General features: G+C 66.4%; 59 protein-coding genes and 1 tRNA gene (1 of these 60 running past the window's edge). 35 read left to right on the forward strand and 25 right to left on the reverse strand.

Features of this window, described 5'->3' with window-relative positions; all coding sequences use genetic code 11:
* Window positions 1-9 precede the first annotated feature (9 nt).
* Entirely contained in the window at window positions 10-321 is a 312-nt protein-coding gene (locus tag E1298_RS01430) for a hypothetical protein (RefSeq protein ID WP_131888890.1), read from the reverse strand.
* 230 nt (window positions 322-551) lie between these two features.
* Here E1298_RS01430 and E1298_RS01435 point away from each other — a divergent pair, with 230 nt between their 5' ends.
* Both E1298_RS01435 and E1298_RS01440 read left to right on the forward strand, forming a co-directional pair.
* Window positions 552-2681: a DEAD/DEAH box helicase gene (locus E1298_RS01435; RefSeq protein WP_207944374.1), complete on the forward strand. Its 2130-nt coding sequence runs from the start codon at window positions 552-554 to the stop codon at window positions 2679-2681.
* 63 nt (window positions 2682-2744) lie between these two features.
* Complete coding sequence (locus E1298_RS01440; RefSeq protein ID WP_131888891.1) at window positions 2745-3137, forward strand: OsmC family protein; 393 nt, start codon at window positions 2745-2747, stop codon at window positions 3135-3137.
* Here E1298_RS01440 and E1298_RS01445 read toward each other — a convergent pair.
* A complete protein-coding gene (locus tag E1298_RS01445) occupies window positions 3134-3670 on the reverse strand; it encodes an alpha/beta hydrolase (protein WP_207944375.1) in 537 nt (178 codons plus the stop codon). The genes E1298_RS01440 and E1298_RS01445 overlap by 4 nt on opposite strands.
* Before the next feature lie 134 nt (window positions 3671-3804).
* Entirely contained in the window at window positions 3805-4848 is a 1044-nt protein-coding gene (locus tag E1298_RS01450) for an alpha/beta fold hydrolase (protein WP_131888893.1), read from the reverse strand.
* Window positions 4849-5077: 229 nt separating this feature from the next.
* Between E1298_RS01450 and E1298_RS01455 the strand changes: the two genes are divergently transcribed.
* Both E1298_RS01455 and E1298_RS01460 read left to right on the forward strand, forming a co-directional pair.
* Window positions 5078-5995: a phosphatase PAP2 family protein gene (locus E1298_RS01455; RefSeq protein ID WP_243725335.1), complete on the forward strand. Its 918-nt coding sequence runs from the start codon at window positions 5078-5080 to the stop codon at window positions 5993-5995.
* Window positions 5996-6008: 13 nt separating this feature from the next.
* A complete protein-coding gene (locus tag E1298_RS01460; protein ID WP_243725336.1) occupies window positions 6009-6923 on the forward strand; it encodes a phosphatase PAP2 family protein in 915 nt (304 codons plus the stop codon).
* Between the two features lie 6 nt (window positions 6924-6929).
* Here E1298_RS01460 and E1298_RS01465 read toward each other — a convergent pair whose 3' ends face one another.
* From E1298_RS01465 to E1298_RS01485, 5 genes are all read right to left on the reverse strand, one after another.
* The gene (locus E1298_RS01465; RefSeq protein WP_131888894.1) at window positions 6930-10127 is read right to left on the reverse strand and encodes a bifunctional [glutamine synthetase] adenylyltransferase/[glutamine synthetase]-adenylyl-L-tyrosine phosphorylase; all 3198 of its coding nucleotides are present in this window, start codon (window positions 10125-10127) and stop codon (window positions 6930-6932) included.
* A gap of 106 nt (window positions 10128-10233) precedes the next feature.
* The gene (locus E1298_RS01470) at window positions 10234-11595 is read right to left on the reverse strand and encodes a glutamine synthetase family protein (protein WP_131888895.1); all 1362 of its coding nucleotides are present in this window, start codon (window positions 11593-11595) and stop codon (window positions 10234-10236) included.
* Window positions 11596-11684: 89 nt separating this feature from the next.
* Complete coding sequence (locus E1298_RS01475) at window positions 11685-12521, reverse strand: amino acid ABC transporter ATP-binding protein (RefSeq protein WP_131888896.1); 837 nt, start codon at window positions 12519-12521, stop codon at window positions 11685-11687.
* Complete coding sequence (locus E1298_RS01480; protein WP_131888897.1) at window positions 12518-13345, reverse strand: amino acid ABC transporter permease; 828 nt, start codon at window positions 13343-13345, stop codon at window positions 12518-12520. The genes E1298_RS01475 and E1298_RS01480 overlap by 4 nt, the downstream gene beginning before the upstream one ends.
* Complete coding sequence (locus E1298_RS01485; protein ID WP_131888898.1) at window positions 13342-14157, reverse strand: transporter substrate-binding domain-containing protein; 816 nt, start codon at window positions 14155-14157, stop codon at window positions 13342-13344. The genes E1298_RS01480 and E1298_RS01485 overlap by 4 nt, the downstream gene beginning before the upstream one ends.
* A gap of 159 nt (window positions 14158-14316) precedes the next feature.
* Between E1298_RS01485 and E1298_RS01490 the strand changes: the two genes are divergently transcribed.
* The gene (locus tag E1298_RS01490) at window positions 14317-15336 is read left to right on the forward strand and encodes a terpene synthase family protein (protein ID WP_131888899.1); all 1020 of its coding nucleotides are present in this window, start codon (window positions 14317-14319) and stop codon (window positions 15334-15336) included.
* Between the two features lie 25 nt (window positions 15337-15361).
* Here E1298_RS01490 and E1298_RS01495 read toward each other — a convergent pair whose 3' ends face one another.
* Window positions 15362-16366 carry an ArsR/SmtB family transcription factor gene (locus tag E1298_RS01495; RefSeq protein WP_131888900.1) on the reverse strand — a complete coding sequence of 335 codons (1005 nt, stop codon included), beginning with the start codon at window positions 16364-16366 and terminating at the stop codon, window positions 15362-15364.
* A gap of 55 nt (window positions 16367-16421) precedes the next feature.
* Between E1298_RS01495 and E1298_RS01500 the strand changes: the two genes are divergently transcribed.
* On the forward strand, window positions 16422-17690 hold the full coding sequence (locus tag E1298_RS01500) for an MDR family MFS transporter (RefSeq protein ID WP_131888901.1): 1269 nt from the start codon (window positions 16422-16424) through the stop codon (window positions 17688-17690).
* A 33-nt stretch (window positions 17691-17723) separates the two neighbouring features.
* Complete coding sequence (locus E1298_RS01505) at window positions 17724-19526, forward strand: NAD+ synthase (protein ID WP_131888902.1); 1803 nt, start codon at window positions 17724-17726, stop codon at window positions 19524-19526.
* Between the two features lie 29 nt (window positions 19527-19555).
* On the opposite strand, the gene E1298_RS01510 is transcribed toward E1298_RS01505, so the two are convergent.
* From E1298_RS01510 to E1298_RS01520, 3 genes are all read right to left on the reverse strand, one after another.
* Window positions 19556-21655, reverse strand: a complete 2100-nt coding sequence (locus E1298_RS01510; protein WP_131888903.1) for a SpoIIE family protein phosphatase — start codon at window positions 21653-21655, stop codon at window positions 19556-19558.
* A 136-nt stretch (window positions 21656-21791) separates the two neighbouring features.
* Window positions 21792-22391, reverse strand: coding sequence for a TetR/AcrR family transcriptional regulator (locus E1298_RS01515; protein ID WP_131888904.1), 600 nt, complete (start codon window positions 22389-22391; stop codon window positions 21792-21794).
* A 14-nt stretch (window positions 22392-22405) separates the two neighbouring features.
* Window positions 22406-24001 carry an MFS transporter gene (locus E1298_RS01520; RefSeq protein WP_131888905.1) on the reverse strand — a complete coding sequence of 532 codons (1596 nt, stop codon included), beginning with the start codon at window positions 23999-24001 and terminating at the stop codon, window positions 22406-22408.
* Window positions 24002-24279: 278 nt separating this feature from the next.
* Here E1298_RS01520 and panB point away from each other — a divergent pair, with 278 nt between their 5' ends.
* Window positions 24280-25128 (forward strand): 3-methyl-2-oxobutanoate hydroxymethyltransferase, encoded by an 849-nt coding sequence (gene panB, locus E1298_RS01525; protein WP_131888906.1) that lies wholly within the window; start codon window positions 24280-24282, stop codon window positions 25126-25128.
* A gap of 139 nt (window positions 25129-25267) precedes the next feature.
* On the opposite strand, the gene E1298_RS01530 is transcribed toward panB, so the two are convergent.
* From E1298_RS01530 to npdG, 3 genes are all read right to left on the reverse strand, one after another.
* Entirely contained in the window at window positions 25268-26008 is a 741-nt protein-coding gene (locus E1298_RS01530) for a hypothetical protein (RefSeq protein ID WP_243725337.1), read from the reverse strand.
* Between the two features lie 10 nt (window positions 26009-26018).
* Window positions 26019-26357, reverse strand: a complete 339-nt coding sequence (locus E1298_RS01535; RefSeq protein WP_165975241.1) for a hypothetical protein — start codon at window positions 26355-26357, stop codon at window positions 26019-26021.
* A gap of 165 nt (window positions 26358-26522) precedes the next feature.
* A complete protein-coding gene (gene npdG, locus E1298_RS01540; RefSeq protein ID WP_131888908.1) occupies window positions 26523-27215 on the reverse strand; it encodes an NADPH-dependent F420 reductase in 693 nt (230 codons plus the stop codon).
* Window positions 27216-27306: 91 nt separating this feature from the next.
* On the opposite strand from npdG, the gene E1298_RS01545 reads away from it, so the two are divergent.
* On the forward strand, window positions 27307-27903 hold the full coding sequence (locus E1298_RS01545) for a hypothetical protein (RefSeq protein ID WP_131888996.1): 597 nt from the start codon (window positions 27307-27309) through the stop codon (window positions 27901-27903).
* Window positions 27904-27921: 18 nt separating this feature from the next.
* On the opposite strand, the gene E1298_RS01550 is transcribed toward E1298_RS01545, so the two are convergent.
* On the reverse strand, window positions 27922-28101 hold the full coding sequence (locus E1298_RS01550; RefSeq protein ID WP_131888909.1) for a hypothetical protein: 180 nt from the start codon (window positions 28099-28101) through the stop codon (window positions 27922-27924).
* A gap of 70 nt (window positions 28102-28171) precedes the next feature.
* Between E1298_RS01550 and map the strand changes: the two genes are divergently transcribed.
* Genes map through E1298_RS01565 form a run of 3 tightly spaced genes read left to right on the forward strand, consistent with a single transcriptional unit; the run spans window position 28172 to window position 30810 of the window.
* On the forward strand, window positions 28172-29023 hold the full coding sequence (gene map, locus E1298_RS01555) for a type I methionyl aminopeptidase (protein WP_131888910.1): 852 nt from the start codon (window positions 28172-28174) through the stop codon (window positions 29021-29023).
* A gap of 55 nt (window positions 29024-29078) precedes the next feature.
* Window positions 29079-29768, forward strand: coding sequence for a ComEA family DNA-binding protein (locus E1298_RS01560; RefSeq protein ID WP_131888911.1), 690 nt, complete (start codon window positions 29079-29081; stop codon window positions 29766-29768).
* Window positions 29769-29787: 19 nt separating this feature from the next.
* Window positions 29788-30810 (forward strand): DNA polymerase ligase N-terminal domain-containing protein, encoded by a 1023-nt coding sequence (locus E1298_RS01565; protein WP_131888912.1) that lies wholly within the window; start codon window positions 29788-29790, stop codon window positions 30808-30810.
* A 69-nt stretch (window positions 30811-30879) separates the two neighbouring features.
* On the opposite strand, the gene E1298_RS01570 is transcribed toward E1298_RS01565, so the two are convergent.
* Window positions 30880-31503, reverse strand: a complete 624-nt coding sequence (locus E1298_RS01570) for an NAD(P)-dependent oxidoreductase (RefSeq protein WP_131888913.1) — start codon at window positions 31501-31503, stop codon at window positions 30880-30882.
* Between the two features lie 184 nt (window positions 31504-31687).
* Between E1298_RS01570 and E1298_RS01575 the strand changes: the two genes are divergently transcribed.
* Together E1298_RS01575 and E1298_RS01580 are read left to right on the forward strand one after the other, a co-directional pair.
* On the forward strand, window positions 31688-32962 hold the full coding sequence (locus tag E1298_RS01575; RefSeq protein WP_131888914.1) for a tyrosine-type recombinase/integrase: 1275 nt from the start codon (window positions 31688-31690) through the stop codon (window positions 32960-32962).
* A gap of 89 nt (window positions 32963-33051) precedes the next feature.
* The gene (locus tag E1298_RS01580; protein WP_131888915.1) at window positions 33052-33276 is read left to right on the forward strand and encodes a hypothetical protein; all 225 of its coding nucleotides are present in this window, start codon (window positions 33052-33054) and stop codon (window positions 33274-33276) included.
* Window positions 33277-33767: 491 nt separating this feature from the next.
* On the opposite strand, the gene E1298_RS01585 is transcribed toward E1298_RS01580, so the two are convergent.
* On the reverse strand, window positions 33768-33959 hold the full coding sequence (locus E1298_RS01585) for a hypothetical protein (protein WP_131888916.1): 192 nt from the start codon (window positions 33957-33959) through the stop codon (window positions 33768-33770).
* A gap of 212 nt (window positions 33960-34171) precedes the next feature.
* On the opposite strand from E1298_RS01585, the gene E1298_RS51665 reads away from it, so the two are divergent.
* Window positions 34172-34321, forward strand: a complete 150-nt coding sequence (locus E1298_RS51665) for an HNH endonuclease signature motif containing protein (protein ID WP_424923051.1) — start codon at window positions 34172-34174, stop codon at window positions 34319-34321.
* 239 nt (window positions 34322-34560) lie between these two features.
* Here the strand turns inward: E1298_RS51665 and E1298_RS01595 are convergent, their stop codons facing one another.
* Both E1298_RS01595 and E1298_RS01600 read right to left on the reverse strand, forming a co-directional pair.
* The gene (locus E1298_RS01595; protein ID WP_131888918.1) at window positions 34561-34800 is read right to left on the reverse strand and encodes a hypothetical protein; all 240 of its coding nucleotides are present in this window, start codon (window positions 34798-34800) and stop codon (window positions 34561-34563) included.
* 181 nt (window positions 34801-34981) lie between these two features.
* Window positions 34982-35182, reverse strand: a complete 201-nt coding sequence (locus tag E1298_RS01600; RefSeq protein ID WP_131888919.1) for a hypothetical protein — start codon at window positions 35180-35182, stop codon at window positions 34982-34984.
* Between the two features lie 58 nt (window positions 35183-35240).
* Here E1298_RS01600 and E1298_RS01605 point away from each other — a divergent pair.
* Window positions 35241-35316 (forward strand) — tRNA-Val (locus E1298_RS01605).
* 111 nt (window positions 35317-35427) lie between these two features.
* Here E1298_RS01605 and E1298_RS01610 read toward each other — a convergent pair.
* Window positions 35428-35616: a hypothetical protein gene (locus E1298_RS01610; protein ID WP_131888920.1), complete on the reverse strand. Its 189-nt coding sequence runs from the start codon at window positions 35614-35616 to the stop codon at window positions 35428-35430.
* Window positions 35617-35644: 28 nt separating this feature from the next.
* On the opposite strand from E1298_RS01610, the gene E1298_RS01615 reads away from it, so the two are divergent.
* Window positions 35645-36073, forward strand: coding sequence for a phage terminase small subunit (locus E1298_RS01615; RefSeq protein ID WP_481726125.1), 429 nt, complete (start codon window positions 35645-35647; stop codon window positions 36071-36073).
* Here the strand turns inward: E1298_RS01615 and E1298_RS47660 are convergent.
* From E1298_RS47660 to E1298_RS01625, 3 genes are all read right to left on the reverse strand, one after another.
* A complete protein-coding gene (locus E1298_RS47660; RefSeq protein WP_165975243.1) occupies window positions 36070-36234 on the reverse strand; it encodes a hypothetical protein in 165 nt (54 codons plus the stop codon). The genes E1298_RS01615 and E1298_RS47660 overlap by 4 nt on opposite strands.
* Window positions 36235-36309: 75 nt before the next feature.
* Complete coding sequence (locus E1298_RS01620) at window positions 36310-36672, reverse strand: hypothetical protein (protein WP_131888922.1); 363 nt, start codon at window positions 36670-36672, stop codon at window positions 36310-36312.
* A 54-nt stretch (window positions 36673-36726) separates the two neighbouring features.
* Entirely contained in the window at window positions 36727-37140 is a 414-nt protein-coding gene (locus E1298_RS01625) for a hypothetical protein (RefSeq protein WP_131888923.1), read from the reverse strand.
* Window positions 37141-37854: 714 nt separating this feature from the next.
* Between E1298_RS01625 and E1298_RS49235 the strand changes: the two genes are divergently transcribed.
* The 4 genes from E1298_RS49235 (at window position 37855) to E1298_RS01635 (ending at window position 40984) form a co-directional block, all read left to right on the forward strand.
* Window positions 37855-38100 (forward strand): hypothetical protein, encoded by a 246-nt coding sequence (locus tag E1298_RS49235; RefSeq protein WP_207944377.1) that lies wholly within the window; start codon window positions 37855-37857, stop codon window positions 38098-38100.
* 688 nt (window positions 38101-38788) lie between these two features.
* Window positions 38789-39166, forward strand: coding sequence for a hypothetical protein (locus tag E1298_RS47670; RefSeq protein WP_165975239.1), 378 nt, complete (start codon window positions 38789-38791; stop codon window positions 39164-39166).
* A 64-nt stretch (window positions 39167-39230) separates the two neighbouring features.
* Window positions 39231-39494 carry a terminase TerL endonuclease subunit gene (locus E1298_RS47675; RefSeq protein ID WP_165975240.1) on the forward strand — a complete coding sequence of 88 codons (264 nt, stop codon included), beginning with the start codon at window positions 39231-39233 and terminating at the stop codon, window positions 39492-39494.
* Window positions 39495-39508: 14 nt separating this feature from the next.
* Window positions 39509-40984, forward strand: a complete 1476-nt coding sequence (locus E1298_RS01635; protein WP_131888924.1) for a phage portal protein — start codon at window positions 39509-39511, stop codon at window positions 40982-40984.
* On the opposite strand, the gene E1298_RS01640 is transcribed toward E1298_RS01635, so the two are convergent.
* A complete protein-coding gene (locus tag E1298_RS01640; protein WP_131888925.1) occupies window positions 40962-41147 on the reverse strand; it encodes a hypothetical protein in 186 nt (61 codons plus the stop codon). The genes E1298_RS01635 and E1298_RS01640 overlap by 23 nt on opposite strands.
* Window positions 41148-41215: 68 nt before the next feature.
* Between E1298_RS01640 and E1298_RS01645 the strand changes: the two genes are divergently transcribed.
* The 14 genes from E1298_RS01645 to E1298_RS01710 form a co-directional block, all read left to right on the forward strand.
* A complete protein-coding gene (locus tag E1298_RS01645; protein ID WP_131888926.1) occupies window positions 41216-41746 on the forward strand; it encodes a hypothetical protein in 531 nt (176 codons plus the stop codon).
* 35 nt (window positions 41747-41781) lie between these two features.
* Complete coding sequence (locus E1298_RS01650; RefSeq protein ID WP_131888927.1) at window positions 41782-42942, forward strand: hypothetical protein; 1161 nt, start codon at window positions 41782-41784, stop codon at window positions 42940-42942.
* A gap of 561 nt (window positions 42943-43503) precedes the next feature.
* A complete protein-coding gene (locus E1298_RS01655) occupies window positions 43504-43857 on the forward strand; it encodes a hypothetical protein (RefSeq protein ID WP_131888928.1) in 354 nt (117 codons plus the stop codon).
* The gene (locus E1298_RS01660; protein ID WP_131888929.1) at window positions 43844-44212 is read left to right on the forward strand and encodes a hypothetical protein; all 369 of its coding nucleotides are present in this window, start codon (window positions 43844-43846) and stop codon (window positions 44210-44212) included. The genes E1298_RS01655 and E1298_RS01660 overlap by 14 nt, the downstream gene beginning before the upstream one ends.
* Window positions 44212-44604, forward strand: a complete 393-nt coding sequence (locus E1298_RS01665) for a hypothetical protein (protein ID WP_131888930.1) — start codon at window positions 44212-44214, stop codon at window positions 44602-44604. Before E1298_RS01660 ends, E1298_RS01665 begins: the two co-directional genes overlap by 1 nt.
* A gap of 41 nt (window positions 44605-44645) precedes the next feature.
* Window positions 44646-45263, forward strand: coding sequence for a phage tail tube protein (locus E1298_RS01670; RefSeq protein ID WP_481726126.1), 618 nt, complete (start codon window positions 44646-44648; stop codon window positions 45261-45263).
* A 44-nt stretch (window positions 45264-45307) separates the two neighbouring features.
* A complete protein-coding gene (locus tag E1298_RS01675) occupies window positions 45308-45577 on the forward strand; it encodes a hypothetical protein (RefSeq protein ID WP_131888932.1) in 270 nt (89 codons plus the stop codon).
* Between the two features lie 170 nt (window positions 45578-45747).
* Window positions 45748-45981: a hypothetical protein gene (locus E1298_RS01680; RefSeq protein ID WP_207944378.1), complete on the forward strand. Its 234-nt coding sequence runs from the start codon at window positions 45748-45750 to the stop codon at window positions 45979-45981.
* Between the two features lie 216 nt (window positions 45982-46197).
* Entirely contained in the window at window positions 46198-51705 is a 5508-nt protein-coding gene (locus E1298_RS51670) for an aggregation-promoting factor C-terminal-like domain-containing protein (RefSeq protein ID WP_165975244.1), read from the forward strand.
* Window positions 51706-51721: 16 nt separating this feature from the next.
* Window positions 51722-52798, forward strand: coding sequence for a phage distal tail protein (locus tag E1298_RS01690; protein WP_131888935.1), 1077 nt, complete (start codon window positions 51722-51724; stop codon window positions 52796-52798).
* Window positions 52798-54150 carry a Gp37-like protein gene (locus E1298_RS01695; RefSeq protein ID WP_131888936.1) on the forward strand — a complete coding sequence of 451 codons (1353 nt, stop codon included), beginning with the start codon at window positions 52798-52800 and terminating at the stop codon, window positions 54148-54150. Before E1298_RS01690 ends, E1298_RS01695 begins: the two co-directional genes overlap by 1 nt.
* The gene (locus E1298_RS01700) at window positions 54150-55265 is read left to right on the forward strand and encodes a hypothetical protein (protein ID WP_131888937.1); all 1116 of its coding nucleotides are present in this window, start codon (window positions 54150-54152) and stop codon (window positions 55263-55265) included. The genes E1298_RS01695 and E1298_RS01700 overlap by 1 nt, the downstream gene beginning before the upstream one ends.
* A 9-nt stretch (window positions 55266-55274) precedes the next feature.
* On the forward strand, window positions 55275-55505 hold the full coding sequence (locus E1298_RS01705; protein WP_131888938.1) for a hypothetical protein: 231 nt from the start codon (window positions 55275-55277) through the stop codon (window positions 55503-55505).
* Between the two features lie 72 nt (window positions 55506-55577).
* On the forward strand, window positions 55578-55592 hold the 5' end (the start) of the coding sequence (locus tag E1298_RS01710) for a C40 family peptidase (RefSeq protein ID WP_165975245.1). The gene runs 708 nt beyond the window's last position; 15 of the gene's 723 nt are visible here — the first part of the coding sequence; it begins with the start codon at window positions 55578-55580; the stop codon falls past the right edge of the window.

The following is a 55592-nucleotide window of genomic DNA, read 5'->3' on the forward strand; positions in this document are numbered from 1 at the left end:
GGGGCGGGGTCAGGCTGTTTGGGGCCGTTGCTGGAGATCTACGCTTATGCCGAGGCGTGAGAGGCGGATGGCGACCTCCATGCGTGCTCCGTGCAAGTCGTGGCAGTGGGCCATTGGGTCGCCGGTGGACGAGATGAAGCACGGCAGGCCGCCGATGCCCGTTCCGACCCTGATGCTTTCGCCCACCCCGGGGAGGTCGGTCGAGAACACCTGCAGTAGTTCTGTTCCCTGTCCGTGCCTTCGCCGTGTGCCCCAACCCGCTTCGCGCAGGGCCGCGGCGAGCTGGTCGAGATGATGCGCGGCCGCCACCGGTTCTGCCACAGCACGCTCCCTCCTGACCTGGTCACCCGTCCATGCCCCGGTTGAGGGCGCCGCAACGCGGCATGCCCTGGCGGACGTGCTCGGTTCCGCATTGCGGAGGGGCCCTTTGAATCGGCTGAGGGTGAGTCGGTGCCGGCTTGTATGCTCGGCGGCCGAGGAGGGAAGAGCGTATGGCGCCGACAGCGACGCGGGTTCTGGATGTCGCCCGCCTCCCCTTCCCGGAGGTCTGAGTGGCGGAGCCTCGGGAAGTGCTGCGGGACGGGTACGGGCTGCTCGACGCCGCTCGGGGTCTTCTGGGAGATCATCGGCGGGCTCTCGCGGAGGTGCACGGGGCGCTGGGGCCGCTGAGGCGGGAGGCGGCGCGGGGGCAGTTGGGGGCGATTCCCGTCGCGCGGCTCAAGGACGTGACGGGCGGGCGGCTGCGGCTGGGGCCGCTGGAGCAGGCCGGGCTCGCGACCGTGCTGGACGTTCTGGACAGCACCCCGTACCGGCTTCAGCTCCTCCCGGGGATCGGGCCGCAGACGGCGAGCCAGCTCCACGCGGCGGCGGGGCAGTTGGCCGAGGCGGCGGAGCGGACGGCCGGGATCCGGATCGACGTGGAGCGCCGGGACGAGACGACGCCGCTGGTGGTCGCGTTGCACCGGCTGGTGCGGGCGGGGCCGGAGCTGCCGCGCGCCCGGGCCGCCGCCGAGGAGCTGGACGAGCGGCTCGGTCCGCTGGTGCATGACGCGCGGCCCGCGGCGTCGTGGTGGCGGAGGCTGCTCGCGGGGGCGGGGCGCAGGGAGCGGGCGCTGGCGGCGGTCGGCGAGCTGGCGCGGGTCCTGGACGCCGAGGACGCGCGGGGTACGCGGCTCCTGATCTCGCAGGCGTCGGTGGACCTGCTGCGGCCGGAGGTGTCGGCGGACGAGGCGTGGATCGACTTCGAGCTGCGTGCGTCCGATTACCAGACCTTGCTGGCAGAGCTGGCGGCGGTCGGGCCCGAACGGGACGCCGCCGAGGGGTTCCTGCCGGGCGACCTGGCGGCCAGGGTCAAGGCGCAGCCGCTGGACGACACCTATCGCCGGGTGTCGCTGCGCGGGTACCAGTCGTTCGGGGCGCGGTTCGCGCTCGTCCAGGGGCGGGTGATCGTCGGGGACGAGATGGGACTGGGTAAGACCGTCCAGGCCATCGCCGCTATCGCGCACCTGCGGGCCGAGGGCGCGACGCACTTCCTCGTGGCGTGCCCGGCCAGCGTGCTGATCAACTGGGTGCGGGAGATCGAGGCGCGCTGTGTTCTGCCCGCGCACCCGGTGCACGGTTCCGGACGGGCGGCCGCGCTGAAGGAGTGGGCCGGGGCCGGGGGCATCGCGGTCACGACCCTCGACACGCTGCACGCCCTTGACGTCCCGGACGTCGCCCTCGGGATGTTCGTCGTGGACGAGGCGCACTTCGTCAAGAACCACCAGACGCGCCGCGCCAGGTCGGTGGCCGCCTGGTGCGAGCGCACGGAGCGGGTCCTGTTCCTCACCGGAACGCCGATGGAGAACCGGGTCGAGGAGTTCCGCAGCCTGGTCGCGCATCTGCGGCCCGAGCTCGTCCCCGGGATCAGGATGAGCGACGCGGCGATGGGGCCGACGGCGTTCCGGTCGGCGGTCGCGCCCGTCTACCTGCGGCGCAACCAGCGGGACGTGCTCGTGGAGCTGCCCGAGACCGTCCACGTGGACGAGTGGGAGGAGTTCAGCAGGGCCGACGCCGCCGCCTACCGGCGGGCCGTGGCGGCGGGCAACTTCATGGCGATGCGCCGCGCCGCATACGCCGTCCCGCGGGAGTCGGCCAAGCTCAGCCGGTTGAAGGAGCTGGTGGACGAGGCCGCGGCGAACGAGCTGAAGGTCGTGGTGTTCTCCTATTTCCGGGACGTGCTGGCGGCCGTCCGGGACGCGGTCGGACGGGACGCGCGGGGGCCGATCGACGGCGGGATGCCGGCCGAGCGGCGCCAGGAGACGGTGGACGCGTTCGGCGCCGAGCCCGGGCACGCGGTGCTGCTCGCGCAGATCCAGGCGGGCGGGGTCGGGCTGAACCTCCAGGCCGCCTCGGTGGTGATCATCTGCGAGCCGCAGGTGAAGCCGACCATGGAGACGCAGGCGGTCGCGCGCGCCCACCGGATGGGGCAGGTGCGGACGGTGCAGGTCCACCGCCTGCTGACCCCGGGCGGCGTCGACCAGCGGATGCTGGAGATCCTGCGGGTGAAGGCCCGTCTGTTCGACGAGTACGCGCGGCGCAGCGACCTGGCCGAGCGGACGCCGGACGCGCTCGACATCTCCGAGCAGACCCTCGCCCGGCAGATCGTCGAGGAGGAGCAGGAGCGCCTCGCCGCGTCCTGAGACGGGAAGAACGTGTGGTCGGCCCGTGTTCCGATGGCAGGATCGACGATCGAAAGGGATGTCATGGCCGAGGTCAGGGTCGAGCGGACCGAGGACGGCTTCCGGGCCGTCAACGCGCGTGGCGCGAGCGTCGCGATCGGTGACGGCGACGCCGAGGGCGTGTTCTCGCCGGTGGAGCTGCTGCTGGCGGCGCTCGGCGGGTGCGAGCTGGTCACCGTGGAGCCCCTGACGGCCAAGCGCGGGCACCGGATGGCGCGGCTCGCCGCGACCGTCCAGGCCGACAAGATCGCCACGAGCAGGCTCGGGACGATCACGATCGCCTACGACGTGGAGCTGCCCGAGGGCGACGAGAAGGCCCCGGACGTGCTGGCGGCCGTGGCCAAGCGGGTGCACGACAGTTACTGCACGGTCGGCAACGCCCTCAAGGAGCCCATGAAGGTCGACCAGATCGTCTAGGGGCGCGCGACAGGACGTCCGCACGTGGTGCCGGTCGGAGGGAGCGTGCCTTCGAGGAGGTAGGTGTCCACGGCGCGGCGGACGCAGGGGTCGCCGGTGTCGTAGGCGCCGTGGCCCTCCCCCTGGAGGGTGAGGAGCGCCGCCCGGCCGCCCAGCTCCCGGGTCAGGGCGGGCGCCCACGCGTACGGGGTGGCCGGGTCGCCGGTGTTGCCGACGACGAGGATCGGGGCGGCGGACGGGGCGGACACCTCCCGCGCGGCGTCGTCGCCGCGGACCGGCCAGCCCGTGCACCGCAGGAGGCCCCACGCCATCGAGGCGCCGAACGCCGGGGAGGCGTTGCGGAACCTGGGCAGCAGGCGCCGGACGTCGTCCGGGGTGTAGCGGTCGGTGCCGTCCGCGCAGGTGATCGCGGTGTTCGCGGCGCCCAGGTTGGTGTAGGTGCCGTCGTCGCGGCGGCCGTTCTGCAGGTCGGCGAGGGCGAGCAGGATCGTGCCGTCGCGGCGGGTGACCGCCTCGGCTAGGGCGTGTTTCATGAGTCGCGTTCGTCGTGAGCGGTGTCCAGGTGCGTGCATCGCAAGGCGGAGGAGGGAGGCAGCCCGGTGTTGGCTGTCGACCGACGACAACGCGGCGAGGTGCGTGCCTGGGCGCCGCGCAACAGAACAGGGGCTTATGAAACATGCCCTAGGCCCTGGGCGAGCACCGGCCACGCCTGCCTGGAGTAGAGGGCGGCGGCGACGCCGGTGGTACCGAGGCTCTGGGTCAGCCGCCGGCCGCCGCGGGCCGGCAGCGGGCCGCGGTCGAGGCCGGTGAGGAGCCGTCCGATGGACGCGACGACGGACGGCCTGTCGGTGCCGAGCGGGCAGGCGCGGCCGATGGCGGCGCAGGCGGAGGCGAAGCCGCCGAGCGCGCGCTGGAACGCGGCGGCCTGCTGCAGTCCGAGGTCCACAGGGCTGATCTTGGTGTCGACGGCCCCGTCGAGGACGGCGCGTCCGACGTTGCCGGGGAACTGGTGGGCGTAGCTGCCGCCGAGCCAGGTGCCGTAGGACATCCCGAAGTAGTGCAGCCGCGCGTCGCCGACGGCGGAGCGGACGGCGTCCATGTCGCGGGCGGCGTTGATCGTCCCGACGTGGGGCAGGAGGCGGCCGGAGCGGGCCTGACAGCGCCGGACGTAGGACCTCTGCTCCTCGATGAACGCCTTCTCCTCGGCGGCGGTGTCGGGAGAGCCGTCCCCGGCGACGATCTGGTCCGTGCGGCGGTCGGACACGCAGGTGACCGGCGCGCTCCGGCCGACGCCCCGGGGATCGAAGCCGATCAGGTCGTAGCGGGTGTTGAGGTTCTTGAACTGCCTCGCGGCCTGGGCGAGCGTGTCGACGCCGTCGCCGCCGGGGCCGCCGAAGTTGAACAGCAGCGAGCCGGCGCGGTGCCGCCGGTCGGTGGCGGGGACGCGGATCAGGGCCAGGGCGATGGTCTCGCCGGACGGCCTGGCGTAGTCCAGGGGGACCTTCACGGTCGCGCAGCGCGTCCCGGCGGACGGCGGCTTGGCGCCCAGCCCGGTGCAGGGCGTCCAGTCGGGCGGCGGGGAGAAGGGAGGGGACGGCGTGCCGGCGGCGGCGCGCGGACGGTCCGTCCCGCCGCAGGAGATCAGTCCGAATGCGGCCAGCGCGGCGGTGGTAATCGCCGCAATGCCGGGTATCGGGGTGATCCTGGGCATATGTCCCACCGTTCGGTTCACGGGGGGACGCTCGGGACCTACCCCTCGCCTCCTATGCTGATTCCTGATCAACTTCATAGGCTCCGCGCGTGGGAGAAGGACCCCGGGACCCGGAGGCCCTCCCCCGAAAGACCGGATACCGCATCAGGGTCGTACTACTCAAGTCTGAGATGAAGACCATTCGTCGCGGTGATCTCAATCAGGGGGCCGTACGGCAAAGATAGGTAGCATGGCCCAATCCGCCCCCCCAGCAGCCCTCCGAGACCAGGCCCACCAGGCCCGGCGAGGCGAGCCGCGACAGCCCGCCGCGACGCCGCGGCGCCGGGTGCTCACCGCGCCGCCGGTGTGGCGCGAGCTGATGCTGATCGTGCTCTTCTATACCGGCTACACGCTGACCCGCATCGTCCTGGTCAAGGACGGCACCGGGCCGGCGTTCGCCCACGCGGGTGACATCCTCCACGTGGAGCGGTTCCTGGGGATCGACGTGGAGCTGGGCCTGAACCAGACGCTCCTGGGCGTGCCGTGGCTCGCCCGCACGGCCAACATCTTCTACGCCACGATGCACTTCATCGTGACGCTCGGCGTCGTCGTCTGGCTGTACCGCTACCGCCCCCAGGACTACCGGTGGCTCCGCACCTCGATCATGGTGGCGACCGGGGTCGCGCTGCTGGGCTTCTGGCTCTACCCGCTGGCGCCGCCGAGGTTCCTGCACAGCGAGGGCTTCGTCGACCCGGTGACGGCGCTGCACTCGCTCGGCCTGTACGCGAGCGACGCGTCCGGGAGCCTCACCAACCAGTACGCCGCGATGCCGTCGATGCACGCGGGCTGGGCGCTGTGGTGCGGGTTCATCCTGGTCAAGCTGGCGTCCCAGCGCTGGGCCAAGGTGCTGGGCGCGATCTACCCGGCCACCACCGTGTTCGTGATCCTGTCCACCGCCAACCACTACGTCCTGGACGCGGTGGCCGGGGTCGCCCTGATCGGCGGGGCGCTCGCCCTGTCGTGGCTGGTGTACATGCGCTACCCCGAGCAGATCAGGGACGCCCGGTACCGCATCGTCCAGCGGATGACGCAGCGTTCGGGACGGCCCGCCGGGAGGTCCCGGGCCGATTCGGCGCCCCCCGGACGTGCATCGGGATCCCGCATTTGAGATCCTGGACAATGTGGTCAGGCCGGAGCGCATCCGGACAACCTGCCGCGACGGGGCCAGCGGCGCGGCGGGCGGCCCCCGCACGGGCGGCGACGGCACGAGTGGGCGCCCCACGAGTTGCCCCCGCACGGGCGGCCACGGCGGCGAGGTAGACCGCGGGAGCGGATGCCACCGCGGCGCGCACCGCCCGGGGAGGCACAGGCCGCGCCTGTGGCAGGAGCTCCTGCTGCTCGCCCTCTGCTACCTCGCGTACCAGACCGTCCGGAACCTGGTGCCCACCGACCACGCGATCGCGGCGCACCGGGCCTACGAGATCCTGAACCTGGAGTACGACCTCCGCTTCAACGTCGAGTACTCGCTCAACCGGCTGTTCGTCACGCACGGATGGCTGGCGGTCGGGGCCAACTACTTCTACGCCACGGCGCACTTCGCCGTGACGATCGCCGTGATGGTGTGGCTGTACGTGTGGCGCCCGGCCCACTACGCCAGGTACCGGACGCTGCTGTTCGCCACGACCGTGCTGGGGCTGATCGGGTTCTGGATCTACCCGCTGGCGCCGCCCCGGATGCTGCCGGGCTTCACCGACACCGTGATCACCTTCGGGACGTGGGGGATCTACGACTCGGGGCCGACCGCCTCGCTGTCCAACCAGTACGCGGCGATGCCCTCGATGCACACCGCCTGGTCGCTGTGGTGCGCCGCCGCTGTGATCGCGGTCACCCGGCGGCGCTGGGCGATGGTCCTGGCGGCCCTGTACCCGGCCGCCACGATCGTGGTGATCATGGGGACGGCCAACCACTTCCTGCTGGACGCCGTCGGCGGGGGCGCCGCCGTCGCCGGGGGCCTCGCCCTCACCCGCGGCGCGTTCCTGGCCGTGGCGCTCGCCCGTCCGGCCCACGAGTCGTCCGCCCCCAGAACGCCGGGTTAGCCCCTGTCAGTCGTCCGCGCCGTAGAACACGCGGTCGACGACGGCGCGGGCCCGGCGGGCGTGCCGCCGGTAGTCCTCCAGGAGGTCGCCCGTCCCCGGGTAGTCCAGGACGCGGGTGACGGCGCTGCGCTCGCGGTGGTGGTCGGTCGGGAGCAGGTCGGACGCCCGGCCCCGCACCAGCGTGATCGACCCGCGGAGCCGGGTGGCCAGGCACCACGCCTCCGACAGCACCTGCGCGTCGTCCTCGTCCAGCAGCCGGGCGCCGACCGCCGCGTCCAGCGCGGCGAGGGTGCGGGTCGTGCGGAGCGCGGGGACGTCGTGGGCGTGCCTGAGCTGCAGGAGCTGCGCGGCCCATTCCACGTCGGCGAGGCCGCCGGGGCCGAGCTTGATGTGCAGCCGCCGCTCGACGCCGCGCGGCAGCCGCTCGGACTCCATGCGGGCCTTCAGCCGCCGGATCTGGCGGACGGCGTCGTCGTCGATGCCGCCCTCGGGCCAGCGGATCGGGTCGATCAGGGCGCGGAACCGCTCGCGCAGCCCCGGGTCGCCGATGATCGGGTCGGCGCGCAGCAGCGCCTGCGCCTCCCACGGCTCCGACCAGCGCGCGTAGTAGGCGGCGTAGGAGGCCAGCGTGCGGACGAGCGGCCCCTGCCGGCCCTCGGGACGCAGGTTCGGGTCGATCTCCAGCGGCGGGTCGGGGGCGGGCCGCGACAGCAGCCGGCGCAGCTCCTCGGCGACGGCGTGCGCCGCGCGGCCCGCCTCCCGCTCGTCCGCGCCGGGCAGCGGATCGTGGACGAACATGACGTCGGCGTCGCTGCCGTAGCCCAGCTCGTGGCCGCCGAACCGGCCCATGGCGACGACGGCCAGCCGGGTCGGCAGCGGCGCCCTGGCCTCCATCTCGATCTTGCTGACGGCGGCCTGGAGGGCGGCGTCGAGCGTGACCGTGCAGATGTCGGTGAGGGCCTCGCCGACCGCCCGCACGTCGGTGATGCAGAGCAGGTCGGCGACGGCGATCCGGAACAGCTCCCGGCGGCGCAGCGCGCGCACCACGGAGACCGCCTCCTCGGCCGGCCCGCCGCCGACCGCCCTCGCCACCGGCGCCACCGTCCCGGGCGCCGTGCCGCCGGGTGTCGTGCCCTCCGACGCCGGGCCGGCGGGGGTCGCGGCGGCGTCCGGGTCGGTGTGGCGGCGGACGGCGGCCAGGGCCTCCGAGCGCAGCGCCTCGAACGGGCGCGGCGCCAGCCCGGCGGCGCTGCCGAGCATCGCGACGGCCTCGGGGGCGCGCAACAGCAGGTCGGTGGCGTAGCGGCTGGAGCCGAGGACCCAGGCCATCCGCTCGGCCACGCTCACCTCGTCCCGCAGCAGGCGCAGGTACCAGGGGGTGGTGCCGAGCGCGTCGCTGACCTGCCGGAACCCGAGCAGCCCCGCGTCGGGGTCGGGCGCGTCGGCGAACCAGCCGAGCATGACCGGCAGCAGCGTCCGCTGGATCGCCGCGCGGCGCGACACCCCGGCGGTGAGGGCCTCGATGTGCCGCAGCGCCCCCGCCGGGTCGGCGTAGCCGAGCGCCTCCAGCCGGACGCGGGCCGCCTCGGGCGTCAGCCGCGACTCCTCCCCGGGCAGCCGGGCCACGGCGCGCAGCAGCGGGCGGTAGAACAGCTTCTCGTGGATCCGGCGGACCTCGCGGGCGTGCCGCCGCCACAGCGCGGTGAACTCGCCGACCGGGTCGGTGCGCAGCCCGAGGGCCCGGCCGAGGCGCCGCAGGTCGGCGGGATCGTCCGGCACCAGGTGGGTGCGGCGCAGCCGGTGCAGCTGGATGAGGTGCTCCACGCGCCGCAGGAACCGGTAGGCCGAGGCGAGCGCCGCCGCGTCGTCCCGTCCGACGTAGCCGCCCCGCGACAGCTCGTGCAGCGCGTCCAGCGTGGTGGGGCTGCGGAGCGTCTCGTCGGCCCGGCCGTGGACGAGCTGGAGGAGCTGCACGGCGAACTCCACGTCGCGCAGCCCGCCCGGCCCGAGCTTGAGCTGCCGCTCGGCCTCGGCGCTGCGCCGGCTGAGGTCGGCCTCCACGCGGCGGCGCATGGCCTGGACGTCCTCGACGAAGCTCTCCCCGCCGGCGGCCCGCCACACGATCGGGGTGATGGCGTCCATGTAGCGGCGGCCGAGATCGGCGTCGCCCGCCACGTGCCTGGCCTTGAGCAGCGCCTGGAACTCCCAGGTCTTGGCCCAGCGCTCGTAGTAGGCGCGGTGGCTGGCCAGCGTCCGCACGAGCGGCCCGGCCTTGCCCTCCGGACGCAGCGCCGCGTCCACCTCCCAGAGGGAGCCCTCCCGGGTGCTGGACGAGCAGGCCCGCATGACCCCCGACGCGAGCCGGGTCGCGGCGCGCAGGGCGGCCTCCTCGTCCTCGCCCTCGCGTGCCTCGGCCACGAAGACGACATCGACGTCGCTGACGTAGTTGAGCTCGCGTCCCCCGCACTTGCCCATCCCGATCACCGCGAGCCGGCAGGCGGCGTGGCCGGGGACCTCGGCGCGGGCGACGGCGAGCCCGGCCTCCAGCGCGGCGGCGGCGAGGTCGGCCAGCTCGGCGGCCACCTCGGCGACGTCGGCGACGCCGATCAGGTCGCGGCCCGCCAGCGAGAGCAGCCGCCTGCGGTAGGCCACGCGCAGCGCGACGAGCGCGTCGGGGCCGGACCCGGAGGCCACCGGCTCGTCCGCGGCCGGGTCGGCGCCCACGGCCGCCAGCAGATCGGCGCGCAGTTCCCCGGCCGGCGGCCGCTCACGCGCCCACCGCTCTCCGGAACGCTCCTCGCCGGGCTCGGCCGCGTCCTCGCCGTCCGATCCGTGGACCGCTCCATCGTCGCGCAGCACGCGCCAGTCGCCGGGATGGCGGGCGAGATGGTCGGCGAGCGCGGCGCTCACCCCGAGCACCGCCGGCAGCCGCTCCCGGGTGCCGGGCTCCGCGGCGAGCGCGGCCCGCAGCGCGGCGCCCTCGCCGCGCCCGTCGGCCGACTCCAGCAGCCGGAGCAGCCCGTCCAGCGCGAGGTCGGGGTCGGCGGTGGCGCCGAGCGCCTCCAGCAGGTCGTTGCCGAGCTCGGCCCCGGCGGCCGCCTCGGCCCCCAGGATGAGCCCCCCGGCCCGTCCGGCGTCGGTGAAGCCCAGCCTGGCCAGGCGCCCGGCCAGCGACGGGCGGCGATCAGTCCACGGCTCGCTCACGACCCCACCGTAATCGGACGAACCCTCGCCGGTCCGCCGTGAGGTGCGGTGCGCAGATCTCGATTGCGTCTCCGCCCCGCCCCGCGCCCCCTACCGGACGAGCGCTCTACAGGACGGCGATGAGGCGTTTGCGCTCGTACTCGGTGACCTGGCGGCGGTAGTCCTCCCACTCGTGGCGCTTGTTGCGCAGGAAGAAGTCGAAGACGTGCTCGCCGAGGACGTCCGCCATCAACTCGCTGCGCTCCATCGCGTGGATCGCCTCGTCCAGGCTCTGCGGCAGCGGCTCGATGCCGAGGGCGCGCCGCTCGGCCGCGGTGAGCGCCCACACGTCGTCCTCGGCGCCCGGGGGCAGCTCGTAGCCCTCCTCGATGCCCTTGAGCCCGGCGCCCAGGATGGCCGCGAACGCCAGGTAGGGGTTGGCGGCGGTGTCCAGCGACCGGAACTCGATGCGGGTCGAGTGGCCCTTGTGCGGCTTGTACATCGGCACGCGGACGAGCGCGGACCGGTTGTTGTGGCCCCAGCAGATGTAGGACGGGGCCTCGCCGCCGGCGCCCGCCGCCGAGCCGACCCCGCCCCAGAGCCGCTTGTAGGAGTTGACCCACTGGTTGCACACGGCGGTGATCTCGGCGGAGTGCCGCAGCAGCCCGGCGATGAACGCGCGGCCGACCTTGGAGAGCTTGAACTCCGCGCCGGGCTCGTAGAAGGCGTTGCGGTCGCCCTCGAACAGCGACATGTGGGTGTGCATGCCGGAACCGGGGTGGTCGGTGAAGGGCTTCGGCATGAACGAGGCGAACACGCCCTGCTCCAGCGCGACCTCCTTCATCACCAGCCGGAACGTCATGATGTTGTCGGCGGTGGTGAGCGCGTCGGCGTACCGCAGGTCGATCTCCTGCTGGCCGGGGGCGCCCTCGTGGTGGCTGTACTCCACCGAGATGCCCATGGCCTCCAGCATCATGATCGCGTTGCGCCGGAAGTCGTGCGCGGCGCTGTGCGGGGTGTGGTCGAAGTAGCCGCCCGCGTCGGCGGGCTCGGGCTCGCGGCCGTCCTCGGGCTGGTCGTTGAGCAGGAAGAACTCCACCTCGGGGTGGGTATAGAAGGTGAACCCGAGGTCGGCGGCGCGCGCCAGCGACCGCTTGAGGACGTAGCGGGGGTCGGCGAAGCTCGGCGTCCCGTCCGGCATGAGGATGTCGCAGAACATCCGGCCGACGCCGGGCGACTCCGAGCGCCAGGGCAGCACCTGGAACGTGGACGGGTCCGGCTTGGCGATCATGTCGGCCTCGTAGACCCGGGCGAATCCCTCGATCGCCGAGCCGTCGAAGCCGATGCCCTCGCCGAAGGCGCCCTCCAGCTCGGCGGGGGCGACGGCCACGGACTTCAGGAACCCGAGCACGTCGGTGAACCACAGCCGGATGAAGCGGATGTCGCGCTCCTCCAGCGTGCGGAGCACGAACTCCTGCTGTCGGTCCAAAGCCTTCTCCCTCGGTGGTGCGATGCCGGGCCGGTCGCGGCGACAGGTCCGGCTACCTTGCAGTATGCCCCGGCGCTGTTACCGCGACGTTACGCGCCGGGCTCCCCTGATCGGAACATATCCGACGGTTCGCCCTCACCCACGCGCGCCGCGGCGGGGTCGAGGACGCGGGAAAGGAAGGCGCGGGTCCGCTCGTGCACGGGAGCGGCGACCACCTGCGACGGCGGGCCCTCCTCGACCACCACGCCGGCGTCCATGAACACGACCCGGTCGGCCACCTCGCGGGCGAAGCTCATCTCGTGGGTGACGACGAGCATGGTCATCCCCGCCTCGGCCAGCGTCCGCATGACGCCGAGGACGTCGCCGACCAGCTCGGGATCCAGCGCCGAGGTCGGCTCGTCGAACAGCATCACCCGGGGGCCCATCGCCAGCGCGCGGGCGATGGCCACGCGCTGCTGCTGGCCGCCCGACAGCTGCGCCGGATAGGCGTCGATCTTGTCGGCCAGCCCGACCCGCTCCAGGTTGTCCCGCGCGACCCGCTCGGCCTCGGCCTTGCCGCGTCCCAGCACCCTCCGCTGGGCGATCATGACGTTCCCGAGCGCCGTCAGGTGCGGGAAGAGGTTGAACGACTGGAAGACCATGCCGATCCCGCGCCGGACGGCGTCGATGTCGACATCGGGGCCGGTCACCTCGACGCCCGCGACCCGCACCGAGCCCGCCGACGGCTCCTCCAGCAGGTTCACGCAGCGCAGCAGCGTCGACTTGCCCGAGCCGGACGGCCCGATGACGCACACGACCTCACCCGGCGCCACATGGAAGTCGATGCCGCGCAGCACCTCGTTGGCGCCGAACGACTTGTGCAGGCCCCGGATCTCGATGGCGCCCGCGTCCTCCGGGTCGTCCACGCCCGCGTCCACGCGTTTCATCGCTGCCCCCTCCGCTGCCGCGCCTCCAGCCGCCGGGCCAGCAGGCTCAGCGGGATCGTGATGAGCAGATAGCAGATGCCGGCCACGACGATCGGGGTGGTGTTGCCGACCTGGCCGGCCAGGTCGCGGCCGAACTTGGTGAGCTCGCGCTGCTCCAGCGTCGCGCCGAGGAACAGCATCAGCGAGGAGTCCTTGCACAGCAGCACCAGCTCGTTGGTGAGCGGGGGGATGATGATCCGGAACGCCTGCGGGAGGATGATCGACCGCATGGCCTTGGCGTGCGACATGCCGAGCGAGCGCGCCGCCTCCAGCTGCCCCTTCGGGACGGCCTGGATCCCGGCCCGGATCGTCTCGGCCATGTAGGCCGCCGCGACCAGGCCGAGCGCGAGGCCCGCCTGCCCGACGGCGCCGCCGGGGATGTTGGTGCCGGGGAAGGCCAGCGGCACGCCGACGCCCACGAAGATGAAGATCAGCAGCAGCGGGAGGCCGCGGAACACCTCGATGTAGACGGTGGCGAACCACCGGTAGGGCAGCGCCGACGACAGCCGCATCAGCGCCACGACCAGCCCGAGCGCGAGGCCCAGGCCGAACCCGACGGCCGTGTAGACGGCTGTGTTGCGCAGCCCGGTCGTGATGATCTCGGGGAACAGGTCCCGCGCGACGTCCCAGTTGGCGAAGTTCAGCCGCAGCGTGGACCAGTCGGCCAGGAGCGCGATCGCCAGGACGGCGGCGCCGAACAGCCCGTACTGGCCCCCCAGGGAGAGCTGGCGGCGGCGGCGCCGGGAAAGGCCCCCCGGCGCCGCCCCCACCGGTTCAGCGGTCACGACGGGCCGCCGGTCTTCGGCATCGGGCCGACCCACTTCTCATAGATCTTCTTGTAGGTGCCGTCGGCCTTCGCCTGGGCGATCACCTGGTCGGTCATCTCGACGAGCTTGGGGTTGTCGCCCTTGCGCATCCAGAAGCCGTACTGCTCGCCGGTGTTGAGGTTCGCGGCGATCGCGTACTTGGCGTTCACCGGGTCCTTCAGCCAGTTCTGGACGACCGGGTAGTCCTCGATGATCACCTCGACCTGGCCCGTCCGCAGCCCGTCCAGCACGGCGAGGGAGTTGTCGAACGAGCGCGGGTCCAGGCCCTTGTCCTTGGCGAAGTCCTCACCGGTCGTGCCGGCCTGCGAGCCGATCTTGATCTTCCTGGACTTCACGTCCTCCAGCGAGGTGATCCCGCTGCCCTTCTTGGCCAGCAGCGCCTGCGTGGCGTCGAAGTACGGCTTGGAGACGTCCATGAACTTGACCCGGTCGGGCTTGATCGTCATGCCGCCCATGACGATGTCGCACTTGCCGGCGTTGAGCGCCGCGCCCGTCCTCATCGTCTCGAACTGGGTGTCGACGACCTTCTGCGTCACGCCGAGCCGCTTGGCGACCAGATCGACCATGTCGACGTCGAAGCCGACGACCTTGCCGTTCTGCTCGATCTGGAACGGCGGGTAGGGCAGGTGGGTGCACGAGGTCAGCGCACCCTTCTTGATCAGCTTGACGCCCTGCACGGTGGCGCCGTCGTCGCCGCCGCACGCCGAAGCGGTCAGCGCCAGGGCGGCCAGGGTCGCACCCAGCGCGCAGCGCGTGGTCCGTCTGGACACGTCGTCCTCCTGGTGTCGATCTCATTGATCACCGAACTATGTCACGCGCTCCGTGTCCGCGGCAGACGCGTCCGTGACCGTCCCCCCATTCCCGTTTCCCCAAAATTGACGTGGCGATCATGGGACGGAACCGGGCCGATCATTAGCGTGGGCCGGGCCGTGGACATCTCACTTCTTCTCTCGACGACCGACCGGGCGGCCCCGCTGGCCGCCCCGTCGGCCATGCACCCGGAGTCGTGGCGGCTGTGCGCCCAGGTGGAGGCCTGGGCGCGCGGCCGGGGGCTGGTGCTCGGCGATCCGGACACCTCGCCGCTCGGCCGGGCCCGGTGCGAGCGGCTCGCCGCGCGGGTGTTCCCGACCGCCGACCTCGCCGGGGTGGACCTGTTCGCCCGCTGGCTCGTCTGGGCGCTCGCGCTGGACGACACCCTGGACCATCCGCCGCTCGCCGACAGCGGGAGCGCCGTGCACGGCCTTTACGACGACCTGCTGCGCGCGATGCGGCGCGGCCACGCCCGGCCGGGCGCCCGCCCGCTGGAGGCGACGCTGGTCGAGCTGTGGCACGCCACGTCCCGGAGCATGAGCCGCGACTGGCGCCGCCGCTTCATGCTGCACCTGGAGGCGCACCGGGACGGCTGCGCCAAGGAGGCCGTCAACCGCCGCATCGGGCACACCCCGGCCCCGGCGGAGTTCGCGCCGCTGCGCCGGCGGGCGTGCGGGCCGTTCCTGTACGACCTGATCGAGCCCGTCCTCGGCGTCGAGCTGTCGCCGCGGCTGCTCAGGACGCCCGGGTGGAAGACCCTCGCCGACAGCGTCGCCGACTGCGTCGCCTGGGCGAACGACCTGGCCTCGCACGATCTGGAGTCGGCGCGCGGCGACGTCCACAACCTGCCCGACGTGATCGCGGCCGCCGAGGGGACCGACCTCGCGCGGGCGGGCGCCGCGGTCGTCGAGCGCATCGGCGACCGGGCCGAGGACGCGCGGACGGCGGCGCGCGGGCTCCCGGAGATGCTGGAGCGCCTCCAGCTGTCGGTCGCGCAGCGCGCCGCCGCCGCGCAGGTCGTCAAGGTCCTGCTGGACACCCCCCGCGCCCATCTCGACTGGCTCGCCGAGTCCGGCCGCTACGAGTCCGACGCGCCCCCCGGCACCTACCGGCTGGACGCCCTGGCCTCGCTCCGCTGACCCTGGGGCCGCCCCCAGGAGCGACTCAGCGGAACTCGGGGGCCGCGGCGAGGGAGTCGCCGGCGGGGGTGCGGACGTAGAGGACGCGGCGGCCCAGGCGGTGGCCGGTGACCAGGCCGCAGGCGCGCAGCACGCCGAGGTGCTGGCTGACCGCCCCGGCCGTCACGCCCATCCGCCCGGCCAGCTCCGTCGTGGACGCGGGGGTGGCGAGCACGGTGAGCAGCTCGGCGCGGCGGCGTCCGATCAGGGCGGCGAGCGCGCCGGACGGGCCGCCGGACGGGCGGCCGGACGCGGCCCCGGACGGGCGGCCGGTCTCCCACAGCGTCGCCACGCCGGTCGGCGGGTAGCTGAGCATCGCCTGGTAGGGCGGCAGCATCACCGACACCCCCGGCCACACGAACGCGCTCGGGACCAGCAGCAGCCCGCTCCCGGCCAGCTCCCCCCGGTACTCCCAGCCCCGGTCGATGGACAGCGTCCCGGCCCGCCAGGCCACCACCTCGTGCAGGTCGGCGAACACGCCCTCCGCGCCCTGCGCGGCCAGACCGCGGGTCCGGCGCAGGACGTCGCCCTCCAGGAGATCGCGGACGCGCGGCCAGAACGGCTCGACGGCCGCGGTCCAGTAGCGCTCCAGCATGTCGGCGAGGGTCTCCAGGGTGCGCTCGGGATCGGCCGCCATCGCCAGCCGCCGGGGCGTCGCCCTGCCGCCGCGCTCGGTCCAGCGCAGCTCGGCGGCGACGACCTCGGGCGGCGTCGCCCGGACGATCTCCAGCTCGGCCCGCAGGTCGGGCAGCGGGGTGTTCGGCGGCGGGGTGAGGAAGTCGGGGATGTAGCCCCAGGACAGGACGACCTCGCGCAGCGGCTCGATGCCGAGCCCGCGCAGCCGCGGCCGGACGGAGTGGACCCAGGGCAGGTGCAGCGCGTGCCCCGACGGGTCCGCGAGGACCCGCAGGCTGCGCACCAGCTCCCACAGCGGTGAGAACGCGAACCGGACCCGGGCCACATCGTCCGGCGCGAACACCAGCTCGATCATTTAGCCGAGCCTAAATGACTGTCGCGGACCCGGGCCCACCCCGAGGATCATGTAAGTGACCGCACTCGAAGACGCTCCTGTCGGCCCGCCGCCGCCGGGCCGGGTCGCGGCGTTCCTGCGTCCCCGCGTCGGCGGCTTCCCCCGGTCGTTCTGGGTGCTGTGGGCGGGGAGCCTGCTCAACCGGCTCGGGACCATGGTCGAGCCGTTCATGGGCCTCTACCTGACGACCTCGCGCGGCCTGTCGCTGGCCCAGGCGGGCGCGGTGATGGCGGTCCTCGGCGCCGGCTCGTTCGCCGGGCAGCTCGTCGGCGGCACCCTCGCCGACCGCCTCGGACGGCGCGTGACGCTGACGTTCGCGACCGTCGGCACCGGCGCCGCGATGCTGGCGCTCGGCTACGCGCAGGGCATCGTCGCGATCGTCGCCGCCGCGCTGCTGCTCGGCGTCCTGCTGGACATGTACCGCCCCGCGTCGCAGGCGATGGTGGCCGACCTGATCTCCCCGGCGGACCGCCCGCGCGCGTTCGGGCTGATGTTCTGGGCCGTCAACCTCGGCTGGGCGTTCGCGATGGTGCTCGGCGGGACGCTCGCCCAGCAGGGCTTCCTGTGGCTGTTCTGGATCGACGCGCTCACCTGCGTCGCGTTCGGGCTGCTGGTGTGGCGCGCCGTCCCGGAGACCAGGTCGCGGGACGTCCCGGACGGCACCGCGCCCGGCGGCGGCTTCGGCCGGGTGCTGCGCGACCGCGTCATGGTCGCCTACGTGCTGATCACGCTGCTCTACACGTTCGTGCTGATGCAGGGCATGACGACGATGCCGCTCGCCATGAAGGAGGACGGCCTCGGCCCGCAGGCGTACGGCCTGGCCATCGCCGCCAACGGCGTGCTGATCATCGTCGTGCAGCCGCTGGTCAACGCGTGGCTGGCCCGGCGCGACCACAGCCTGGTGATGGTCGCCGGGTTCGTCCTGGTCGCCGTCGGATACGGGCTCACCGCGCTCGCGGCGTCGGTGCTCGCCTACACCGCGACGATCCTGGTGTGGACGCTCGGGGAGATCATCGCCGCGGCCGTCCTGCAAGCCGTCGTCGCCGACCTCGCCCCCGCCCACCTGCGCGGCCGCTACAACGGCCTGTACGGCATGGCGTGGTCGGGCGGCTTCCTGCTGGCGCCGCTCGGCGGCACCCAGCTGCTCGGCGCGGGCGGACCGGCCGCGCTGTGGCTGACCTGCCTCGGCCTGGGCCTCACCGCGGCGGCCGGGCAGCTCCTGCTGGCCCCCGCGATCCGCCGCCGCCGCGCCCTCGCCCTGGACCCCCTCTTCTCGTCAAAGTGACGAGACCGAGGGCGAGGAACTAGGCTGGGGGGCGTGGCACAGCTCAGGATCGCGCTCGCGCAGGTGAATCCGACCGTCGGCGACCTCGACGGCAACGCCGACCTGATCGTGGAATGGACCCGGCGCGCCGCCGACGCGGGCGCGCACCTGGTCGCCTTCCCCGAGATGATGCTGACCGGATACCCGGTGGAGGACCTCGCGCTCCGCTCGTCCTTCGTCGAGGCGTCCCAGCGGGCCCTGGAGCGGGTCGCCCGCCGGCTCGCCGACACGGGCCTCGGCGACCTGCCCGTCGTCACCGGCTACCTCGACCGCCGGACGGTCGGCCTCGTCCGGTCCGGACAGCCCGCCGGGTCCCCGCTCGACGCCGCCGCGTGGCTGCACGGCGGCGAGGTCCTCGTCCGCTCCGCCAAGCACCACCTGCCGAACTACGGCGTCTTCGACGAGTACCGCATCTTCGTGCGCGGCGACCGGCTGCCCGTCGTCCGGGTGCACGGCGTCGACGTCGCCACCGTCATCTGCGAGGACCTCTGGCAGGACGGCGGGCCCGTCAGCGTCACCGGGACCTCCGGCGCCGGGCTGCTGCTCGCCGTCAACGCCTCCCCCTACGAGCGCAACAAGGACGACGTCCGCCTCGACCTGTGCGCCGAGCGGGCCCGCGAGGCCGGCTGCGCGCTCGCCTACGTCAACATGGTCGGCGGCCAGGACGAGCTGGTCTTCGACGGCGACTCCGTCATCGTCGGCGCCGACGGCACCCTGCTCGCCCGCGCCCCCCAGTTCACCGAGCACCTCCTCGTCGCCGACCTCGCGCTGCCCGCCGCCGACCCCGCCGTCCGGCCCGGCCGCACCCCCGTGGACGCCCTGGACGGCACCACGATCACCATCGACCGCCTCGCGCTGTCCCCCGACCCGCTGCCCGCCTACGCCGTCGAGCCGCAGACCGTCGCCGAACCCCTCGACGACCTCGCCGAGGTGTACGCGGCCCTCGTCCTCGGCACCCGCGACTACGTCCGCAAGAACGGCTTCCGCTCGGTGATCCTCGGGCTGTCCGGCGGCATCGACTCGGCCCTGGTCGCCACCATCGCCTCCGACGCCCTCGGCCCGGGCGGCGTCCACGCCGTCCTGCTGCCCAGCCGCTACTCCTCCGAGGGCTCGGTCACCGACGCCGAGGACCTCGTCAAACGCCAGGGCCTCAACTCCCGCGTCGTCCCGATCGCCGGGATGGTCGAGGCGTTCGAGGAGCAGCTGGACCTGCACGGCCTCGCCGACGAGAACCTCCAGGCCCGCATCCGCGCCAACGTCTGGATGGCCCTGTCGAACGAGCACGGCCACCTCGTCCTCACCGGCGGCAACAAGAGCGAGCTCGCCACCGGCTACTCCACCCTCTACGGCGACTCCGCCGGCGGCTTCGGCCCCATCAAGGACCTCACCAAGACGATGGTGTGGGCCCTGGCCCGCTGGCGCGACGCCCAGGCCCGGGCCCAGGGCCCATGCCCGCCGTTCCTGTACCCCTTCGAGGACGAGCCGATCCCCGAGGCGATCATCGTCAAGGAGCCGTCCGCCGAGCTGCGCCCCGGCCAGCGCGACAGCGACTCCCTCCCCGACTACGCCGTCCTCGACCCCCTCCTGACCGACTACGTCGAACGCGACATGGGCCGCGACGCCCTGGTCGGGGCCGGCCACGACCCGGCCCTCGTCGACCGCGTGATCCGCCTGGTCGACCTCGCCGAGTACAAGCGCCGCCAGTACCCGCCCGGCCCCAAGATCACCCCGAAGAACTTCGGCCGCGACCGCCGCCTGCCCATCACCAGCCGCTGGCGCGAACCCTCCGCCCACTGACGCGCGGGTTCCGCGTCACATGCGGGCGGCTACTCGCGGTGGTGGCTTTCGCCTGGCCAGGATGCCGGTTCGGTCGGGTCCGGGTCGACGCCGGGGATGATCTGCTCGCACCATACGACCTTGCCCGCGGCCGTGCGGCGGGTGCCCCAGCGGTGGGCCAGCTGGCTGACGACCAGGAGCCCGCGCCCGTTCTCGTCGTCGTCCTCGGCGTGCCGCAGGCGGGGAAGCGCGGCAGAACGGTCCAGAACCTCACAAACAAGTGTGCGCTCCAGGAGCAGACGCAGCTCGATCGGGCCGGGCGCGTAGCGCAGGGCGTTGGTGATGAGCTCCGACGCCAGCAGCTCGGTGGTGTAGGTGAGGTCCTCCAGGTCCCACTCCTCCAGCCGGTCGCGGACGAGGCCGCGGGCGCGGCGTACCGCGGCGGGGTCGGCGGGCAGGGTCCAGGACGCGCAGCGGTCGTCGGGCAGGCGGCGCAGCCGGGCGATCAGCACCGCGATGTCGTCGCGGTGGTGGTCGGCGTAGACGCCCGCGAGGGTGGCCTTGGCGAGGTCCTCCATCGGGCGCTCGGCGGAGCCGGGGCCGAAGATGCCCTGGAGCCGCGCCAGTCCGTCGTCGATGTCGCGGCCCCGGTTCTCGACCAGGCCGTCGGTGTAGATGACGAAGACGCTGCCGTCCTCGACGGTGAACTCGCGGCTCTCGATCGCGGCGCCGCCGGCGACGCCGAGCGGCGGCGCGGGGGGCACCTTCAGGTACTCGCCGCCGCCGGACGGGCCGACCAGCAGCGGCGGCAGGTGCCCCGCCGAGGCGATCTCGATCGTGCCGGTGGTCGCGTCGTACACCGCGTACACGCAGGTGGCGAAGTGCGGCTCCTGCTCGCCCAGCTCGATCATCAGCTCGTGCATGACGTGCAGGGCGTCGGCGGGCGGCAGCTCCAGGTTCGCGAGCGTGTGCAGGGCGGTGCGGAGCCGTCCCATCGTGACGGCGGCGCGCACGCCGTGGCCCGCGACGTCGCCGACGATCAGCGCGACGCGGGCGCCGGGCAGCGCGATCGACTCGTACCAGTCGCCGCCGACCTCGACCAGCTTGCTGCCGGGCAGGTAGCGGTGCCGGACCTCGACCGAGGACGGCGCGGACAGCCGGTTCGGCAGCAGGCTGCGCTGGAGCGCGAGCGCGGTCGCCCGCTCGCGGCTGAACAGCCGGGCGTTGTCGATGACGATCGCGGCGCGGGCCGCGAACTCCATGCCGATCTCGACGTCGTAGGCGTCGAACTTGCGGAAGCCGGGCACCCGGGTGCAGGCGATGAAGCCGAGCAGGGTGTCGCGGGCGATCATCGGCAGCAGCACCATGGACACGCCGGTGAGCAGCTCGCCCGCCGGGCCGCGCCGCCACAGCCGGGCGATCTCGCTCGCCGCGTCCAGCTCGATGTGCGGCAGGTGGACGGGACGCGCCGTCTCCATCACCTCGCGGTACGGGGTGCCCTCGGGGAAGACGAGCACCTCCCCGACCGGGAACGTGGCCGTCCACATCGGGTTGCCGTCGTCGGAGGTGACCGCGATACGGCGCAGCACGGCCGAGCCGGACTCGCTGTGCACCTCGTCGGCCGCGACCAGGCTCTCCAGCACCAGCACCGAGGCGGCCGTGCAGAAGTGCGGGACGACGACGTCGACGAGGCCGCGCGCGGACTGGTCGAGGTCGAGGGACGCGCCGAACCGGGTGAGCTGGTCGTCCATCAGCGCCCGGCGCATGAGCGCCGGGTCCTGGTAGCGCTCGCTCGGCGGCAGCGCCACCCGGACGAACAGCAGCCCGGCGGGGCCCGCGCCGTCCTCGCCGCCGACCATCGGCTGCGCGGTGACCACGGCGTCGGCGGACGAGCCGTCGTCGCGCAGCACCGTCAGCACGGCGGTCCGCTCCTGGGCGGCGCCGATCGCCTCCAGCAGCCCCTCAAGCTCGGCCTTGGCCTCTTCGCCCACCAGATCGCCGGCGGGCCGGCCGATCAGGTCCTCGGGGGTCCGGCCGATGACGGCCCGGACGTTCGGCCCGCACTGGACGATCCGCCTTGCACCGTCGATGCCCAGGACCAGGGTCCGGGACGCCGAATCGGTGGCGGGCGCATCGCCTCGTGGCGCCATGACGGATCTCACCTGACGCGCTCCAGACAGCCGGTCGTCTAGCACTACCCAGCGACAGTATGGGGCATGACACGGGATCAGGGGGAGAAGATCACGCTTACCGCGCGGAAAACCCCCGCGCGGGGGGCCTCCGGGATCACTTCGGAGCCCTGATCCCGTCCAGCAGGGCGTCGACGACGGCCTCGGCGTAGCCCTCCGGGAACAGCTCCATCGGCGCCCGCATGGTGAGCGGCCCGACCAGCATCGCGACGCCGAGCTCCAGGTCGAGGCCGGCGCGCAGCTCGCCGCTCTCCACGCCCCGCTGCAGCACCGCGCGCAGGACGTCGCGGCGCGGCTCGATGACGACCTGTCGGTAGCGGGCGTACAGCTCGGGATGCTTCTCCGCGCTGCCCACCACGTTCCAGAAGCACCGGGCGTGCTTGCGCCGCCGCTCGGCGCTGAGCGCGCGCGCCAGTTCGACCAGGTCCTCGCGGACGGACGCGCCGGACGGCACGGGCAGCGGTGCCTTCGCCGTGGCCAGCGCGTGCACGATCAGCGCCTCCTTGTTGGGCCAGCGCCGGTAGATCGTGGTCTTGCCGACGCCCGCCCGCGCCGCCACCGCCTCGATGGAGACGGCGGCCACCCCCGACTCGGCGGCGAGCAGGTCGAGCGTCGCCTCGACGATCGCCTTCTCGGCCCGCTCGCTGCGCGGGCGGCCCGGCGCGCGGGCCGCGGAGCCGTCTGTCAGCTCAGTCATCGTCCGTCACGTTCTCACACCTTCGCGGTCTCCTGCTCGGACGCGCCCGGAGCCGTGCCGTCCGGAGCCGTGCCGTCCTCGGCCGCGTCGCCGGCCGGAGCCGCCGCGCCGCGTCCGGGCATCCACTTCAGGACGAGCATGGCGCCGAGGAAGGCGATGACGGCGGCGGCGATCGACGCGGTGTGCATGGCGTGCACGAACGCGACGTCGGCGTGGTCGATGAGGGTCTGCCCGCCGCGCATCCCGGAGGCGACGCCGTGGGCGCCCTCGATGGACTGCCCGGCGGCCTCCCGCGCGCCGGGGGGCAGCGCGGCGAGGTCGTCGCGCAGGTCGTCGCGGTAGACGGACGCGACGACGGAGCCGAGCACGGCCACGCCCATCGCGACCGCGACCTGGCGGGCGGTGTTGTTGATGGCCGATCCGGCGCCCGCCTTCTCGCGGGGCAGCGCCGACATGATCGACTCGGTCGCGGGCGGCATCACGTTGGCCATCCCCGCGCCCTGCACGAAGAAGATCGCGCAGAGGATCCACAGCGGGGTGCCGACGCCGACGAGCTGGTAGCTGGACAGCGCCACGGTGACCAGCAGGAGCCCGGACGTGCAGACCGCCTTCGCGCCGAAGCGGCGCACCATCGCGGCGCTGCGCGGGGAGAAGAGCAGTTGCGCCGCGGCGAACGGCAGCACCATCGCGCCGGACTGCAGCGGGGTCAGCCCGCGCACCGACTGCATGTAGAAGTTGGTGAAGAAGAACACGCCGACCGCGGCGAAGAAGCACAGCGCGATGGAGGCCACCGCGGCCGACATCCGCGGGTCGCGGAACAGCCGGACGTCGAAGGCGGGCGACGGCGTGCGCGCCTCGTGCAGGACGAACAGGGCCAGCACGGCGGCTCCGCCGGCGATCGGGGCGAGCACGGCGGGCTCCAGCCACGCGCCCTTCTCGCCGCCCTGGATGATCCCGTACGACAGCACGACCAGGCCGACGACCGACAGGACCACGCCGAGCGGGTCGAGCCGTCCGGGGTTCGGGTTGCGCGACTCGGGCACCAGAAGCAGCAGCAGGACGACGCCCACCGCGATGACCGGCACGTTGATCAGGAAGACCGAGCCCCACCAGAAGTGGGCGAGCAGCAGCCCGCCGGTGAGCGGGCCGATGGCCACACCGAGGCCGACCGCGCCGGCCCAGATGCCGATGGCGCGCCCGCGCTCGTGCGGCTCGAAGACGTTGGTGATGATCGACAGCGTCTGCGGCATCACCGCGGCGCCGCCGAGGCCCATCAGGGCGCGGGCGTAGATGAGCTGGTCGGGCGTCTGCGCGTACGCCGACGCCAGCGAGGCGAGGGCGAACACCGCCATGCCGCCGACCAGCACGCGCCGGCGGCCGATCCGGTCGCCGATCACCCCGAAGGTGAACAGCAGGCCGGCGAAGACCAGGGTGTAGGAGTTGATCGACCATTCGAGCTGGCTCTGGGTCGCCCCGAGCCCCTTCTCGTCGTCGGCGATGGTCTTGAGGGCCACGTTGAGGATGGTGTTGTCGAGCACCACCACCAGAAGGCTCATGGTCAGCACGCCGAGGATGTACCAGCGGCGCCGGTGGATGGTCCGGGGGTCCAATGCGCTCCTTGGGGTCGCCGTCGCGGGGGCACGCATCCGATACGTATGCGTTTCGTAATGAGCGTACGAGGGGACGCTGCGATACGCAACCGTATCGTTTCGCAATCCGGCGTGATGGACCCCACACGGGCCCCACATGGGCCCGCACGGGTCCGTGCAGGTCCTCCGCCCGGGCACCGCGGATCGGGGAATGACCGGGGTTCCCGAATCGTTCCCGAAGTGGCACGATCGATTCCGTCCGGGTACGCCACCGTGGCGCCTCGAGACCGGAGGTACTCATGTCTTCTTCTGCTGCCCCCGCGCAACCGACCGCACTGTACGGCGGTACGAGCGGGCGACGGGTCACCGTACGCGACATCGCGGCCGCCAAGCAGCGGCACGAGAAGTGGCCCATGCTCACCGCCTACGACGCCCTCACCGCGCGGATCTTCGACGAGGCCGGGATCCCCGTCCTGCTCGTCGGCGACTCCGCCGCCATGGTCGTCTACGGCTACGACTCGACGATCCCCGTGACCGTGGACGACCTGATCCCGCTGACCGCCGCCGTCGTCCGCGGCTCCAAGCGGGCCATGGTCGTGGCGGACCTGCCGTTCGGCTCGTACCAGACCGGCGTCGCCGAGGCCCTGGCCACCGCGACCCGCTTCCTCAAGGAGACCGGCGCGCACGCCGTCAAGCTGGAGGGCGGCCGCCGGGTCCTGCCGCAGGCCGAGGCCATGGTCGCCGCCGGCGTCCCGGTGATGGGCCACCTCGGCCTCACCCCGCAGTCGGTGAACGTCTTCGGCGGGTACCGGGTGCAGGGCCGCGGCCAGTCCGGCGAGGAGCTGATGGCGGACGCCAAGTCCCTGGAGGCCGCGGGCGCGTTCGCCGTCGTGCTCGAATGCGTCCCCGAGGACCTCGCCGCCCGCGTCACCGCGTCGCTTTCGATCCCGACCATCGGCATCGGCGGCGGGAGCCACACCGACGCGCAGGTCCTCGTCTGGCAGGACATGGCCGGGCTGACCCCGCACACCGCCAAGTTCGTCAAGAAGTACGCGGACATGGGGACCCTGCTCGGCGACGCCGTCCGCGCCTACGCCGACGAGGTCGTCAGCGGCGTCTACCCGGCGCCGGAGCACTCCTACCGCTGACCCCGCTCAAGGGTCCCTGCCGTCCACCCGCCCCGGCCGGCAGGGGCCTGCCCGCACGGCTCGCGCCTCACCCGGCGCGGGCCGCGCGGGCGCCCTCGCGCTTGGGGCCGATCCAGGCATGGGACGGCCGCCGGAAGGGCTACTGGTCGGGGTTCGCCCGGGCCAGCTCCGCGCGCGCCTCGCCGCCGCCCTCGTGGCCCTGGCCGTCGCGGGGCGGCGGGACGCGGCGCGGCTCCCCCTCGTCCGCCATGATCTCGCTGCGCAGGGTGTCCACGGCGGAGCGGAGCACGTCGGGGCCGGCCACGTTCATCAGCAGCAGCCCCAGGTTGAGGGCCATCTGCCCGTCGGTCATCTCGCTGCCCGCCAGCGCGTCCACCGCGGTGCGCAGGTCGGCCTGGTCTTCGGCGGAGACGTTCTGCAGCAGGCCGAGGCAGTACGTCGGCAGCGCGAGCTTCGACTTGCGGAACGAGACGCCCCGCATGATCTCCCCCGCCTCGTGGGCGCGGGTCTTGGCCTGCATCCGGTCGACGCCGCGGTCGGCGGCGGCCAGCAGCGAGGTCAGCAGCGTGCTCGGCCCGACCGCGACGTCCTCGTCCCCGACCCGGACGGTGAACACCGCGCTGCGGAACACCATCATCGAGCCGAGGCTGGCCACCAGCACCTGCGTGGCCGCCACCATGTGCGGCGACTGGACGCCGAACCGCCAGTCGAAGGTGTGCAGCATCAGCAGCGACCCGGCCCCGGCGCCGCCGTTGATCAGGACGTACGCCCACGTGCTCGGCACCCGGACCAGCGTGGTGGGCCGGTCCCGGTAGCGGCTGACCAGCTCGGCGACGCCGACCAGGCAGCTCAGCGACACCGCGACCACGTACCCGATCATCTGGCGCGGCTCATCCCTCGGTCAGCCTGACGACCTCGTCGATCTCCCGGTCCACCGCGACCAGCCCGCGCTCGCGCAGCGCCTCGACCGCGTCGGCGACCTCCAGCAGGCCGAGCCGCGTGGCGTGGTGGATCTGCTCCAGCGACAGCGGCCCGGCGGCGTCCCTCAGCTTGCCCAGCACGCGGCGCCGCGCGTCCTCGGCACCGGGGTCGCCCCCGCCGCCGGGGGCACGGACGGGCGTGTGCCCGGAACCGCCGCGGTGCGCCTCGCCCGGCGGCGCGGCCCCCGGCTCCCGCCTCGAAGGGGCGAGGAACGTGCTCCACGGGTCCGCCGACCGGATCTCCCTCATCTTCACCTGCCCTGTCGCATACCGATCATAAGGTGCACCGGAGCCCGGCTCCAGCGTCAGGAGGTTGGACGCGCCGCGCCCGCCTTACGCTCCCGCCGGTCTCCGGTTCAGGGTAAGAGGTCGGTGACCCGGGGCCAGAAGTCCGTTACGCGCGGCTAGAGCGCCCTAGACATCGGTGATGCGCAGCCCGGCGTGGGACTTGTAGCGGCGGTTCATCGAGATGAGGTTCGCGGTGAACGCCTCGACCTGGTGGGCGTTGTGCAGGCGCCCGCCGTAGACGCCGCGCATGCCGGGGATGCGGCCCGCGAGGGCCTGGACGAGGTCGGTGGCCTCGCGGTCGTCGCCGAGGACCAGGACGTCCAGCTCCATCCCCTCCACCTCGGGGTCGAGCAGCAGCTTCGCCGAGACGTGGTGGAACGCGGCGACCACGCGGCTGTCCGGGAGGACCGACGCGGCCTGCTGGGCGGCGCTGCCCTCCTCGACCGGCAGCGCGAACGCGCCCTTGCCCTTCTCGAAGCCCAGCGGGTTCACGCAGTCCACGACGATCTTGCCCGCCAGCTCGGCGCGCACCGACTCCAGCGTGGCCTTGTGCCCGTCCCACGGCACCGCGACGACCACGACGTCCGCCTCGCCCGCGGCGACCGGGTTCTCCGCCCCGGAGACCGGCAGGCCGGCGCCGAGGTCGCCTGCGGCCTGCTGGGCGCGCTCGGCCTTCCGCGAGCCGATGACCACCCGGTGGCCGGCGAGCGCGAACCGGCGCGCGAGGCCCTTCCCCTGGTCGCCGGTGCCGCCGAGGATGCCGATCGTGAGGCCGCTCGCGTCCGGAAGGTCGTAGGGCGTCTTCTGCTGCTCAGTCATGGCGCCGAGTCTGCCAGGCGGCCCCCGGGCCGGGATCGACCGGCCTCCCGCCTCCGCGAAACGTCCTGCGCGCGGCGCCGGCTGGGGCACCATGGTCTGCGTGGACGCCGAGCAGATCACCCTGTTGCGCGAGGTCCTGTCGGCCACCGGATGGCTGGAGCGGACCCAGGAGTTCGGACGGGCGCTGCGGGTCACCTCCCGCACACCCGGCGGGCTGCTGCTGGTCGGCACGCCCGGCGGCGACCCCTGGCACCTGGCCGCCCACCTCGACGACGAGAGCCGCCTCGGCGGCGCCCCCGGCCTGGCCCCCACGCTGGTGCGCTGGTCGCCGCCGCCCGGCGCGCCGCCGCACCTCCGGATCGGGCTGGAGCGGCTGGAGGCGGCCGAGCGGGGCGAGACGCTGTTCGTCGTCGCCGAGGAGGACGCGCCCGTCCCGCTCCTGGAACGGGTCGACGACGCCCGCCGCACCGGCGCGCGGATCCTCGCCCTGGAGGGCGGCGACCGCGAGCTGCGCGGCCTGGCCCACGAGGCGCTGACCGTCCCGCCCGATGAGGCGCTCATGTCGTTCGACGGCGCGCAGCACCTGGTCAGCGCGGCGGCGGGCCAGGAGCCCGCCCGCGCCCCGCAGGGCCTGCGCGCACGCCTCGCCCGGCTCCTCGAAGCGGTCAGCGGCCCGACCGTCGACTAGGCCCCCAGACCAGTTCCTCTAGTCGTCGCCCTCCTTGCGGCGCCATGCCTCGTTGCGCTCGCGCGCGAGGGCCAGCGCGCCCGCCGCCGCGCCCTCGGACTCGTAGGGGCCCATCCGGTCCTTGTCCGGGCAGCCGGCCCCGTGCTCGACCTTCATGTGCTTCAGGCAGAACCACCAGTCACCCTCGTTACCGGCCATCGGACTTCCCTTCGATCATGCTTCGGCACCGGCATTCGTGCCCGGATCGCGCTGACTACACTCCATGACTATGACGACCCAACTACTCCGGCCCGGCCAGGTCTCCCCCATGCGGAAGGTCCCCGCGCACATTCCGCGCCCGGAGTACGTCGGGAAGAAGCGTCCCCGGACGGGCGAGCCCGACGTCAAGACACCGGAGATCATCGAGAGGATGCGGGTGGCGGGGAGGATCGCCGCGCAGGCCCTCGAAGAGGTCGGCAAGCACGTGCGGCCGGGCGTCACGACCGACGAGCTGGACGTCATCGGGCACGAGTTCATGCTCGACCACGGCGCCTACCCCTCGACGCTCGGCTACCGCGGCTTCCCCAAGTCGCTGTGCACCTCGATCAACGAGGTGATCTGCCACGGCATCCCGGACGACACGGTCCTGCGCGACGGCGACATCGTCAACGTCGACATCACCGCGTTCGTGGACGGCGTGCACGGCGACACCGACGCGACGTTCCTGTGCGGCGAGGTCGACGAGGAGTCGCGGCTGCTGGTCGAGCGCACCCGGGAGGCGACGCTGCGCGGCATCCGCGCGGTCAAGCCGGGGCGGGCGCTGAACGTCATCGGACGGGTGATCGAGTCCTACGCCAAGCGGTTCGGGTACGGGGTCGTGCGCGACTTCACCGGGCACGGGATCGGGACGACGTTCCACTCGGGGCTGGTCGTCCCCCACTACGACGATCCGAACGCGACCACGCTCATCGAGCCGGGTATGACGTTCACGATCGAGCCGATGCTGACGCTCGGCACGTTCGACTACGACATCTGGGCTGACGGCTGGACGGTCGTCACCAAGGACCGCAAGCGCACCGCTCAGTTCGAGCACACGATCCTGGTCACCGACGACGGCCACGAAATCCTCACTCTGCCGTGACGGGCCCATGATCTAGAGTCCGAATCACTCCACATCCGGCCGGGAGACCCTCTAGATGAACGCCCCAGCGCCGTACGAGCCGCGGGTTCCGTCCGACGACATGCCGCCGGGACGGGCGGCGCTGAGCGTGACGTGGGCGGCGCTGCCGTTCCTCTCGCTCGGCCTCGCGACCCCGTTCACGTTCGCGGCGGCGGCCGTGTGGCGCCGCAGCCCGCACCTGATCGTCGCCTCGGTCGCCTATATCGGGATCTTCGCGCCGGTGCTGTTACTGCTGCTCGACCAGGGCAAGGCGGACGGGCTGGTGCGGATGCAGGGCTTCCTGCTGTCCCTGCTCGCGGTCGTGGGCTGCGGGCACGCGTTCCTGATCCGCCGCCGCGTCTTCGACCCGGACGGGCTGTCGGGCATCGGCAACGAGACCGTCGTCGAGCGGGTCAGGCGGCAGCGGCTGCTGCGGGAGCGGGCCCGCGAGCTGGCCGCGTCCGACCCGGGGCTCGCCAAGGAGCTGCGGATCGGCCGTCCCGACCTGCCGCACCAGTACAACGACGGCGGGCTGGTCGACGTCAACCACGCGCCCGCGAAGGTGCTCACGGTGCTGCCCGGGGTCACCCAGGAGCTGGCGCTGAGGATCGAGCGGGTGCGGGCGGAGACGGGCGGCTTCATGTCCGCCGAGGAGCTGTCCGTGGTGGCGGGCCTGCCGCCGGCCCTCACCGCCGAGATCGCCGATTACGCCGTCTTCATCCGCTGACGGCGGGTATGGGGCGGACGTGGCCGCGAAGAAGAGGCAGGACGCGAAGCGGGGCGGCGACCGGCTCGCCGAGTACCGGGGCAAGCGCGACCGGGGCAGGACGCCGGAGCCCGTCCCGGACGGGAAGGCCCTCCCCCACGGCGACGACGACACCTTCGTCGTGCAGGAGCACCACGCGACGAGCCTGCACTGGGACCTTCGGCTCGAACGCGACGGCGTCCTGGTGTCCTGGGCGGTTCCGAAGGGGCTCCCCTGGAGTCCCGAGACCAACCATCTGGCCGTCCACACCGAGGACCATCCGCTGGAGTACGCCGCCTTCGAGGGCGAGATCCCGCGCGGCGAGTACGGCGCCGGGAAGATGACCATCTGGGACCGCGGGACCTACGAGACCGAGAAGTGGTCCGAGCGCGAAGTCAAGATCGTCATCCACGGCTCGCGCGTGTCCGGACGCTACGTGCTGTTCCAGACGCGCGGCAAGAACTGGATGATCCACCGGATGGATCCCCCCGCCGACCCGGAGGCCGAGCCGCTGCCGGACGCGCTGCGCCCGATGCGCCCGGTGAAGAAGGCGCGGCTGCCGCGCGACCAGGAGGCGTGGGGTTTTGAGTTCGCGTGGGGCGGGCGGCGGCTGCTCGCCTACGTCGAGGGCGGCCGGACGCGCTTCACCGACGGGCGGGGCCGGCCCGTGGACGGCCCCGGCGGGCTCGGCTCCCGGCTCGGCGGCGCGCTCGGCTCCCGGCCCGCGGTGCTGGACGGCGAGCTGGCCGTCCTGGAGAACCGCGAGACCTACATGATCTTCGACGTCGCGCACCTGGACGGCCGCCCGCTGCTGGACGTCCCCTACCGGGAGCGCCGGGAGCGGCTCGACGGGCTGGAGCTGTCAGGGCCGCGGTGGCAGACGGCGCCCTGGTATCCGGGCGCGGGCGACGCGGTCCGCGAGGCCGCCGCCGAGCAGGGCCTGCCGGGCGTGGTCGCCAAGCGCCTCGACTCCCCCTACGAGCCCGGCGGGTCCTCGGACGCCTGGCGCCTCATCCCGTCCTGACGGCCCGTCCAGACCGGACCGTGGAGCGGGCGCGACGTCCCGCGCGGCGCCCGCCCCTCCCCTGGCGCGTCAGTAGGCGACCGTGATGCGGCGGCCCACGGCCTCGTTCTTCTCCAGCTCGTCCACCAGCGCGATCGCGTAGTCCTCGGCGCTGATGCGGCTCTGGCCGGCGGCGTCGGCGAGCACCTGGTCGCCGCCGACCCGGTACGCGCCGGTGCGCTCGCCGGGCTGGATCTCGGCGGCGGGCGAGATGTAGGTCCAGTCCAGGTCGCCGGCCTCGGCGCGGACGAGATCCAGCAGGGCGCCCTGCGCGAGCGCCTCGTTCTTGTACAGGTCGGGGAAGTCCGGGGTGTCCACGAGCCGGACGCCCGGCGCGACCTCCAGGCTCCCGGCGCCGCCGACCACGACCAGCCGCCGGACCCCGGCCCGGCGCAGCCCGTCGAGCACGCCGCGGCCCGCGGCCAGCAGCGGCGGGATCGTCTCCGAGCCGTCGCGGGGCGGCGCGACGGCCAGCACGACCGCGTCGTGGCCCTCGGCGAGCGCGGCCACGGCGCCGGCGTCGCCCGCCTCGGCCTTCGCGGTGCCGCCGGTCCCCCGGCGGGTGACGCCGGTGACCTCGTGGCCGCGGCGGCGCGCCTCGTCCGCCACCCGCTGCCCGATCATCCCCGTCGCGCCGATCAGCAGGATCCTCATCGCAGACTCCTCAAAGCTCGTCGAACGTCGTCGCGGCCGAAAGTATCCATCGGATACCGGTTACTTCAACGCACAACCAGTACCGATGGATAGCGCCTGGTCAGATGCTGTACAGTCAAGCTCTGATGTCCCGCCATGGACATCGTCACCAACTGGCTACCCCCCGTACCCAAAGGAGCCCCTCATGCCCATGGTCGGAACGATCTCCTCCTACGAGACCAACGACGGACCCCGTTGGCGCTTCCGAGGGCCTATGCGCGAGGACCCAATCACAGGCCGCAAGGGTCGTCACACCGTGAATGGACTTCTCTCATACGAGGAGGCTTACCAAGCCGAGATCCAATACAACGCAAAAATTGGGCTGCTAACGGTAGACACAGCAGCTACTTTGGAAGAGGTCATCCAGCTTCGTATGGCTGAGACCTCAATCGCACACAATACCGTCGCCTCCTACATGGCCAAGATTCGCAGGCTTCCCGAGTGGTTGATGAAGAAGCCTCTAGCCGAGATCGACAAAGGCCACATCGAAACCATGCTCAAAGACATAATGGAGCGTCGTATCAAGCACGGCGCCGAACCCTACAAACTTTCCTATATGAACAACCTCCTCAGCCTGGTCTCAGGAACGTTCGAGTACGCAATGCAGAAGCGCGTACCGGTAGGCAACCCTTGCACTCAGGTTTCCCCCAAGAAGGTTCTCGCCCAGTACTTCAAAACCGAAGGAGAAGACTGGAAGTCTCAACGCCGCGAGAGGGGCCCTGCTTCCGCGAATTCGTGGGAACAACGATCCATTGACAAGGCCGTGGGACAAGGCCCAGTCATGTCCAAAGACAACCTCCTGCGGGTGCAAGAGGACTTCTCGTACCCGTATCAAGGCTATCTATTGACAACCTTCCTCCAGGCCACCAGGCGGGGGGAATCACTCGGGCTGACGTGGGACCGTACCGACTTGGAAGACGGCTACGACGTCGCTCTGATTCAGGACACAATCACTGTCAGCTCGGGCAAGATCCACATCACGCCGGTACCTAAAAACGGCCAAGCTCGGGAAACTCTGCTCGATCCCCTAACGGTGGAAGTTCTAGAAATTCAGAGAGACCTACAGAACAAGATCAAAGAAGAGTACCCAAACTGGAAGGATGGTTGGGTCTTCACAGCTCTCTACCACCCGAACGCCAAGGGCTGGTACCCGGGCAAGTACATCCGCCCAGATTCACTCCTCAGCACCTTCCAGGAGTGGGCCAGGCGCAGACGCGTCGCCAACGACGGTATTCGGGTACTCCGACGCACATGGGCGAACATCGCGGCTAACGTACTCGGCATCCCCCCTTACGTGATCATGCGTGTCCTGGGGCACACGGGCGAGACGGTTACCACCGAGCACTACACGACCGCGACGGACGAACAGGTTCGGGACGCAATCGCAGCCGTGCGGGATCATGTGTTCGGCCCCCTGTAGACGCACTCGGCCCTCAGGGGGTACTCTGCCAGCGGCGGGGTGCCCCCTCGCTGTTTTTGGTTGCCCAACTTCGATTTTGAGAGACGATCTTGAAAATCACGGTCACCTCAACGAAGCCCACCAACACCCCAGGTGTGATCGTTCACCAGCTCTCCAACGGCATGTTCGTCAGGGAAGATCCCCGCAAGGGCAGCTACCACTTCAAGCTCTACACACCTGGACAGGCCAAGGAGCATGATCCGAAGCTGCTCGGCAGCGCCAGCACGAAGCGGAAGATTCTCAAGATGGCCGAGAGGCTCTCAAGCGGCCCCTGAGGGCCTGTGAAGTCTAACCCGAGCCCAGGACATACCGAAGGCCCCCGAGAGTCTCTCGGGGGCCTTCGGCTTCTTCCCGGTTTCCTACCACCAAACAGACGAAACGGACGAACTCACCTACCGGACGGCCGTCGCTACTACGGCCACTCCTGTCCGGCACGGAAGACTCTAGCAGACGAGTGACGTAGATCACACAGCCTGTCAGGTCCGGACTCCTTGAGAGGGATGCCCTCTTATATTAATGAGGGTAGGGGAATACCCCTACCCAATACGTTAAGTGCTTACATTACTACTTCTAGTAACAGATAAGCTACTAGAATAAAGTAATGACTATTAGGGGTTGCCAACTCAGAGGCAACCCCATATTACAGTGGGTAAGTAGTTATAGGGGTTATTTGTCTCTACCGGACTACTGTTAGCGACCGTGGGCGGGCATCGGTCGCATTCTCCTAACGCCCCCGGACCATCAACAGTCCGGGGGCTTAGCGCTTCTAGTAAAGCCTCACTTCATTGGTGTTTCGATCAACCTCACCGACCACTTCAGCTTCCACCGAGGTCCTCTCAATCTTCTCCATAAGCCTGCGGACCATCTCCGCTGTTTCCGGTTCAGTTGGAAAACTCCGGACGATGAGCTTTCCGGCTTCCACAGTCATCACCGTGACTTGTCCATGAATTTCTGCCATACGGTAAGACTAACACGCCAGGAGGACAGATGCCGAAGGCGCACAAGATCTGTTCTCAGTCACGGTGTCTGGAAGTTGCCTCGGACGGCCGAGGCAAGTGCAAAGCCCACGGCCGGAAGCCGTGGGCTAACACATCAGCTAGGAACTTGAATCGTCCGAAGGACTGGAACTCCCGCAAGCGATTCGTACGCCAGCGGGACAAGGTTTGTCAGATGTGCGGAGAGACAGAACATCTCGACGTTGACCACAAGATCCCGGTAGCCGCCGGGGGCGGCTGGGACTACGGCAACCTGTGGTTGCTCTGTGACGCTTGTCACCGCCAAAAGACGTTCAGGCATGTGGCACGGCATCGTCAGGGATAGCGTTCCTTATCTGCCTCCGCTGCACCTCTCTTGGGATCTTCCTTATGAAGTCCTCAAAAGTCTGCCCCTCGGGCAGATCAGCCATTGCTTGCACAGGTCGGGAACACACCCAACAACGCCAATCGAAATTGTGGTAGTCCCTCGTCCCATCGTCTTCCAGGCGATCACCCTCTTCCGACATGTCCAGGGTCACGCAGTGGATGTGGCCACAGGGCTCGGCAAGGAAGACTTGAAAGTACTCAGCCATAGTTGTGATCCTCCCACCCCTGAACCACCTCGGAGGTCTTCAAGCCTGGTTCTGTCGAGTAATCGGCCGCTCGACGTGACTCCTCAAGCTCGTCAAGCTTGTGGGGGTTTAGCTTGACCGCCTCGGACATAATTCGATGGTAGCGCGGCTCACCTTCAAGCCGCGCGAGTCGTTCCAGGTTCCGCCTTTCCAGGCTGGCCCGGCTCCGCCGTATGGCTTCTTCCTTATCCATGCCGTCGACAATACCACAAGATCAATGACCATTAATAAGGCACACACACCAGTAGCTTAATGGCAAAGCGTCCGCTTTGGGAGCGTCCATCACCTGATGAACCAACACACGGATTTCGCCGCGATGATGCTGACAGGCGACTCCATGTGTTGACCATATCACCCTGGCCGAAGTGAGTACTTCAGGTGCCCGACTTGTAGACGCGGCTCTCTACGATACTTTGAAGCTTTTTGATCTGATCGCGGTCGTAGCCTTCTTCCAGCATGGCTTGCCACACAATGCGGAGTGCTGCTCCGGCGATGGCTTGCTGCGCGATTTCCACCGCAGCGGAGAGGCGATTCTGCTCGTACTCACGCCTCATCTTGGCGTTCTTCTCGTCCATGAGGCGAAGCTAGCACATAGGCATCCGATAGAGAAGAAGCATCGCGGTTTCTCCCCCATGGCCCTTAGCTCAATTGCGAAGAGCGTTGCGGTTATACACGTCGCGGTATCCGGGTTCGAGTCCCGGAGGGCCAACAAAAGAGCCCCACAGGCGATCAACCCTGTGGGGCTCTACTCCGACGCCAAGCCGGGTCCGGCATGGCGTTACAGCGCTCTGAGTTGTCGTCTGCTCTTGCGCAAAGCTACCTAGAGTCCCTCAGAGGGAGCGCTAGAAACTCCAGCAGGCTTGGAGCCCTGCTCTAGCTCCAGCCGATGGATCTCCGTCTTCAGGTTCTCGATCTTTATCTCATTGACACACCGTGTGTACCTGACCTCTGCAAGCTCATGGAGCTTGCTCCTAAGCGTCTTCAGCAGATTCCGAGTCATCTCGTCCACAACTCAACTCTAACAGAGAGGGGTGGCCATGGCAGGCCGAGGACCGACACCTAAACCAAACGCAATGCGACGCAACAAGCAGCCCAAGGCCGAGCTGACCTCTGATGCTGAGATCAAGGCGCCCAAGCTCTACAAGAGAGCTAGCTACTGCGCAGCGACACAACGATGGTGGGACACGTGGGCCAGCTCGCCGCAGGCCGAGGTGTTCATGGCGACCGATTGGGAGCGTCTCCAGCAGCTCGCCGTGATTGTCGAGCAGTACTGGCAGACGGGCGACAAGAACCTCATGGCTGAGATCCGCCTCAACGAGGAGAGGCTAGGAGCCACCGTGCGGGATCGCCAGAGCCTCCGCATGTCCTACAAGGAGTCAGACACGAAGAAGGCCGAGAGGCCGTCTGACAGCCCCTCAGCCCTCCCCGAGAACGTCACTCGCCTGCGTGATGCCTTCGGGACCTAATTGAGCTTAGTTAGCTTGGCCGTAACCACTGCCCACAGCGCAAGCGTGGTCGATGACGCTGGCAGCAGGATGACAAGGCTTCCTCGCAGAAAGCCTACGATGCTGACGGCGATCAGCGCCACGACCAGGGCGAGAATAGGTAGGTAGAACTTTAGGATCATCAGGGCTCCTGTGATCGACGTTTGAACTAAAGCCTACACCCCCTCTCGCATGCCTGACAGCCCTCCCCGAGAACGTCACCCGGCTGCGGGATGCATTCGAGGCGTGAAGAAGTACATCAGTTTCCGCTTGAGTTCAGTCGGCATTCTCTCGAACGGCGGCCACTTGGCCAGGAGATCTGCGGTGATCTTCCAGGACATCGGCTTGATTGTCTCGCTCCGGATGTACTGCATCCGATGAGCCCTGATGCGGTTGAAGAACGGCGTGTCCTCCTTCAGGCCCTCATGGAACCAGAAGAAGTCAAGGACTCCTTCAACGGTCGTGAGGTCCCATTCGTACACGAGATCGTTGTCAAGCACCTGGTTGGTCCGGGCGCCTCTTGTCAGTGGCTCCTCGTACTTGTGCAGTGGCCTTGCTACGAAATACCCGAGGTCTGGCACGGCCTCACTTCCTTTCCTAGCTACTTGTCTTCGCGACGCTTTCGGTATCCCCTCTTAGTGGCCGTGTGTTACCCGAAGAAGGATGCTACGCGCGTCCGCATCCTTGCAGGAGAATTGCTTTTCGAAGGACTTCATGCAAGTAGCGCTGGCCGCGAAGACGAACTTCATTCTCCGCCCTCCCGCTTCGACCGATATAGCGCTCTCGTAGACCTCCCGTACGGTGCCGATGAATTGGCCTTTGATGCCGAAGTGTTCCCCCGTGATTGGGTGTTTCGTCATCTGGATCAGTCGAACGGCGATCTCGTCTTCGACTGCGATCTCACTTGGCGTCACAGGGTCCCAGTGAGATCCGTTGCATGAGGTGTGATTGAGGTCTGACTCCACTTTTCCCCGTTCCGTTTGTCCGTGCTTCGGTTCGTAGCTTTTTACTCTCAGTTCACTGCGATTCCTTTCCCACTTGCGCGGCATGATTGAAATCGTAGCAGCGCGACTAGGGACGCGTCCTCCTAAACGCTAGCTTGCTCTGCGGGATCTGGCGGGAGTCCGGTGGCATCTCGATACTCTCTTCGTAGATCCACCCTTCATCCTCTGCCCCTTTGATCGTTGCGTAAGCCTCTCCGGTTGGCACGATGAAGGACCAGTCCCATGATTCCCTGCCTCGCGCAGCGCGGGCATTGTGTCGGGCCTCTGATCGAACCTGCTCGTCAGATCGTCTTTTCACCATGTTCCCCTCTCCTGGATACAGGACGCGTTCGGCTCATGACGAGCCGAACGCACTTGTCTTTCTCGCCTATGGAAACGACGTCGCCGTGCAAAAGTCTTTCGGCTATGGAAATCAGACTATCTTGTACGTTGACCCCTTCATGGCAGCACAATGCCACAAGTAGCCGTGTCCAGGACTCAAAGTCTTGAAGACTTCCCGCGCTGCCCTCCCTATCAACCCAAGATTCACCGTGATCAGACGATTCTTGTAGAACTGAGTGCCCCACGTTATTGAGCCATGCAAAGTCGCCAATAAGCCGCCGTACGATCTGAGTCGGGTCTACTGGCCTGGGTTCCTCCTTCTCGGGAGAAGAGACTCTGATCTTCTGGTCCCCAAAGGCTCGTTTGGCCCGCACCTTGATCCACAGGTCCATGAGTTCGCCCATGGCGCGACGTTAACACAGAGAGGATCCGGACGACATGCAAACCGGCAACATCCCCTCTCACATGCCCGAGTACACGCTTGCGTGGGACATCATCCAATGGGCTGAAGAGAACATCGTCCAGCCCGATGGGGAGAGCGCGGGCGACCCCTGGCGCTTCACTGATGAACAGTTGCGGTTCCTGGCCTGGTTCTACGCGGTAGACGAGAACGGAAAGTGGGTTTATCGCTCGGCGTCTCTACGCCGGGCGAAGTTATGGGTTGGGGGAAGTCGCCGCTTCTAGCGGCTCTCTGCATTATCGAATTCTGCGGGCCGGCCCGCTTCTCCCACTTTAACCCGGAAACGGGACAGCCGGTAGGGAAAAGAGAACCTAACCCCGTCGTTCAAATTGCAGCGACCAGCTATGACCAGACGGCGAACACAAATGACATGATTCGCGCGATGCTAGCTGCGTCGCCCCTTGTTCAGACAATCGGTATTGACGTAGGGAAGATGCTAATTCAGTTCAAGAATGGGCGACCCGGCCGTATTGAGCCCGTTACGGCGAACTCGACCACCCTGGAAGGTGGACGCCCAACCTTTGTCTTCCCCCCGGCATTCTTTGTCGGGGGGAAGATGATTGTTACTTCGCCGTACTAGACGAAACTCACCTGTGGGTCGAGACGAACTCGGGTCACAAGGTTTTCAGCGTTATCAAGCGCAACCTAGGTAAGAACACTGGTGGCCGTGCTCGCTTTGTCGAGACGACAAACGCCTATGATCCCAATGCTGATTCCGTCGCGCAGCGCACACACGAGGCCGTAAAGGAATTCCAGAAGGCCCAGGTCACGACAGACATTCTTTATGACTGTGTTGAGGCTACAGATAGCGCTGATGGCTATGACCTCAAGGACCCCAGGAATGAAAAGCTTCTGCGGGGTTGGCTGAAGGAAGCGTACGCCGATGCCTTCTGGATTGACGTTGACCGGCTTGTGTCCGAAATCTACGACCCCCGCACGCCGGTAGGCGAATCCTGGCGATTCTACCTTAATCGCATTCAGGAAAACGCGGACTCGTGGATGCCGAAGGCAGTGTGGGCAGCCTGCTTTGACGACCTGGACTCCATTCAACCTAGAGATCAGATCGCCATCGGCTTCGACGGCTCCCTCTACGACGACGCTACTGCATTGGTCGGCTGTCGCCTGAAGGACCAAAAGCTATTCGTTCTGGGATTGTGGGAACATGATGGATCAGACGATTGGGAAGTAGACACACTGGAAGTGGACGCAGTCCTCTTCAAGGCATTTAAGGAGTATCGGGTCTGCTGGGTCTACGCAGACCCCTATTTACCTTTGGCAAGATGTCATTGATAGGTGGGCTGCCGAGTTCGGTAACAAGATTGTCTATAAATTTCCAACCAACCGCGAGAGGGCGATGAGCGAAGCCATTGAGCGCTTCCACACGGGGGCTTTGACGGGCCATTTGAAGCATGACGGGGACCTCCGCCTTCAGACCCACGTTCTGAATGCGGTACGCAGGGAGTCCCGGAACGGCTACATCCTGAGCAAGGAAAAGCCGAAGTCCAAGAAGAAGATCGACGCTGCCATTGCAGCGATCCTGGCCTACGAGGCCGCTGGCGATGCATTGGCAGATGGCAGATACCGCGCCCGCGCGGGTTCCCGTGCAGTCGGAATGTGAGAGGAGGTGATTGGTTGGCTGAGGTATTCAGGGACCCGCAGTTTGCAGGCCCCCTCGTTCCGAGTAACGTTGAAGAGTGGATCAGCCATCTTCAGGGCCGCCTGATGATGCAACGTCAGCAGGTAACCGAGTATTTCGCCCACTATGACGGAGAGATCTCGGCTCTCGCGTTCGCTCAGGCGAAATACACGGAGGAGTTCGGAGATCTCTTCGGAAACTGGCGTGTGAACATCTCCGAGATTGTTGCGGACCTCCTAGCAGAGCGGCTCAATATTCAGGGCTTCCGAATGAGTGAGGAGCCGGAGGCCGATGAGGAGGCCAGCGAGATATGGCAGCGATCCGGCATGGATCGTGAGGCGCCACTGGCAACCGTGGAGATGCTTGTGGGCGGACAGACCTTTCTCAAGGTCTGGGGTGACTCTGAGGACAAGGCGATCATCACTCCTGAGAGCGCTCTAGAATGCGCCGTTCAGTACTACCCAGGAAGCCGCACAAAGGTGGGTGCCGCCCTCAAATGGTACTTTGATGAATTCGGCGCTGAGTGGACTGAACTCTACCTGCCTGATCGTATCTACAAGAATGTCCGGCCTGCTCCTGGCAAGCAGTGGGAGACCACGAAGGACATCCCTAACCCCCTCAAGCAGGTACCGATAGTACCTTTGAGGAACCGCGCACGTCTTTCAGCCAAGCCCCGTTCAGAACTGGCGAGCATTGTCCCCCTGGAGAAGGCCATCGGAAAGTTGGCCGCAGATATGCTCGTCAATTCTGAGTTCAATGCTTACCCGCAAAGGATAATCGCAGGTCTTGAACTTCTGGAGAACCCAGATGGGACCCTGGCAGCCCCAATCAAGAGTGCGATTGATCGACTTCTGGTTTTCGAGGAAGCCGAAGTCAAGTGGGGTCAGTTTGAGGCGTCCGACCTCAAGGGTTATGTAGAAGCCATCAACCTGATGTTCCAGATTGCGGCTACGGTCGCGAGGCTCCCAGCGCATTACATGCTGGTGGGTGGAACCACGCAGGCACCCTCGGGTGAGGCTCTCCAGTCCAGTGAGACAGCTCTAGTTTCCAAGGCCCAGAGGATTCAGAGGACTTCAGGCGAGGACTGGGAGGACGTCATGAGGCTCGCATTCGCCGTTCAGGGCGATAGTGCGCGAGCCCAGTACTGGAACGCCGAAATCATCTGGGAAGACGCTGAGCATCGTTCTGAGGCTGTTGCAACGGATGCAGCGGTTAAGAAGGTCCAGGCGGGAATCATTCCAGCCGCTCAGGCCGCCGAGGATCTCGGGTACACGCCAACTCAGATCCAGCGCTTTGACGACATGATCGCAGAGGACCAGCAGCGCGCCATTGAGCATCAGAGGGCCATGGCGGAGATCACCGGCGGAATAGGAGGAGCCGCCCCCGCCGGGAACGGCTCCAAGGCGAACGAGGCTTCTAAGCCTTCTGCCTCCAATCGCGGGAACACCGCTAGGAAGATTGCCGACCGTTAGCCCTGTCTCGCGCCTTCTCCGCCTCCTCGTAGGTGTCGTGTGAGGTGTAGGCAACGCGCTTGGTTCCGCCGTTGATGAACGCCATCCAGTCCGCGTTATCGACCACGCGGTATTTGTCGCTCGGGTTTGTACTGCTGTTGGGCTGCAAAATCACAAAGGCCATAGCTCGACTATAGCACACCAAAGGCGCCGATGAGGGCGCCTTTTCTATGTCCGGAAAGGACGCAATCCATGGCTGAAGAGAACGAGGGCGTAAAGCCCGAAGACCAGGACGTTGATTGGCAGGCACACGCCCGGACTTGGGAAGACCGAGCCAAGAAGAACCTCGCAGAGCTGAACGCTGCAAAGGCGGAGGCAGAGGCCCTGAAGGCTCAGACCCAGGAGTGGGAGACGAAGTACAGCTCCGCTCAGACTCTCGCCGACGAGGCGAAGGCCAAGGCGACCGCCGATCTACGTGACGAGTATCTGGCGAGGATCGCTCGCATTCGATTCGAGAATGCCTTCCAGACGAAGGGTCGTGAACTTCCCGACAACTTTGACGAGCTGGTGAACATTTCCAAGTTCGTCGATGCCGAGAAGGGTGACGTCAATCTCGACCTGGTGACTCAGTTCGTAGAGGCCGTGTCTCCGGGCGATTCGACTGCACCCAAGTTTGATCAGTCATTCAATTCGGGTCCCGTTGGCGGACAAGCGCCAGAGCCCGATTACTCCCCTGAGGCGATTGCCCAGAGGATTCTCGACCGCTCGCCATTCAACCAGTGATCTATATGGCGTGCCCGTGTAAGGAGTAACCAGCTTTGGCAATCTCTAATTTCCCGAATTCCCCGCTAGGTCCGACCACAAATATCAAGACTGGTCAAGCTAAATGGGTCACCAACGGCGCCCTTGGGCTGCTGATGCAGGATCTAGTACTGGCCAACATGGTGTGGAAGGACGCCTCGTTCAATTTCGATGGATCCATTGGTGAAGTGGTCAACATCAAGCGCCCTACGCGCTCGATGGGCTCCTTTGATCTGACCCCTTTCCAGCACAACGACTATCTTCGTACCGGTGCAAACATTTCCGACCCTAACCGGATCAGTCGTCCTGACGCGGTCGACCGAAGCGCGTGGGTTCCGGACCACATTGAGGAGACCTATATCCAGGTCAGGCTTGATGAGCACCGTGCTTCGGCGCACTACATTTCTGATGAGCAGATGACTTTCGACGTCGACTCGTTCGCTGCGGAGGTTCTGAATCCGCAGACTCGTGGTCTCGCTGAATATTTCGAGTGGCGTCTGGCCAAGGCCATCATGACCTTCTACGGCCCGAATGCGACCCCTGCCAATGAGCGTGTCCTTTCGGTCAAGGCCGAGATCGATCTGACGGCCACAACTGAGGCCGGAATGCGTACCAACGCGTTCAACCTGAGGACTGCGATCATCGACGCTCGCAAGGCCGCGAAGGCCGTGGGAATGCCGCAGAGTGGACAGTTCCTGCTTTGCACCCCAGAGGTTGAGGCCATCATCCTGAAAGATCCGGACTTTCAGCGCGTTGACTACACCGGAACTTCTCAGGCCCTTCGTGAGGCTGTCATCGGTAAACTTTACGGTCTCTGGATCGTGACTTCCAACGAGCTGGCCGCGCAGACCGCAACTGGTCTCGCCATGTTCCTCTGGCACCCAACCGCGCTTGCGATGGTGACCAAGGCTCCGAACATTCCTAAGGGAGTTTCTTTCGGCGCTGGCGCCAGCTCCAACGGTGTGGCGCTGCGGTGGCTGATCGACTATGACTACACCAAGATGCAGGATCGATCGATCTTGGATGTCTACGCGGGATTTAACGCCATTCCTGAGGACCCGCGTTACATCGCGGACATGAAGCTCCGTCTGCCTAAGCTCGCCCTTGGTGTGACAGTTCCGGCCGGTTTTGACGTGATGCGCTGCGTCCGAATCGATCTCGTGGACTCGACCCCCTGATGGCGGCGATGCCACCGGCTGAGTCCCCTGTTCAGGAATCTGAGGCTCCTTCTCTAATGGCCGCCAAGGCCGTGGCGGAGGAGCCTACCAAGGCTCCTGTAAAGCGTGCTGCCAAGAGGACAGCCGCTAAGAACCCTGCGACAGGGACTAGGCGTCGTCGCACCACTCCCCCAGCCACGAACGAATCGAGTTAGCCATGGCCTACGCGACCGTTGAGGACGTGGAGGCCCGATTGGGTCGCGACCTTGATCCAACGGTAGAAGTCCCGCGAGTTCAGGCCCTCATCACAGACGTCGCGGCACTCGTGGACTCGTACTGTCGCAGAGTTACACCTTTCCCTGATCCGATACCCGGCATTATTCGCGCGTTGGTGTGCGCGGAGGTGATTCGGCTGATGAACTCGAATCCCGGAATTTCCTCAGAGGACGTCGGAGATATCAAGGTCGAGTACACCGCCGCAACAGCGGGTTTGTCCCGCTCTACTCAGAACGCCTTGCGCGAGGCAGGCTACCGCCCGGGGTTTTCTTCAGTACAGGCGATCTCTACAACTTGGAGATTGCCATGATCTTCAACACGATCGTTGACATCTACCGAGCCACCATTGTTTCACCCCCACCGGAGATGGGCGGCGACCCCTACCCTGACTGGGATCACCCAACCCTCATTGCGTCCATTCCTGCATCGCTCCAGCCGCTCAGCACTGATGAGCGTCTCGTGTTTAAGGACATGGCCACAGTGACAATGTTCAAGATCTATTGCAGGAAAGTCGACATCGTAAGCACGGACCAGGTCAAGCTTAATCTCAACGGACATTTTTGGCAGGTCGTTGGCAGCCCGTTCTACTATGACTTTAGAGGCACTCATCAGCATCACGTGAAGTTCTATATTCAGCAGGTTGCCTATGAAGGACAATGACTTGCACATCGATGTTGAGGCCCTCAACTACCTCCTTCGTGGTCGCGATATTGTTACCTACATTAGGCGCAAGCTCGCCGAGATCGCGGACAACATTAGCGAGCAGGCCGTGCGCACAGGCGACAACGTTCCGCGCCACATCCACAAGTCCTCACTTCGTGCGGGTTATGGGTACGAGCATTATGAGGACGACATCGACACCCTTATCGCAGTCCGCGATAGGGTCGCGACGGGATTTGTGATCGTTAATCGCCACGCCATCCTTCTGGAGTTCGGTTGGACTGACATGGCCGGTACACATCATCCGCCACGAGCGTACATGCGTACCGCTCTCCGAATGGTGGCTGACGTCTGATGAGGTACAACCCGGTTCAATTGTTGGTCGATTACCTCAAGACGCAGCCCGAGTTCGCCGGCATCACCATTGCCAAGAACATGACCGGTCATGTCACAGGATCGAAGCGCATTGTCCTAAGCTATGGGGGCGGTAGCCGATTCGTCCGCGATAAGGCGGACCACTGGGACATTGCCAGCAGCGTCCATGCGCGTACCGATGACGAGGCTATTCCGATCGCCATGACCCTACGGGAGGTTCTTCTGGAACGAATTCCGTCTATCCGTCTTGGCGGCGGTAGGGTCACATTCGCAGACGTTCAAGAAACCAATGCGCCTTACGACTTCTCGGAATCTGTGGTTTCGGGGGAGGTTCGATTCCTCGGACTTTACACGGTCACAGCCTACATGTGATATCCGCTCATTCTGGCTCTGCGTGATGCAGGGCCTTTCTCATGCATGGGAGCCCTTTCTTGACTGCTAATAATTCTGACAAGGTCTTTTTTGCGCCCAAGGCGCAAATCTTCATGGCCTCCACCACGGAGGCAGCCAGCAAGCTTCCGGTAGATGTGACCACACCACTTGATGCTGTCTTCAAGGATCTCGGCTACATTTCGGAGGATGGCGTTTCCGTCACCCCCAAGCGGGAATTCGACCCCGTCAACGCTAGTCAGAGCGCTTCGCCAATTAAGTATGTTCTGAAGTCCGCTGCGCTGACACTGAAGTTCGTTCTTCTCCAGATGGATCCTGAAACCGTTGAAGTGTACTTCGGAACCGAGTGGGTAACCACGAGCGGCGTCAACAAGCTGAACATTGCATCCAATCCGGCACTCGCCGAAATCTGCCTCGTGGTCGAATACGGCGATTACGTCCAGACGGAGACCAGCCCCGGGCCACCTCCGGTTTACACCCTGACCGGAACGAAGAACAGGCTGGTCATTCCCCGAGGAATGGTCTCGGACGTGGACGAGTACAAGATTGCGAGGACGGACACGCTTGCTCTCGGCGTGACGTTCGACGCGATGGATAAGTCCGGCTCGCTCGGCTTCTTGCTGTCGAACGCCTCCGCCTAATACCGGTAATACACGTAATACACGTAGCTGAAAGAGGTTTCCCTATGACCAGCGCCAAGAACAATGCGGCACAGAACGAGGTTGACGAGTCTCCTGTAGAGGTCAAGTACAAGGGGATCACGTATGTGGTTCCGCCTGCGCTCGACCTCCCGGTTGAGCTTCTGGAAACCGAAGGTGAGCTTGATGTCATCAGGCTCATGATCGGGGACGAAAAGTATGCGGAGTTTCGAGCAACCCAGCCGACTCTTCGGGATCTAAAGAATCTAGGAGAGTTGCTTTCTGATGCTGCGGGTTTTGGTGAGCTGGGAAACTAAGGCTGACCACTTGGATCCTGGTTAACCACTCTGATGCCCTGGAATCGGACCTGCTTGAGCATTTTCACGGAATCGACCTGCTAGACCTCTACCGGGGGACATTGAGTCTCCGTCGCGTCTGGGTCTGCATTCGTCGCCTCCTCAACATGCCGGGTAGGTCCGCCCTTGCCATGGCGATTGACCCAGGTTCCGAGTGGCGCACCTCCGACTACATGCTCGCCGAAATCATCGACCGGCTTGAGCTGAATAACTGGCTGCTGCTTGAAATCAACTCGGAGAACAACGAAATCCCACTGCCGGAACCTTATTGGCGCCCGGGGGTGACCGAAGCGTTTACGGAACAGGACCAAGAGAGAACTTTTGCGACTCCTCGGGAGGTCGCGAATCTATTTGCGGGATTCTAGGAGGTGAGCATGGCTGGCGCACCCGTAAGGGTAGGAGGCGGATACATTGAGGTCAGACCAAAGCTTACCGGCCTGGGTGATTTTAAGAGGCAGCTAAGGGCCAGGTTTGAAACTCTCGGCAAGGAAGCGTCCCGGTCCCTGCTGACGGGCGTTCAAAGGGGCATGGGTGACAGCCTTGATAGCGTAGTCAAGTCAACTAATCGTGCCGTCAATTCTGTGGCGAAGCTTCAGGCGCAGCAGGTCAAGGCCGCGCAGAAAGCCAACGACGCTATCACCAAGTCCAGTGAGGACGCCGCTAAGAGCCGGATACGCTGGGACAAGCATTGGTACAGCGAATCTCAGAAGAATATTGAGGCTCAGAGGAGGCTTTATCACGGCCTCTTTGATGAGATCGACAGGCGTGCGACCCGATCCGCCAGTGAGAGGCGAAGGGCTCAGGAAGCGCTAGGCAACTCTATCCTTGCCGATCTGAGGCGGGTCGATAGGGCTCATGCCGCTGCGATCAACGAGCAGAACAGACGTGTGCAGCAGGCTGCCAGTTTCCAGCGGAGGACCCAGCAAGCTTTGGGAGAATCCATCCTCGCCGACATGCGGAGGATTGACAGGGCTCACGCTGAGGCTTTCCGAGAGCAGGCCCGCAGAACTGATGCGGCTGACAGGGCAATGCGCGCACAGCAGAATGCGCAAGCGAATCAGATCGTTTCTCAGCAGCGGCGGATCAGCCGCGCGCATGCTCAGGCGTTTGCGGAGGATCGTTCGCGTCAGGAGGCCCTTGGCCGCCTGTTCATGCAGGACATTAACCGCCGTATCGCTATGGATCGTATGCATGGTCGAGCCATACAGGAGAACGCTCGTCGTGAGGCAGCAGCCATTAGCGAGGCTCGCAGAGCGATGGAGGAGAGCAACCGAGCTTTCTCGAACGCCGTTGAAGGCATCCGGCAGTACGGCAACCGCCTCCAGTCCTTCGGGCAGTCCTGGACTAGCTACGTCACGGCTCCCATTCTCGGAAGCATCGCGGTCATGTCGGCTTGGGGGCTCCAGACCGCCGCAACTATTGAAAAAGCCCGAATGGGTGTCGAAAGCATCCTTGTAGCCAACAAAGTTGCCGTATCGACCGCGAATGCGGCCACCAGGGCGGCTCTTGGTGACCTCCGCAAGTATGCGGAGGAGACCTCTTTCTCCTTCGGGGACATGGCCAACGGTGTTCAGCGATTGATCGCGGCCGGAGTGAGGCTCGATACCTCCGTTCATTGGATGAAGGTTCTCGGAGACGCAGCCGCTACCGGTGGCGCCGGTGTCCACGAAATGCAGCGTGCGATCATCGCGCTGACTCAGTCAATTAATGCGCAACGGATCACCGCGCAGGACATGAACCAGCTACAGAACGCCAGCATTCCGATTTGGATGATCCTTCAGCAGATCTACAAGAAGAACCGCATGGAACTTCTCAAGATGGCCAAGGCAGGAGAACTCAACTCGGAAGAAGTCTGGCCAAAGGTAATTAAGTGGATGGAGCGTTACCGGGGCAACGCCAAGAAGATGGCGGACGCCATTCCACTTGAAAATCTCAAGAACAAGATTGAGCAATTCAAGAACTCTCTCGCCGATGTCATCATGGAGCCGAAGAACGCCAAGGCACTGAACAACCTTTTCAATAATCTAGGCGATTCTTTGGAGAAGGTGACGCCGGTATTCAGCAACCTCGTCACAATGATTCTTCCTGCGCTTAACAAGGGCCTCGCTCTGTTTGAAAGCGCGATGACCCAGCTTGAGCAGCATCCTTTCCTCGCGAAGATTTTGCTGATGGCGGCGGCGCTCGGACCGCTCGCAATCGGGTTCGGCCTTCTCGCCCGGACGCTTGGATTCGTTCTCGGGCCGTTTGCCAAGATCCGACAGCTAATAGGGAAGACCGCCGGGGCAGACGGCCGCCTTCGAGGCGGGCTTCTCAAAACGACCGGTGTTGTCCGCACGCTCGGAAAGTCAATTATGTGGCTTACCGGCCTCGGTGCTTTCGGGCAGCTCATTGGGGCGGCCGCGAAGATCTCGGCGGTCGGTATCGGTCGCGGAGCCAAAGCGACCGGGAAGGCCACCGGCCGCGCCGTAGGTGGTCTGTTCGATGATGCCGGGCCGACCAAGCGCATCGCCAGCGGAGCCAAGACCAAGGCGCGCAGCGGGCTTTCAGGGGCCTCTGGGGCCGTCTCTTCTCTGGTCGGGCGTATCCCCGGCTTGCAGAAGCTGACTGGGGTCCTGGGGAAGCTGAAGGGGATCCTGAGGTCTCCCTGGGGTATCGCAGCGGTCGCGGCCATTGTCGCCGCCCTTGTCGCGTTTGGTGTGGCTGTTGTCGGAGCCTGGAAGAAGTCGGAAGCCTTCCGCTCAGCGGTCGGCTTCATGTGGTTTCAGCTCAAGGACATTTTCTCCAAGATCAAGAACGCGTTCGGCAACGTTTTTGGTGGGGAGAATGCTAGCAAGCTAGATACCTTCGGGGCCAAGTTCAAGGCGTTCGGCGACTGGATGACAGTCAACGTCCTGATGCCGATCAATACGGCTCTGATGTGGGTTCGCGACAACTTCGGCACCCTGTTCGCTGGTGCCGTCCTGGGATTCCAGGTCCTCGCTAATGTCGTCATCGGGAACGTCACTCCGATCCTTCAAGGGCTTTGGAGCATACTCGGTTCCGTCTTCAAAATGATCGGCAATGTCATTGGCATGGTCGTGAAGGCCGTAAAGAACTTCCTTAGCTGGGCAAAGATCACCGATGGTGCGTCCAGCGCGACAGGCGGAATGACGGTCAAGGGCGGCGCTCTTGGCAAGACGATCGTCTTGCTGATTTCAACGTTCGCGGCATTCGGCAAACTGATGAATGCCATTGTCTCGTCCATCAATATCGCTGCCCAGGCTTTTGCCGGCCTGTTCAATGTCATCGGCGCCACGGCCAAGGCAATCGGGCAGCTCACCAGCGGCGACTTCAAGGGCGCTTGGAACACTTTTAAGGGCGGTTTCGGTGATTCCCTCGGGAAGATCTGGGATGCGGTAAAGAAGACCGGAGGGAAGTTCAAGGAGGCTTTTGATCTCAAGGGCATTCTTAACGAGAACACCTCGCGATTCAACAAGCTCTTTGATGCCGCTGGGAAGTCCAAGACGCCGTCCAAGCAGAGCACGAAGACCGGCAAAAAGCCTAAGGGGTCCGGAGACGTAAACACCAGTCTCGGGGGGTCCTCGGACGGCGAGGACGGCGGATCAGGTTCAGAGGCGAAGAAAAAGAAGAAGGCAGCCACAAAAAAGAAGGCTAAGAGCGAAGCTCGGAAGAAGGCCGAGACCGCTAAGAAGCGGTTCGACTCTGCTAAAAAGACGCTGCTGAACGCGTTTTCGACCTTCCTGGGAGCACTAAAGGGCAACGCGGAGCAGGTAAAAAAGGCTGGCGACACCCTAGTCAAGAACGTTGAGAACGCTTTCGACAAGGTTGGCAAGAGCAAGGCCGGTGACCGGGCAGTCGCGTACCTCAAGGGCGTGAACGCGAAGCTAGTCTCTATCGCCAAGCAGCGTGATGCGATCCTCGCCAAGATTGATGAGGCGAAGGATTTCCAGAAGACTGTTACATCTGGCGCCAAGGATGCGGCGTCCCTCGGCAATCTGCCGTACTCCAACACCACGGCTGAGGGAGTTGCGAAGGGCCTTCAAGAGCGGCTTGCCAAGATCAAGCAGTTCGTCAATGTCATCAAGACGTTGGCCAAGCGCGGACTGAATAAGAGCCTTCTACGCCAGGTCGTTGACATGGGTCCGGTCGATGGGCTCGCTCTCGGAAACACTCTGCTCGCTGCGAACAAGAGCACGTGGGCGGCGATCAATTCAGCCCAGTCCGAGATTGACAAGACCGCTGCGCAACTTGGATCCACTGCAACCCAAGTCATCTTCGGCTCCGTCAAGGAGCTTCAGAAGAAGGGCGCAAGCCTCCAGGCGCAGATGGACAAGATTGCTCGGGATGCAATCAGGAAGGTCGCAAAGACCTTCGGCATTGGGTGGAACGAAATTCGCAAGATTACCGGCGACGGTATGTCCAAGACGAACAGGAAACTCAATGACGGATTGACGTCCACGAAGAAGAATGTCCAGAGCGCCACGACTGCGGTTAAGTCGTCTTGGTCCGGCATGGTCAAGGACATGAACCAGACCACCTCCAAGATGGTCACGGTCACTTATGGGAAGGGCGCTCAAAAGGTCGTCAATACGATGGCCTCAATTGCAGGCACCAAGAATCCGCTTCCCAACCTGGGGTTCAAGTACTCGACTGGAGGTGTAGCACCCGGCTACGCGCCACGACGAGACACCGTCCCAGCGATGCTTTCTCCCGGCGAAGGCGTGATTGTTCCTGAGCTGACTCGCCAGATCGGACCAGCCCAACTCCACGCCTGGAACAAGGCCGCGATGATGGGCCGGAACGTTTTCGCAACGGGTGGAGTCGTTGACGGGGCTAAGTGGGTCGACGCCCACAAGGACGACCCCTTTGAAGGTTATGCCGACGCAATGAAGGCCGCTTTCAAGGGCGTACTCGATCCGGCCGCCGCTGCACTCGGCAGTCTGGGCAAGTTCGGTTCCATCGAGTCCGGAGACTTCAAGTCTCGATACCCGGATTTGATGAAGTGGGCCAAGGAGCTGGACAAGCGTTCCTTCGGGTCCGCTGCGGGGGTCATCAAGGTCGCTGCCTCTCAGATCGGCGAGGGCGACCGAGGCGGGAGCGACAATAACCTCAATAAGTACAACCAGTTCAACGGCGAAGCCTGGTGCGCAGACTTCATTTCTTGGATTGTTGACCACGCTAAGGCCAATAAGGCGTACTTCGGTTCCCCCACGGGAACCCCCGCCAATCGCTGGCCTGCTGTCGCTACCTGGATTGCTCAGGCCGGAGGCAAGAGGCCGGTTTCTCAGGCTCGACCGGGCGATCTCGCAACCTATGGCGGAACCTCTCACATCAACCTAGTTGTGAAAAACCTCGGCGGCGGTCGTCTTCTGACCATCGGTGGCAACCAAGGCCCTCTGGTTGAGTCCGGTGTCCGGACTAATGCAGACGGTGTTCTGCGGCCTAAGTTCTCCAGCCTTCCTGGAGGCTCCGTCAATCCTTGGCCTGGAAGCCTAAACATCCCGACTACGGGACACGGCGACCTTGGTGGGGGCACGGACGGTGGGGGCGGTACGCCTTCCAAGAACCGCGCTCTCGGCAGGCGGATGCTTTCCGACATCGGGCTAGGTTCCCAGTGGAGCGCCCTGGACAACATCTGGACTCGCGAAAGCAATTGGAATCATCACGCAATGAATCCAAGCTCGGGAGCGTACGGCATTCCGCAGGCGCTACCCGCTTCCAAGATGCGGTCGGCAGGGGCTGACTGGCATGACAACCCGGCAACACAAATCCGCTGGGGTCTCGGCTACATCAGGGGTCGCTACGGGTCCCCTAACGGAGCCTGGTCTTTCTGGCGTAATCACCATTGGTACGAAGACGGCGCTTGGAGTATTCCCAGCAATCGTCACGCCGCGATGCTACATCGTGGCGAAATGGTTGTTCCTTCCAAGCCAGCGGAGTCCTTCCGTGACGCATTGAAGGGCCGCCGATCCGGCAATGTCGGCGGGGATACCTACAACTTCACGCTGAACAATCAGCCTGGGCTTCCAAGTGAAAAGCAGGTCATCAAGGCAATGTCCTACGCCCACACCCTCTACGGGCGTAGGTAAACGAAGGGGGTAGGACTTGCCCATTCCAGTCCCAGGGGTAGACACTCCTACCCCTGGAAATCCAAACAATCCCGGTGGCGGGGGAGGAGTCTCCCCCGCCATTCCGCCTAGTTACCGTCGTCGGATCTCCTGGATCTATCCGGCCATCACGGCTGACGTCAGCTCCCGGTCTGAGATCCTCCTGACGGGAGACATCTCGGGGAACAACACGGGGATTATCGTCCAGCCCGGGATTAAGGGATTCGATGCTGCCCCGTACGAACTGACTCTAGACAAGCTTCCGGCCCTGGATGGATCCGTTCCCCGTCACGTTAGGGCCGATGTCCGGGAAGTCATGCTTCCGCTATTCCTGTGGGCACCTGACAGAACGTCCCTGCTCGTTCTGAAGCGGGATCTTCTGGTGGCGCTCGACCCTGCCAAGGGCATGGGAACACTGGCGGTCGTTGAAACTGACGGTCTCGGGAATGAATCCGTTCGCTACTTGGACTGCTATTACGCCGGTGGGCTCGAAGGGGACGAATCCGAAGGCTACGACTTTGTCTGCCTTATTTACGGCCTGGTCCTCCAGGCCCCTGACCCGATGTGGTACGGGCCGAAGATCGCACCCTCAACCCCGGATCGGTTCAGCTCCACTGTTCCGGTGAATTTCTTCACGGGAAAGCCGCGAGGAGCGCCTGACGAACACATCGGAGCCTTCTTTCCTGTCCACCTCTCGAAATCCACATACGTGGAGGACAAGACCTACACCGTTCAGAACCCCGGGGACCGGGACGCCTGGCCAGTGTGGCGAGTATTCGGCACGGGAGCGAAGAACGTCTCTATCACTGAGATCAGCACAGGAAAGGGCATTGTTGTCGCGTACAACTTCGCCTCTGACAGTGACACCGTGACGATTGACACTCGGCCTGGATTCAAGACCATCACCAATTCTGCCGGACTCAACCTGTGGCCGAACACGGCTACAGGAACAGCGATGTTCCAAATTGCACCCGGAGCCAACCGCATCAGGCTTGATTTCGAGCCGGCCACGGAGACTTCCGTGGTCAATACATTCGTCTTCTACAGCTTTTATCCGCGATATCTGGGGGCCTGATGGACAGTGAGTTCCGAATTGACGTCCTGAAGCTCGTCAACATGGGCACCTTGGCATCTCCTTTGTGGCGTTGGCGTCGGTCCGGAATCGTCGACAGTTATACCCAGCTTGATTGCATCGTGCGGTACAACGCGGTGGGGTCATGGGTACTCCACATGCCTTTGAACGCCCCTCAGACGGCCTTGCTCGTCCCTGGATGCCGGGTGGCTATCTGGCTGCCCGACATGTCTCTTCCGGTCCTCTCAGGGCCGCTCAGGACCATTGAGAGGGAATGGAGCGAGGATGCTCCTGGCCCTGGCGTCGTCAGGTTCTCAGGGGTGTGCGACAACACGATTCTCGCCGAGCGGCTGGTGTGGCCTAACGGGGATCAGGGATTGACGCTCGGCCCGGATGCTGCTGGCTACCGCCAGCCTTTCGCATACTCCGGAAACAACACGCTTGTTTCGATGGAACGCACGTTGCACGAATTGCCCTATTTCAACTTCGGGCCTGGCGCGTACGAGCCCAGGCGGGAAAAGGGCGTGTATCACCTCCCTCCGGGCGCCTGGCCTTCACCCGACAGCCAGCCCAAGACGGGATGGAAGCTGCGCTTCGTGCCGCTCCTTGAAGCGCTTCAGGCACGAGTCGAGTCCGCTCTTGACGACGTCGACGGGGTCATTCCAATGGGATTCCGATGGGTCTGGGATCCGACCATTGAGCAAATACGCCTTCAGACCTTCAATCCGAATCAGAACCCTGCCGGTGGAGTGAAGTTCTCCAAGGAGATCGGAAATCTCCGATCGTACACGTATTCCATCAATGCGCCCAAGGCCAACTATTTCATGATGGGTCTGCGCAATGATGACGAAACTCATCCCGAGTGGCAAGACCTTTGGATCGGTGACAAGAGGTCCGAAACTCCGGAATGGGGGACGCACGCTGAAGCCTACCTTGATCACACCGACATCTCTTTCTACAGGAGAGATGGTGACGACAAAATCATCTGGCCTCACAATCCGCCGCAGCCGGGCGACAAGCCGAGCCCCGATTGGGACGCTATCAACATGGCATTGAATTCTGATGCCAAGGAAAATGCCGCAACGGCCTCGTTGTCCGTCACTCCCATCAACACAGTCGGATGCAGGGTCGGGCGTGATTACTGGCTCGGAGACCGAGTGCACGTCGAGATCGATGAAGAGGCTCTGACCGAAGTTCTTCGGGAAATCCACTTGAGCGACGGATCTGACGGACCGCTCATAGAGCCGACCATCGGCACTCCGGACGCCACGGAAACCCCGGCGATCTACACGGACATTAGCCGTCTCTGGCAGGCCGTGACGCGACTGCAACGACTTCAGGGAGGCCGCAAGTAATGGCTGAGCAGTATTACCCGTTCGACACGGGAACTGGCGCGTCTGTCACTGACGACCAGTGGACGACGATGGCCCGCAATCTCAGGCGCACAGGAATTGAGGGGGACATCTCCAATGAATCTCTCAAGGTGAAGCCGTCCTCTAGCACGCGGGCGTCGATCGTCTCTCCGGGTGAAGCGTGGGTTATTGGGCATCAGTACTTGTCCAATGCCGAGATCTCCCTACCTCATGCGGAGAACATCTCAGGCAAGCCACGCATCGATCTTATTGTCCTTCGCATCGACCGGACGGCAGACACGATTCACCCTGTGGTCATCACTGGTGTGCCTGCGGACAACCCGGTTACTCCGGATCTGCTCGGAAACCACAGCGCCTTTATCTCTACCCTTGATCCGGGCGCACAGTGGGACCTTCCGCTAGGTCAGGTGCGGGTTGAGGCCGGAGCGGCTGTCATTGCTGCGGACAAGTACACGGATATCCGCTGGCTGGGAGAATTCGCCACTACCACCGGCACCAGCGGCAACAGGAACCCGTATTGGGGAATGCGTCCCTTCGGTTCCATCCATTTTGAGTACGACACCCGCAGGTGGGCAGGCTGGGACGGATACAAGTGGGGGATCATTGCGGAATATGGCCCGTTTCGGCCCTACACCCCAGTCATTCAGTGGCAGGTCAATGACTCCGGGGCACAGGTGACCAATGATTCCGGCTGGTCAACTCAAGGCCGCTGGCGATACGTCGCGGATAACGCGGTCGACGTCAGCATTTACGCGAAGCTGAACTACGACATCAACGATACTCAGGACAATCCGATCTCCGTGGTCGATCCAGAATCGTTCATGCGTGTCACGCTGCCAGTTCCGACCGGCAATGCAGGTGACGCCTACTCGCTGCTGAACCTTTTCTACCAGCGGGGCCGCCAAAGCGGCGATATGCGTACCGGCTACGGGCTTTGCTGGTCCAATCGCGAAAACATTGCACGCCTGGTCCTCCAGGGAACGCAGTTCGATGGCATCAGCGCAGCCGGAAACCTGGACACGCTGACCAACAATACGCGGCTCAGCAAGAACACCACGATTCGGATATCCGGCGTTTATGAGGCCGCAGGAATCTAGGAGGCCCACTTGGCGGACAATGACCCCAAAATTGAAATCTCCCTCAAAGAGATCTACGACGAGTTCAGGCAGCTTAGCTCCGACATTCGGAATCTGGTCAGCAAGGTAGATGGTTCAAAGGCGATTACCGACGACCACGAGTCCCGGATTCGCACTCTCGAAAAGTACAAGTACGCGGTTCCGCTGACGGTGATTATGGCCGTCGTAGTGGAGGTCATCCGCTTCACAGGTAAGGGCTAGCAGACCACTCATCGAGCAGCGCCCGCCCCTCTCGGGGTTGGGCGCTTCTCCATGCCCAAAAGGAGGGCCTTAATGGCAAGTCCGGCC

It is taken from the genome of Actinomadura rubrisoli, from assembly GCF_004349215.1.
In the GTDB taxonomy this organism is placed as follows: domain Bacteria; phylum Actinomycetota; class Actinomycetes; order Streptosporangiales; family Streptosporangiaceae; genus Spirillospora; species Spirillospora rubrisoli.

What these genes read in the sequence shown, in the direction of transcription:
- E1298_RS01440 (WP_131888891.1), top strand. Translation starts at nt 2,745, where the DNA reads ATGGCCGAGGTCAGGGTCGAGCGGACCGAGGACGGCTTCCGGGCCGTC.
- E1298_RS01445 (WP_207944375.1), bottom strand. Translation starts at nt 3,670, where the DNA reads ATGAAACACGCCCTAGCCGAGGCGGTCACCCGCCGCGACGGCACGATC.
- E1298_RS01450 (WP_131888893.1), bottom strand. Translation starts at nt 4,848, where the DNA reads ATGCCCAGGATCACCCCGATACCCGGCATTGCGGCGATTACCACCGCC.
- E1298_RS01455 (WP_243725335.1), top strand. Translation starts at nt 5,078, where the DNA reads ATGGCCCAATCCGCCCCCCCAGCAGCCCTCCGAGACCAGGCCCACCAG.
- E1298_RS01475 (WP_131888896.1), bottom strand. Translation starts at nt 12,521, where the DNA reads ATGAAACGCGTGGACGCGGGCGTGGACGACCCGGAGGACGCGGGCGCC.
- E1298_RS01495 (WP_131888900.1), bottom strand. Translation starts at nt 16,366, where the DNA reads ATGATCGAGCTGGTGTTCGCGCCGGACGATGTGGCCCGGGTCCGGTTC.
- E1298_RS01510 (WP_131888903.1), bottom strand. Translation starts at nt 21,655, where the DNA reads ATGGCGCCACGAGGCGATGCGCCCGCCACCGATTCGGCGTCCCGGACC.
- E1298_RS01515 (WP_131888904.1), bottom strand. Translation starts at nt 22,391, where the DNA reads ATGACTGAGCTGACAGACGGCTCCGCGGCCCGCGCGCCGGGCCGCCCG.
- panB (WP_131888906.1), top strand. Translation starts at nt 24,280, where the DNA reads ATGTCTTCTTCTGCTGCCCCCGCGCAACCGACCGCACTGTACGGCGGT.
- E1298_RS01530 (WP_243725337.1), bottom strand. Translation starts at nt 26,008, where the DNA reads ATGATCGGGTACGTGGTCGCGGTGTCGCTGAGCTGCCTGGTCGGCGTC.
- E1298_RS01535 (WP_165975241.1), bottom strand. Translation starts at nt 26,357, where the DNA reads ATGAGGGAGATCCGGTCGGCGGACCCGTGGAGCACGTTCCTCGCCCCT.
- npdG (WP_131888908.1), bottom strand. Translation starts at nt 27,215, where the DNA reads ATGACTGAGCAGCAGAAGACGCCCTACGACCTTCCGGACGCGAGCGGC.
- E1298_RS01545 (WP_131888996.1), top strand. Translation starts at nt 27,307, where the DNA reads ATGGTCTGCGTGGACGCCGAGCAGATCACCCTGTTGCGCGAGGTCCTG.
- E1298_RS01550 (WP_131888909.1), bottom strand. Translation starts at nt 28,101, where the DNA reads ATGGCCGGTAACGAGGGTGACTGGTGGTTCTGCCTGAAGCACATGAAG.
- map (WP_131888910.1), top strand. Translation starts at nt 28,172, where the DNA reads ATGACGACCCAACTACTCCGGCCCGGCCAGGTCTCCCCCATGCGGAAG.
- E1298_RS01560 (WP_131888911.1), top strand. Translation starts at nt 29,079, where the DNA reads ATGAACGCCCCAGCGCCGTACGAGCCGCGGGTTCCGTCCGACGACATG.
- E1298_RS01570 (WP_131888913.1), bottom strand. Translation starts at nt 31,503, where the DNA reads ATGAGGATCCTGCTGATCGGCGCGACGGGGATGATCGGGCAGCGGGTG.
- E1298_RS01575 (WP_131888914.1), top strand. Translation starts at nt 31,688, where the DNA reads ATGCCCATGGTCGGAACGATCTCCTCCTACGAGACCAACGACGGACCC.
- E1298_RS01585 (WP_131888916.1), bottom strand. Translation starts at nt 33,959, where the DNA reads ATGGCAGAAATTCATGGACAAGTCACGGTGATGACTGTGGAAGCCGGA.
- E1298_RS51665 (WP_424923051.1), top strand. Translation starts at nt 34,172, where the DNA reads ATGTGCGGAGAGACAGAACATCTCGACGTTGACCACAAGATCCCGGTA.
- E1298_RS01595 (WP_131888918.1), bottom strand. Translation starts at nt 34,800, where the DNA reads ATGGATAAGGAAGAAGCCATACGGCGGAGCCGGGCCAGCCTGGAAAGG.
- E1298_RS01600 (WP_131888919.1), bottom strand. Translation starts at nt 35,182, where the DNA reads ATGGACGAGAAGAACGCCAAGATGAGGCGTGAGTACGAGCAGAATCGC.
- E1298_RS01615 (WP_481726125.1), top strand. Translation starts at nt 35,645, where the DNA reads ATGGCAGGCCGAGGACCGACACCTAAACCAAACGCAATGCGACGCAAC.
- E1298_RS47660 (WP_165975243.1), bottom strand. Translation starts at nt 36,234, where the DNA reads ATGATCCTAAAGTTCTACCTACCTATTCTCGCCCTGGTCGTGGCGCTG.
- E1298_RS01625 (WP_131888923.1), bottom strand. Translation starts at nt 37,140, where the DNA reads ATGCCGCGCAAGTGGGAAAGGAATCGCAGTGAACTGAGAGTAAAAAGC.
- E1298_RS49235 (WP_207944377.1), top strand. Translation starts at nt 37,855, where the DNA reads ATGCAAACCGGCAACATCCCCTCTCACATGCCCGAGTACACGCTTGCG.
- E1298_RS47675 (WP_165975240.1), top strand. Translation starts at nt 39,231, where the DNA reads ATGAGCGAAGCCATTGAGCGCTTCCACACGGGGGCTTTGACGGGCCAT.
- E1298_RS01640 (WP_131888925.1), bottom strand. Translation starts at nt 41,147, where the DNA reads ATGGCCTTTGTGATTTTGCAGCCCAACAGCAGTACAAACCCGAGCGAC.
- E1298_RS01645 (WP_131888926.1), top strand. Translation starts at nt 41,216, where the DNA reads ATGGCTGAAGAGAACGAGGGCGTAAAGCCCGAAGACCAGGACGTTGAT.
- E1298_RS01655 (WP_131888928.1), top strand. Translation starts at nt 43,504, where the DNA reads ATGATCTTCAACACGATCGTTGACATCTACCGAGCCACCATTGTTTCA.
- E1298_RS01660 (WP_131888929.1), top strand. Translation starts at nt 43,844, where the DNA reads ATGAAGGACAATGACTTGCACATCGATGTTGAGGCCCTCAACTACCTC.
- E1298_RS01665 (WP_131888930.1), top strand. Translation starts at nt 44,212, where the DNA reads ATGAGGTACAACCCGGTTCAATTGTTGGTCGATTACCTCAAGACGCAG.
- E1298_RS01670 (WP_481726126.1), top strand. Translation starts at nt 44,646, where the DNA reads ATGCATGGGAGCCCTTTCTTGACTGCTAATAATTCTGACAAGGTCTTT.
- E1298_RS01675 (WP_131888932.1), top strand. Translation starts at nt 45,308, where the DNA reads ATGACCAGCGCCAAGAACAATGCGGCACAGAACGAGGTTGACGAGTCT.
- E1298_RS01680 (WP_207944378.1), top strand. Translation starts at nt 45,748, where the DNA reads ATGGCGATTGACCCAGGTTCCGAGTGGCGCACCTCCGACTACATGCTC.
- E1298_RS01695 (WP_131888936.1), top strand. Translation starts at nt 52,798, where the DNA reads ATGGACAGTGAGTTCCGAATTGACGTCCTGAAGCTCGTCAACATGGGC.
- E1298_RS01700 (WP_131888937.1), top strand. Translation starts at nt 54,150, where the DNA reads ATGGCTGAGCAGTATTACCCGTTCGACACGGGAACTGGCGCGTCTGTC.